This is a genomic window from Streptomyces sp. SAS_270 (assembly GCF_052543295.1).
Window position 1 is genome coordinate 120,597 of the sequence record NZ_JBMNDS010000011.1, and the last position, 47,304, is coordinate 167,900.

Annotated in this window: 47 protein-coding genes and 1 pseudogene (1 of these 48 cut by a window edge); 32 read left to right on the top strand and 16 right to left on the bottom strand. The window is 71.5% G+C overall.

Annotation, left to right across the window (positions count from 1 at the left end; translation table 11 throughout):
* The 3 genes from ACN6LB_RS10600 to ACN6LB_RS10610 form a co-directional block, all read left to right on the top strand.
* Positions 1-321, top strand: partial view of an MFS transporter gene (locus ACN6LB_RS10600; RefSeq protein ID WP_445025585.1) — the 3' portion only. 2,082 nt of this gene lie to the left of the window's left edge; 321 of the gene's 2,403 nt are visible here — the last part of the coding sequence; its start codon lies beyond the left edge, outside the window; its stop codon occupies positions 319-321.
* A 207-nt stretch (positions 322-528) separates the two neighbouring features.
* Positions 529-3,006, top strand: coding sequence for a SpoIIE family protein phosphatase (locus ACN6LB_RS10605; protein ID WP_445025586.1), 2,478 nt, complete (start codon positions 529-531; stop codon positions 3,004-3,006).
* A 178-nt stretch (positions 3,007-3,184) separates the two neighbouring features.
* On the top strand, positions 3,185-3,910 hold the full coding sequence (locus tag ACN6LB_RS10610; RefSeq protein ID WP_445025587.1) for a class I SAM-dependent methyltransferase: 726 nt from the start codon (positions 3,185-3,187) through the stop codon (positions 3,908-3,910).
* A 15-nt stretch (positions 3,911-3,925) separates the two neighbouring features.
* On the opposite strand, the gene ACN6LB_RS10615 is transcribed toward ACN6LB_RS10610, so the two are convergent.
* Positions 3,926-4,579 (bottom strand): CBS domain-containing protein, encoded by a 654-nt coding sequence (locus tag ACN6LB_RS10615; protein ID WP_445025626.1) that lies wholly within the window; start codon positions 4,577-4,579, stop codon positions 3,926-3,928.
* 35 nt (positions 4,580-4,614) lie between these two features.
* The gene (locus tag ACN6LB_RS10620) at positions 4,615-5,079 is read right to left on the bottom strand and encodes a Crp/Fnr family transcriptional regulator (RefSeq protein ID WP_445025588.1); all 465 of its coding nucleotides are present in this window, start codon (positions 5,077-5,079) and stop codon (positions 4,615-4,617) included.
* 233 nt (positions 5,080-5,312) lie between these two features.
* On the opposite strand from ACN6LB_RS10620, the gene ACN6LB_RS10625 reads away from it, so the two are divergent.
* The gene (locus ACN6LB_RS10625) at positions 5,313-6,347 is read left to right on the top strand and encodes a zinc-dependent alcohol dehydrogenase (RefSeq protein ID WP_445025589.1); all 1,035 of its coding nucleotides are present in this window, start codon (positions 5,313-5,315) and stop codon (positions 6,345-6,347) included.
* Positions 6,348-6,391: 44 nt separating this feature from the next.
* Here ACN6LB_RS10625 and ppk2 read toward each other — a convergent pair whose 3' ends face one another.
* Positions 6,392-7,195, bottom strand: coding sequence for a polyphosphate kinase 2 (gene ppk2, locus ACN6LB_RS10630; protein WP_356137894.1), 804 nt, complete (start codon positions 7,193-7,195; stop codon positions 6,392-6,394).
* 47 nt (positions 7,196-7,242) lie between these two features.
* Here ppk2 and ACN6LB_RS10635 point away from each other — a divergent pair, with 47 nt between their 5' ends.
* The 9 genes from ACN6LB_RS10635 to ACN6LB_RS10675 all read left to right on the top strand — a co-directional run bounded on the left by ACN6LB_RS10635 (position 7,243) and on the right by ACN6LB_RS10675 (position 19,803).
* On the top strand, positions 7,243-9,624 hold the full coding sequence (locus ACN6LB_RS10635; RefSeq protein WP_445025590.1) for a phosphoketolase family protein: 2,382 nt from the start codon (positions 7,243-7,245) through the stop codon (positions 9,622-9,624).
* A 112-nt stretch (positions 9,625-9,736) separates the two neighbouring features.
* Positions 9,737-10,570 (top strand): M55 family metallopeptidase, encoded by an 834-nt coding sequence (locus tag ACN6LB_RS10640; protein WP_445025591.1) that lies wholly within the window; start codon positions 9,737-9,739, stop codon positions 10,568-10,570.
* A complete protein-coding gene (locus ACN6LB_RS10645) occupies positions 10,563-11,867 on the top strand; it encodes a M20/M25/M40 family metallo-hydrolase (RefSeq protein ID WP_445025592.1) in 1,305 nt (434 codons plus the stop codon). Before ACN6LB_RS10640 ends, ACN6LB_RS10645 begins: the two co-directional genes overlap by 8 nt.
* 15 nt (positions 11,868-11,882) lie before the next feature.
* Positions 11,883-13,856 carry a prolyl oligopeptidase family serine peptidase gene (locus ACN6LB_RS10650; protein ID WP_445025593.1) on the top strand — a complete coding sequence of 658 codons (1,974 nt, stop codon included), beginning with the start codon at positions 11,883-11,885 and terminating at the stop codon, positions 13,854-13,856.
* Between the two features lie 61 nt (positions 13,857-13,917).
* Positions 13,918-14,847 carry a S66 peptidase family protein gene (locus ACN6LB_RS10655; RefSeq protein WP_445025594.1) on the top strand — a complete coding sequence of 310 codons (930 nt, stop codon included), beginning with the start codon at positions 13,918-13,920 and terminating at the stop codon, positions 14,845-14,847.
* A gap of 160 nt (positions 14,848-15,007) precedes the next feature.
* Complete coding sequence (locus tag ACN6LB_RS10660; RefSeq protein ID WP_445025595.1) at positions 15,008-16,783, top strand: CocE/NonD family hydrolase; 1,776 nt, start codon at positions 15,008-15,010, stop codon at positions 16,781-16,783.
* Between the two features lie 63 nt (positions 16,784-16,846).
* On the top strand, positions 16,847-17,095 hold the full coding sequence (locus ACN6LB_RS10665) for a LapA family protein (RefSeq protein ID WP_356137908.1): 249 nt from the start codon (positions 16,847-16,849) through the stop codon (positions 17,093-17,095).
* A 72-nt stretch (positions 17,096-17,167) separates the two neighbouring features.
* Complete coding sequence (locus tag ACN6LB_RS10670; RefSeq protein WP_445025596.1) at positions 17,168-17,716, top strand: GNAT family N-acetyltransferase; 549 nt, start codon at positions 17,168-17,170, stop codon at positions 17,714-17,716.
* A gap of 110 nt (positions 17,717-17,826) precedes the next feature.
* Positions 17,827-19,803 carry a DUF5107 domain-containing protein gene (locus ACN6LB_RS10675; protein ID WP_445025597.1) on the top strand — a complete coding sequence of 659 codons (1,977 nt, stop codon included), beginning with the start codon at positions 17,827-17,829 and terminating at the stop codon, positions 19,801-19,803.
* An 8-nt stretch (positions 19,804-19,811) separates the two neighbouring features.
* On the opposite strand, the gene ACN6LB_RS10680 is transcribed toward ACN6LB_RS10675, so the two are convergent.
* Positions 19,812-20,159, bottom strand: a complete 348-nt coding sequence (locus ACN6LB_RS10680) for a VOC family protein (protein WP_356137914.1) — start codon at positions 20,157-20,159, stop codon at positions 19,812-19,814.
* A 156-nt stretch (positions 20,160-20,315) separates the two neighbouring features.
* Here ACN6LB_RS10680 and ACN6LB_RS10685 point away from each other — a divergent pair, with 156 nt between their 5' ends.
* Both ACN6LB_RS10685 and ACN6LB_RS10690 read left to right on the top strand, forming a co-directional pair.
* On the top strand, positions 20,316-20,864 hold the full coding sequence (locus ACN6LB_RS10685) for a phage holin family protein (protein ID WP_445025598.1): 549 nt from the start codon (positions 20,316-20,318) through the stop codon (positions 20,862-20,864).
* 27 nt (positions 20,865-20,891) lie between these two features.
* Positions 20,892-21,885: pseudogene (locus ACN6LB_RS10690) on the top strand (SDR family oxidoreductase).
* Between the two features lie 56 nt (positions 21,886-21,941).
* On the opposite strand, the gene ACN6LB_RS10695 reads toward ACN6LB_RS10690, so the two are convergent.
* Positions 21,942-22,907 (bottom strand): LLM class F420-dependent oxidoreductase, encoded by a 966-nt coding sequence (locus tag ACN6LB_RS10695; RefSeq protein WP_445025627.1) that lies wholly within the window; start codon positions 22,905-22,907, stop codon positions 21,942-21,944.
* A gap of 192 nt (positions 22,908-23,099) precedes the next feature.
* Between ACN6LB_RS10695 and ACN6LB_RS10700 the strand changes: the two genes are divergently transcribed.
* Genes ACN6LB_RS10700 through ACN6LB_RS10760 form a run of 13 tightly spaced genes read left to right on the top strand, consistent with a single transcriptional unit; the run spans position 23,100 to position 33,042 of the window.
* Entirely contained in the window at positions 23,100-24,545 is a 1,446-nt protein-coding gene (locus tag ACN6LB_RS10700; protein WP_445025599.1) for an NAD(P)/FAD-dependent oxidoreductase, read from the top strand.
* Positions 24,542-26,389: a transketolase gene (locus tag ACN6LB_RS10705; protein WP_445025600.1), complete on the top strand. Its 1,848-nt coding sequence runs from the start codon at positions 24,542-24,544 to the stop codon at positions 26,387-26,389. The genes ACN6LB_RS10700 and ACN6LB_RS10705 overlap by 4 nt, the downstream gene beginning before the upstream one ends.
* A gap of 51 nt (positions 26,390-26,440) precedes the next feature.
* Complete coding sequence (ligD, locus tag ACN6LB_RS10710; protein ID WP_445025601.1) at positions 26,441-27,415, top strand: non-homologous end-joining DNA ligase; 975 nt, start codon at positions 26,441-26,443, stop codon at positions 27,413-27,415.
* Between the two features lie 45 nt (positions 27,416-27,460).
* Positions 27,461-27,955 carry a gas vesicle protein GvpO gene (locus ACN6LB_RS10715; protein ID WP_445025602.1) on the top strand — a complete coding sequence of 165 codons (495 nt, stop codon included), beginning with the start codon at positions 27,461-27,463 and terminating at the stop codon, positions 27,953-27,955.
* A gap of 52 nt (positions 27,956-28,007) precedes the next feature.
* Positions 28,008-28,436: a gas vesicle structural protein GvpA gene (locus ACN6LB_RS10720; RefSeq protein WP_445025603.1), complete on the top strand. Its 429-nt coding sequence runs from the start codon at positions 28,008-28,010 to the stop codon at positions 28,434-28,436.
* A complete protein-coding gene (locus ACN6LB_RS10725) occupies positions 28,433-29,233 on the top strand; it encodes a GvpL/GvpF family gas vesicle protein (protein WP_445025604.1) in 801 nt (266 codons plus the stop codon). Before ACN6LB_RS10720 ends, ACN6LB_RS10725 begins: the two co-directional genes overlap by 4 nt.
* Before the next feature lie 3 nt (positions 29,234-29,236).
* Complete coding sequence (locus ACN6LB_RS10730; RefSeq protein ID WP_445025605.1) at positions 29,237-29,500, top strand: gas vesicle protein GvpG; 264 nt, start codon at positions 29,237-29,239, stop codon at positions 29,498-29,500.
* On the top strand, positions 29,497-30,195 hold the full coding sequence (locus ACN6LB_RS10735) for a DNA primase (RefSeq protein WP_445025606.1): 699 nt from the start codon (positions 29,497-29,499) through the stop codon (positions 30,193-30,195). Before ACN6LB_RS10730 ends, ACN6LB_RS10735 begins: the two co-directional genes overlap by 4 nt.
* On the top strand, positions 30,188-31,333 hold the full coding sequence (locus ACN6LB_RS10740; protein WP_445025607.1) for an SRPBCC family protein: 1,146 nt from the start codon (positions 30,188-30,190) through the stop codon (positions 31,331-31,333). Before ACN6LB_RS10735 ends, ACN6LB_RS10740 begins: the two co-directional genes overlap by 8 nt.
* Positions 31,330-31,740 (top strand): gas vesicle protein, encoded by a 411-nt coding sequence (locus tag ACN6LB_RS10745; RefSeq protein ID WP_445025608.1) that lies wholly within the window; start codon positions 31,330-31,332, stop codon positions 31,738-31,740. Before ACN6LB_RS10740 ends, ACN6LB_RS10745 begins: the two co-directional genes overlap by 4 nt.
* Before the next feature lie 8 nt (positions 31,741-31,748).
* Positions 31,749-32,543: a GvpL/GvpF family gas vesicle protein gene (locus ACN6LB_RS10750; RefSeq protein ID WP_445025628.1), complete on the top strand. Its 795-nt coding sequence runs from the start codon at positions 31,749-31,751 to the stop codon at positions 32,541-32,543.
* Entirely contained in the window at positions 32,540-32,728 is a 189-nt protein-coding gene (locus tag ACN6LB_RS10755) for a gas vesicle protein (protein ID WP_445025609.1), read from the top strand. Before ACN6LB_RS10750 ends, ACN6LB_RS10755 begins: the two co-directional genes overlap by 4 nt.
* Positions 32,725-33,042, top strand: coding sequence for a gas vesicle protein K (locus ACN6LB_RS10760; RefSeq protein WP_445025610.1), 318 nt, complete (start codon positions 32,725-32,727; stop codon positions 33,040-33,042). The genes ACN6LB_RS10755 and ACN6LB_RS10760 overlap by 4 nt, the downstream gene beginning before the upstream one ends.
* Positions 33,043-33,044: 2 nt before the next feature.
* Here the strand turns inward: ACN6LB_RS10760 and ACN6LB_RS10765 are convergent, their stop codons facing one another.
* From ACN6LB_RS10765 to ACN6LB_RS10775, 3 genes are all read right to left on the bottom strand, one after another.
* Positions 33,045-33,215 (bottom strand): hydrophobic protein, encoded by a 171-nt coding sequence (locus tag ACN6LB_RS10765; protein WP_356147455.1) that lies wholly within the window; start codon positions 33,213-33,215, stop codon positions 33,045-33,047.
* 42 nt (positions 33,216-33,257) lie between these two features.
* Positions 33,258-34,079 (bottom strand): class I SAM-dependent methyltransferase, encoded by an 822-nt coding sequence (locus tag ACN6LB_RS10770; protein ID WP_445025611.1) that lies wholly within the window; start codon positions 34,077-34,079, stop codon positions 33,258-33,260.
* 113 nt (positions 34,080-34,192) lie between these two features.
* A complete protein-coding gene (locus tag ACN6LB_RS10775; protein WP_445025612.1) occupies positions 34,193-35,686 on the bottom strand; it encodes a bifunctional phosphatase PAP2/diacylglycerol kinase family protein in 1,494 nt (497 codons plus the stop codon).
* A 90-nt stretch (positions 35,687-35,776) separates the two neighbouring features.
* On the opposite strand from ACN6LB_RS10775, the gene ACN6LB_RS10780 reads away from it, so the two are divergent.
* Together ACN6LB_RS10780 and ACN6LB_RS10785 are read left to right on the top strand one after the other, a co-directional pair.
* Positions 35,777-37,396 (top strand): ABC-F family ATP-binding cassette domain-containing protein, encoded by a 1,620-nt coding sequence (locus ACN6LB_RS10780; RefSeq protein ID WP_356147446.1) that lies wholly within the window; start codon positions 35,777-35,779, stop codon positions 37,394-37,396.
* A 224-nt stretch (positions 37,397-37,620) separates the two neighbouring features.
* Positions 37,621-37,854: a DUF6158 family protein gene (locus tag ACN6LB_RS10785; protein ID WP_445025613.1), complete on the top strand. Its 234-nt coding sequence runs from the start codon at positions 37,621-37,623 to the stop codon at positions 37,852-37,854.
* Positions 37,855-38,030: 176 nt separating this feature from the next.
* Here ACN6LB_RS10785 and ACN6LB_RS10790 read toward each other — a convergent pair whose 3' ends face one another.
* From ACN6LB_RS10790 to ACN6LB_RS10815, 6 genes are read right to left on the bottom strand one after another with little or no spacing between them, the layout of a single operon-like run.
* Positions 38,031-40,148, bottom strand: a complete 2,118-nt coding sequence (locus ACN6LB_RS10790) for a catalase (RefSeq protein ID WP_445025614.1) — start codon at positions 40,146-40,148, stop codon at positions 38,031-38,033.
* Complete coding sequence (locus ACN6LB_RS10795; RefSeq protein WP_445025615.1) at positions 40,145-40,690, bottom strand: type 1 glutamine amidotransferase domain-containing protein; 546 nt, start codon at positions 40,688-40,690, stop codon at positions 40,145-40,147. Before ACN6LB_RS10795 ends, ACN6LB_RS10790 begins: the two co-directional genes overlap by 4 nt.
* 6 nt (positions 40,691-40,696) lie before the next feature.
* Positions 40,697-41,377, bottom strand: coding sequence for a diguanylate cyclase (locus tag ACN6LB_RS10800; RefSeq protein ID WP_445025616.1), 681 nt, complete (start codon positions 41,375-41,377; stop codon positions 40,697-40,699).
* Positions 41,374-42,837 carry an aminotransferase class I/II-fold pyridoxal phosphate-dependent enzyme gene (locus tag ACN6LB_RS10805; RefSeq protein ID WP_445025617.1) on the bottom strand — a complete coding sequence of 488 codons (1,464 nt, stop codon included), beginning with the start codon at positions 42,835-42,837 and terminating at the stop codon, positions 41,374-41,376. Before ACN6LB_RS10805 ends, ACN6LB_RS10800 begins: the two co-directional genes overlap by 4 nt.
* Positions 42,838-42,851: 14 nt before the next feature.
* Complete coding sequence (locus ACN6LB_RS10810; RefSeq protein ID WP_445025618.1) at positions 42,852-43,292, bottom strand: CBS domain-containing protein; 441 nt, start codon at positions 43,290-43,292, stop codon at positions 42,852-42,854.
* Positions 43,277-43,777, bottom strand: a complete 501-nt coding sequence (locus ACN6LB_RS10815; protein ID WP_445025619.1) for a DUF2795 domain-containing protein — start codon at positions 43,775-43,777, stop codon at positions 43,277-43,279. Before ACN6LB_RS10815 ends, ACN6LB_RS10810 begins: the two co-directional genes overlap by 16 nt.
* A gap of 167 nt (positions 43,778-43,944) precedes the next feature.
* On the opposite strand from ACN6LB_RS10815, the gene ACN6LB_RS10820 reads away from it, so the two are divergent.
* Positions 43,945-44,103 (top strand): hypothetical protein, encoded by a 159-nt coding sequence (locus ACN6LB_RS10820; RefSeq protein WP_356147418.1) that lies wholly within the window; start codon positions 43,945-43,947, stop codon positions 44,101-44,103.
* 80 nt (positions 44,104-44,183) lie between these two features.
* Here ACN6LB_RS10820 and ACN6LB_RS10825 read toward each other — a convergent pair whose 3' ends face one another.
* Positions 44,184-45,998 carry a thiamine pyrophosphate-requiring protein gene (locus tag ACN6LB_RS10825; protein ID WP_445025620.1) on the bottom strand — a complete coding sequence of 605 codons (1,815 nt, stop codon included), beginning with the start codon at positions 45,996-45,998 and terminating at the stop codon, positions 44,184-44,186.
* A 242-nt stretch (positions 45,999-46,240) separates the two neighbouring features.
* Between ACN6LB_RS10825 and ACN6LB_RS10830 the strand changes: the two genes are divergently transcribed.
* On the top strand, positions 46,241-47,035 hold the full coding sequence (locus ACN6LB_RS10830; protein ID WP_445025621.1) for an RNA polymerase sigma factor SigF: 795 nt from the start codon (positions 46,241-46,243) through the stop codon (positions 47,033-47,035).
* A 5-nt stretch (positions 47,036-47,040) separates the two neighbouring features.
* On the opposite strand, the gene ACN6LB_RS10835 is transcribed toward ACN6LB_RS10830, so the two are convergent.
* Positions 47,041-47,304, bottom strand: a 264-nt coding sequence (locus ACN6LB_RS10835) for a GAF domain-containing protein (protein ID WP_445025622.1), incomplete at its 5' end; no start/stop codon positions are given.

Genomic DNA, 47,304 nt, shown 5'->3' on the forward strand with positions numbered 1-47,304 from the left:
CCGGCCGCGCTGCCCGTCACCGTGCAGGCCGCGCGAGAGACCCGCCAGGACGTCGAGCTCGCGGGCGGCGCCGTGCTGCGCGGCACCGTGCGGGCCGGCGGCGGACGTCCCGTCGAGGACGCCCGGGTGACCCTGCTGGACGCCGCGGGCAACGTGGTGGACACACTCACCACCGGTACCGACGGAACGTTCCGGTTCGTCGACCTGTCCTCCGGCGAGTACACCGTCATCGCGGCCGGATACCCTCCGGTGGCCACCGTCCTGCAGATGGCCGGCGGCGGCAGGACGGAACGCGACCTGCAACTCGGACACGAGGACTAGCCCAGGACCGGCACACGACCGGCCCAGGGTCGGCGCCGATCTCCGGCGGGTCGCGGCGGGTCCCGGCGGCCGACCGCCGGACGGCGCGCGCCGGAGGCTACCGGGGAGTCCAATTCCCGTATTGCCACACATCGCAACCGGCCACCGCCGTACGGTAGTGGGGGGCGGCACGGATCTTCAGCAGCCGTGGGAGAAAGGGTCTGGGCCATGGAGCGTCATACCGACCGTGGCACCGAAACCGGCGCACCTCCTGACCGGACGGCCGGGAGCGGTGCGGCGGAGCACGCTGCCTCCGGACGGATCCGCCTGGCCGTGGTCGTCGTGGACCGCGAAGGACTCGTGTCGCACTGGAGCACCGGCGCCCGGCGTCTGTTCGGCGCGTCCAGGCAGGACGCGGTGGGCCGCCCGGCCGTCGACCTGCTCCCCGTCTCCGGAGCGCTCCCCGACGACGAGGACCTGACGCCCTACGGGTCGTACGCGGCGTACGACGGACTCGGCCCCGACCTGGAGTCCTCCCTCGACGGACGCCTCTCGTACCCGGCGGCGGGCCGCGCCCGGCTCACGGTGGACGGGCCGGACCGCGTGGACGTCCTGTGGTGGGCGTACCCGCTGGTGGGCCCGGGACAGGAGCGGCTGCTGGTGCTGGCCGCCGACGCGGAAGCGCTGCGCCACGAGGGCGACGCCTCCGACCACCTGGCCGTCGAGCGCATCGCGCCCGGTTTCGCCCTGCACACCGACTTCCCCGGCGCACCGGAGCTGGCCCGCAGGCTCCCCGAGATCCTGCCCAGCATGAGCGTCGGCGAGAGCGCCCGCATCGTCGCGCAGGTCCTCGAACTGGGCTATCCCATACTGGAGTTCAGCCAGAACGACCGGGTGCCGGTGACCCCCGACTGGGGCGTGCCCCGGCGCGCCGAGCGCAAGGCCCGCCGCGAGCGGGCGGCCCGCGCGGTGGCCGCCGGAGCGCCCCTGCCCGTGACCGCGGAGGAGGACGAGCGCGAGGACCTGGAGTACGTCGCCGTACGCGAGCGACTGGAGTTCCTGAACGAGGTCAGCGGGCGCATCGGCACCTCGCTCGACCTGTCGCGGACCATCGTCGAGGTCAGCCGGGCCGTCGTGCCCCGGTTCACCGACGTCGCGGGCACCTACCTGCGCGAACAGGTCGTCGCCGGTGAGGGGTTCCCCGACGGCGTGCCCGACACGACCACCATGTGGCACCGGGTCGCTCTGGAGCACACCGACGAACCCGGCCGCTGGGACGACGTCGTGCCGGTGGGCGAGGCCATGCCCTTCCCGGCGCACACGCCGTTCTTCCAGTGCATGACCACCGGCGAGCCCGTCCTCGTGCCGCGCATCAGCGAGCAGATGGGGCACATGATCGCCGCGCAGTTCGAGAAGCGCGACATCCGCCCGCTCATCACGGGCCGCTCCATGCTGGTCGTCCCGCTGAAGGCCCGCAACGTGGTGCTCGGCTTCATGATCCTGCTGCGTCACCCGGAGCGCGTCGAGTTCAACGACATGGACCGTGCCACCGGCGCCGAACTCGCCGCCCGCGCAGGGCTCGTGCTCGACAACGCCCGCATGTACACGTACCAGGAGAACGTCGCCGAGACCCTCCAGGACAGCATGCTGCCGCACATCGCCCCGCGCATGGCCGGCTGCGACATCGCCACCCGCTATCTGCCCGGTACGCTGCTGGGGCGGGTCGGCGGCGACTGGTTCGACTCCGTCAAGCTGCCCGGTTCGCGCACCGCCCTGGTCGTCGGCGACGTCATGGGCCACGGCCTGAACTCCGCGGCGATGATGGGCCAGTTGCGCACCGCCGTCCAGACCATGGCGGCGCTCGACCTGCCGCCCGCACAGCTCCTGCGCAACCTCGACGACCTCGCCCAGCGGCTCGGCGAGCACTACCTCGCGACCTGCCTGTACGCGGTCTACGACCCGATCGCAGGCGAGCTCCACCTCGCCAACGCGGGCCACATCCCTCCCGTGCTGGTCCGCGCCGAGGACGGCCGCAGCGATCTGCTCGACCTGCCGACCGGCGCGCCCATCGGGGTCGGAGGCGTGCCCTTCGAGGCCGTACGGATCCCGGTGGCGCCCGGCGACCGCCTGGTGATGTGCACCGACGGCCTGGTCGAGGTACGCGGCGAGGACATCGGCGTCGGCCTCGCCACGCTCTGCGAGTCCGCCGCCCATCCGGCCGCCTCCATGGACGCCGCCTGCGACACCATCATCCGCACCCTGGGCACCCGCGGCGGCCGCAAGGACGACGTGGCCCTGCTGATGGCCCGGCTCAACGGCATCGAGCCCGAGGACGTGGCCGAGTGGCGGTTCGCGCTCGACCCGGCCGAGGCCGGCCGGGCCCGCGCCGTCGTCCGCGAACAGCTCCACGAGTGGCGCCTGAACGCCGTGGCCGACCACGCGGTGCTGATGGCCGACGAGCTCGTCACCAACGCGGTACGGCATACGCACAACCGCCAGGTCGAACTGCGCCTGGTGCGCGGCGACACCCTGCTGTGCGAGGTGGCGGACGGCGACCACACGCTGCCGACCCTGCTCAGCGCCGGGCCCACCGACGAGTTCGGGCGCGGCCTGCGGGTGGTGAGCACCCTCGCCCGCGAGTGGGGAGCCAGCCGGACGACCGCGGGCAAGACCGTGTGGTTCGAACTGAGCCTGCCCCGACGCTGAGACCCCGCGACGCCCGGGGCAAAGGGGGCGATCGGGGTTCGGGGGGCGCACCACGGCGTACGGGTATCGAATGAGCCGTGAAGGAATGCGCGTCCCGCTTGTCGCCTCACCCCCGGCGCGGTAGACCGATCTGGCCTGCCACGACCGGCGGGCCGCCGGCACAACCTGGGGAGCGGGCATGAGCGTGACGAGTCGGTACAGGGAGGCCTGGGAGGGCTTCTGGCGCGAGGCTTCCGAGGAGCCGGGGGCGGTCTTCTGGGACGCGGAGCCCGCGCTGACCGTCGGCGTCCATCTCCCCCTGTTCGAACGGCACTTGGCGGCTCCCGGGCTGCCCCTCGTGGACCTCGGCTGCGGCAACGGAACCCAGACACGCTTCCTCGCCGACCGGTTCCCGCACGTCGTCGGCGCCGACCTCTCGGCCGCGGCGCTCGACCATGCCCGCCGCGCCGACCGGGCGGGGCAGGCCCGTTACCGGCTGTTCGACGGGTCCGAGAAGAACGACGCCGAGACGCTGCACGCCGAACTCGGCGACGCCAACGTCTATATGCGCGGAGTGCTCCACCAGTGCGAACCGGACGACCGGCAGCCGCTGGTGAACAGCCTGGCGGCCCTGGTGGGGGAGCGCGGCCGGGCCTTCGTCGTCGAACTGGCCGAAGCCGCAGGGGCCGTCCTCAGGGGCCTGGCACAGAGCCCCGAAGGCCCGCCGGCGAAGCTCGCGCCCGTCTTCCGGCACGGCATCGCACCCGGCGAGGTGAGCGACGCCGCGATCCCCGACTACCTTCGCACCACGGGCCTCACGATCCTCGCGAGCGGCGAACTCCCGCTGATCACCACCGAGTTCACGGCCGACGGCAGGCGCATCGAGCTTCCCTCGAAGTGGCTGGTGGCGGGGCGTACGGCATAGGACGCCGCGGTTCGGTCAGCCGTGCGGGCCCTTCCTGAGGTCGAACTGCACGTCCACGACTCCCTCGACGGCCCGCACCAGGCGTGCGGCCACGGCGGCCAGGGAGGTGTCGGGGGTGTGGCCGACAAGGGTGACCACGCCCTCGCACACCTCGGCCCGGACGTTCGACGCGGGCGCCGGGAAGACGTACGCCACGACTTCCCGGCCGACCTCCTCGGCGATCTCGTCATCGTCGCGCAGGAACACCTTGAGGAGATCGCCGCGGCTGACCACGCCCTGCAGCATGCCCAGCTTGTCGACGACGGGGAGCCTTTTGACCTTGGCGTGCGCCATGGTGTGCGCGGCCTGCGCGAGGGTGGCGTCCGCGTGGACGGTGAGGGCCGGGGAGGTCATCAGTTCCCCGGCGGTCAGCGCCCCGGCCTTGGCGAGATCGGCGAGGCGTTTGAGCTGGACGGCCCGGTCCGGGTCGCTGTCCCGGAACTCCTCCTTGGGCAGCAGGTCGGCCTCCGACACGACACCGACGACCCGGCCCTCGCCCTCCAGGACGGGCAGGGCGCTGACCTTCCAGTCCTGCATGACCCGGACGATCTCCTTGAAGGCCGCCCCTCGGCCGATGGCGGCGACCGTCGAGGTCATCACGTCGCTCACGATGCGCGGGCCGCCGTGCACGGGGGCTTCTCGGCCGGCCCGGTCCCCGGCCGTCGTCATCGGGGGTCACCGCTTCCGTACGGGGCGTACAGGTCCAGCAGCCTGGTCCGCGCCGACCGCAGCCGGTGCGCGAGGACGTCGCCCACCCACTGGGTCACCAGCATGCCCAGCGACGGGTCCGCCCGGCACAGCGTGCGTACCGCGGCGGCGTCGAACTCGTAGGCGCGCATCGGGCTCGTCGTCTCGGCGCCCAGATGCCAGATGTGCGGGGCGAACAGCCAGGACCAGCCGAGGAGTTCGTTGTGTCCGAGCGTCTCGATGACGGCCGCACGGCACCCGGGGACATGCATGTCGAGGGCCACGGTGCCGGTGCGGATGATCCAGAACCGGTCGGCGAGCCGACCCTCCTCGAAGAGGCGCGCCCCCTTGGGGAACGACACCTCCTGGGCGAGCTGCATCAGCCGGTCCCGGTCCTCGGCCGGCAGTACACGCAGCATGGTGGAACTTGGCGAAGTGTTCATCACGGCCCTCTTCACTCGTACGGACGCACTCGTACGGCCTGCCACTTCCAGGGTGTGCCCGACGCCCGCCGGATGCCAGGGGCCGCCCGGCCCGGGGCGGGGACCCGGACGGCACCCGGCCCTTGCGGTCGAATCCAAGGCCGATCGGTCCCCCGGCAGGACCAGTGACCCCTGCCGGACCACCCCCACTGCGCCGAGTCTGGAACCGGACGCGAACAGAGGAGAGGCAGATCATGAAGGCAGCGGTCGTACGAGTGTTCGGTGAGCCTCTGGTCATCGAGGAGCGCCCCGACCCGGAGCCCGGTCCCGGTCAGGTCCGTGTGCGGCTGGAGGCCTCCGGGTTGTGCCACACCGACATCCACGCCGCGCACGGCGACTGGCCGGTCAGGCCGAGCCTGCCGTTGGTCCCCGGCCACGAGGGTGTCGGCCTTGTCGAGAAGCTCGGTGAGGGGGTCACCCATCTGTCGGTCGGGCAGCGTGTGGCGGCGCCCTGGCTGGGCAGGGCCTGCGGGCGGTGCGAGCACTGTCTGTCCGGCTGGGAGACGCTGTGCGAGCAGCAGATCAACACCGGGTACGGCTGCGACGGCGGGTATGCCGAGAAGATGCTCGCCTGGGCCGACTTCGCCCAGCCGGTGCCGGAGGGTGTGGATCCGCGTGACGCGGCGCCTCTGACCTGCGCGGGTGTGACCACGTACAAGGCGCTGAAGGTCGCCGGTGTCCGGCCCGCCCAGCTCGTGGCCGTCTCCGGTATCGGCGGTCTCGGCCACCTCGCCGTGCAGTACGCGAAGATCGCCGGAGCCACCGTGGCGGCGATCGACGTCACCGACGAGAAGCTCGCCCTGGCCGCCGAGCTGGGTGCCGACCTGGTCATCGACGCCCGCAAGGAGGACGTGGGCGCCGTGCTCAAGCGGCACGGCGGTGCGCACGCCGCCCTCGCGCTCGCCGTGAACGAGTCCGCGTTCTCCGCCGTCCACTCCGGGCTGCGGCGCGGCGGGAAGCTCGTCATGGTCGCCCTGCCCGCGCACGGCACCGTCCAGGTCCCGATCTTCGACGCGGTGCTGGGCGGCACCAGCGTGATCGGCTCCATCGTCGGCACCCGGCAGGACCTCGCGGAGGTCTTCCAGCTGCACGCGGCGGGCCGCACCAGGGTTGTCCGCGAGTCGCGGCCGCTCGCCTCCGTCAACGAGTCGATCGACGAGGTGCTGCGCGGCGAGGTCAAGGCCCGCATCGTGTTCGACTTCGACACCGACTTCCACGAAGACAGGTGACGGGCCCGGAGCTGCCCGTCGCCGGTGGGTCAGAGGCTCGCGGGTCAGAGGCTCGCCGCGTGATCGGGGACGTAGGTCTGCAGATCGCGTGGCGGGCGCTGGTAGCCGGTCGACGGGGGCCGCTCCGGCAGCTTCAGGACCGGCGGCGGCACCTCGTGGTAGGGCACGGTGGAGAGCAGATGGGCGATCGTGTTCAGCCGGGCCCGGCGCTTGTCGTCGCTCTCCACGACGAACCACGGCGCCTCCGCGATGTCCGTGTGCACCAGCATCTCGTCCTTCGCCCGGGAGTACGCCTCCCAGCGGGTGATCGACTCCAGGTCCATCGGCGACAGCTTCCAGCGCCGCGTCGGGTCCTTCAGACGGCGCCCGAACCGCTCCTGCTGCTCGGCGTCGCTCACCGAGAACCAGTACTTGCGCAGCAGGATCCCGTCCTCCACGAGCATGCGCTCGAAGAGGGGGCATTGCCGGAGGAAGAGTTGGTACTCCTCCTTGGTGCAGAAGCCCATCACATGCTCGACCCCGGCCCGGTTGTACCAGCTGCGGTCGAACAGCACGATCTCACCGGCGGCGGGCAGGTGCTCGACGTACCGCTGGAAGTACCACTGGGTGCGCTCGCGCTCGGTGGGCCTGGGAAGCGCCGCGATGCGTGCGACGCGCGGGTTGAGATGTTCCGCGACCCGCTTGATCGTGCCGCCCTTGCCGGCCGCGTCCCGGCCCTCGAACACGACGACGAGCCGGGCGCCCTCGGCCCGCACCCACTCCTGCAGCTTCACCAACTCTGTCTGCAGGCGCAGCAGTTCCCGCTCGTACACCTTGCGCGGCACTGCCGCCGCCTTCTTGCCGGCCATGCCGTCCACTTCCGTTCGATGACCTACGCGGACTTACGGAGCCCTTCATGCCCAAGGTCGAACACCCGAACAGCACCGTACTGACCGACACGGAGCTGCGCACCTTGAACGCCCACTGGCGCGCAGCCAACTACCTTGCCGCGGGCCAGATCTACCTGCTCGCCAACCCTCTCCTGACGCAACCCCTGACGCCCGCGCACATCAAGCCCCGGCTGCTCGGCCACTGGGGCACGTCACCGGGCCTGAACCTCGTGCACACGCACCTCAACCGGGTGATCAAGGCCCGTGGCCTGGACGCACTGTGCGTGTGGGGACCGGGCCACGGCGGGCCGTCCGTGCTCGCCAACTCGTGGCTGGAGGGCAGTTACAGCGAGACCTACCCGGACGTGACCCGGGACGGGGCGGGCATGGAGCGGCTCTTCAGGCAGTTCTCGTTCCCCGGCGGGGTGCCCAGCCATGTCGCGCCGGAGACACCGGGCTCGATCCACGAGGGCGGTGAGCTCGGCTACTCGCTGGCGCACGCGTACGGTGCCGCCTTCGACAACCCTGACCTGCTGGTCGCGTGCGTGATCGGCGACGGCGAGGCGGAGACCGGGCCGCTGGCCGCCTCCTGGCACTCCAACAAGTTCCTCGACCCCGTCCACGACGGCGCCGTCCTGCCGATCCTGCACCTCAACGGCTACAAGATCGCCAATCCGACGGTGCTTTCCCGCCTCCCGGAGTCCGAACTCGACGCGCTCCTGCGCGGCTACGGCCACGAGCCGATCCACGTCACCGGTGACGACCCCATGGAGGTCCACCGTGCCATGGCCGCGGCCTTCGACGAGGCGCTGGACACGATCGCCCTGGCGCAGCGCGCGGCCCGCCGCGAGGGCGCGACCGAGCGCGTGCACTGGCCGGTCGTCGTGCTGCGGACACCGAAGGGCTGGACCGGGCCCGCCGAGGTCGACGGTGTCCCCGTCGAGGGCACCTGGCGCGCCCACCAGGTCCCCCTGGCCGGGGTGCGCGAAAACCCCGGGCATCTGCGGCAGTTGGAGGAGTGGCTGCGCTCGTACAGGCCGCAGGAGCTGTTCGACGCGGAGGGCCGGCCCACCGCCGACGTCCTCGCCTGCGTCCCCGAGGGCCGCCGACGGCTGGGCGCCACTCCGCACGCCAACGGCGGCCTGCTCGTACGTGACCTGCCGATCCCGTCACTCGACCGGTTCGCCGTCCCCGTCGACAAGCCGGGGGCGACCCTGCACGAGCCCACCCGGATCCTCGGCGACCTCCTTGAACAGGTCATGGAGGACACCGCGGCCCGCCGCGACTTCCGCCTCGTCGGGCCCGACGAGACCGCCTCCAACCGGCTGCAGGCCGTCTTCGACGCCAGTGGCAAGGCCTGGCAGGCCCAGCACCTCCCGGTCGACGAGCACCTGGACCGGCACGGCCGGGTCATGGAGATCCTCTCCGAACACACCTGCCAGGGCTGGCTGGAGGGCTATCTGCTGACCGGGCGGCACGGTCTGTTCTCCTGCTACGAGGCGTTCGTGCACATCGTCGACTCGATGGTCAACCAGCACATCAAGTGGCTTCGGACATCACGGGAGTTGGCGTGGCGCGCTCCGATCGCCTCGCTCAACTACCTGCTCACCTCGCACGTCTGGCGTCAGGACCACAACGGCTTCTCGCACCAGGACCCCGGCTTCGTCGACCACGTCCTCAACAAGAGCCCCGAGGTCGTCCGGGTCTATCTGCCGCCGGACGCCAACACCCTGCTGTCGGTGGCGGACCACGCGCTGCGCAGCCGCGACTACGTGAACGTGATCGTCGCCGGAAAGCAGCCGTGCTTCGACTGGCTTTCCATGGACCAGGCCCGCTCCCACTGCGCCCGCGGCGCCGGGATCTGGGAGTGGGCCGGCAGCGAGAACGGCGGGGAGCCGGACGTCGTGCTGGCCTGCGCCGGCGACGTGCCCACCCAGGAGGTGCTCGCCGCCTCCGACCTGCTCCGCCGCCATCTGCCCGAACTCGCCGTACGCGTGGTCAACGTCGTCGACATGACCCGGCTGCTGCCGCGCGAGGAACACCCGCACGGGATGAGCGACTTCGAGTACGACGGGCTGTTCACCACCGACAAGCCGGTGATCTTCGCTTACCACGGCTACCCGTGGCTGATCCACCGCCTCGCCTACCGCCGCACCGGACATCGCCACCTCCACGTCCGCGGCTACAAGGAGATGGGCACCACGACCACACCGTTCGACATGGTCGTCCGCAACGACCTGGACCGCTACCGGCTGGTCATGGACGTCATCGACCGCGTTCCCGGGCTGGCCGTCCGCGCCGCCGCCGTACGCCAGCGGATGGCCGACGCCCGCACCCGCCACCACGCCTGGATCCGCGAGCACGGCACCGACCTGCCCGAGGTCGCGGACTGGACCTGGAACGCCTGAGGATCCGCGTATACACGCAGTGGCCTGCCGACGGGTCGGGCGCGGGCACATCCACGGCGATTCGTCGCGCGGGGCGGCGTACGGCGCGGGTGAGCGCGTAACGTGATACGCCATGAAGATCCTCATCAGCGCCGACATGGAGGGCGCCACCGGTGTGACCTGGCCGGCCGACGTGCTGCCCGGCACGCCGCAGTGGGAGCGGTGCCGGGCGATGTTCACCTCGGACGTCAACGCCGCCGTGCTCGGCTTCTTCGACGGCGGGGCCGACGAGGTGCTGATCAACGAGGCGCACTGGACGATGCGGAACCTGCTGCTCGAGCAGCTGGACGAGCGGGCGGAGATGCTCACCGGGCGGCACAAGGCGCTGTCCATGGTGGAGGGCGTCCAGCACGGAGACGTGGACGGCATCGCGTTCGTCGGCTATCACACGGGCGCGGGCATGGAGGGCGTGCTCGCTCACACGTATCTCGCCAACTCCATCACCGGGGTGTGGGTCGACGACGTGCGGGCCAGCGAGGGACTGCTCAACTCGCATGTCGTCGCCGAGTACGGCGTGCCCGTCGTGCTGGTCACGGGCGACGACCTGGCGTGCGACGACGCGCTCGGATACGCGCCCGAGGCGCTGAAGGTCGCGGTCAAGGACCATGTGTCGCGGTACGCGGCGGTGTGCCGCACCCCGGCCAGGACCGCCGCCGAGATCCGGTCCGCCGCGAAGGCGGCCGCAGAGCTGGCGGTCCGTCATGAACCGGTGTGGGGCGGCCCGTTCACCGTGGCGCTGGAGTTCGACGCCGAGCATCTGTCGATGGCGGCCACCGTCGTGCCGGGCGTCCGGCGCGTCGGCGAGCGCAAGGTGGCGTACAGCAGCGGGACCATGTACGAGGGCATCCGCACCTTCAAGGCGGTCACCACGATCGTCTCGGCCGCGGTGGAGGAGCAGTATGGCTGACGGGCAGGCGCTGGACGAGGTCGTGACGTTCACCTCCGACCTCATCCGCATCGACACCACCAACCGGGGCGGCGGGGACTGCCAGGAGCGGCCCGCGGCCGAGTACGCGGCCTCGCGGCTGGCCGAGGCGGGCCTGCAGCCGACCCTCCTGGAACGCACCAGGGGCCGCACCAACGTCGTCGCGCGCATCGAGGGCACCGACCCCTCGGCGGACGCGCTGCTCGTCCACGGTCATCTGGACGTGGTGCCCGCCGAGGCGCGGGACTGGAGCGTGCACCCGTTCTCCGGGGAGATCCGCGACGGGGTCGTGTGGGGCCGGGGTGCGGTCGACATGAAGAACATGGACGCGATGATCCTCGCCGTCGTCCGGGCCTGGACGCGCGAAGGAGTACGCCCCCGGCGGGACATCGTCATCGCGTTCACCGCCGACGAGGAGGCGAGCGCCGAGGACGGGTCGGGCTTTCTCGCCGACCGGCACCCCGGACTGTTCGAGGGCTGCACCGAGGGCATCAGCGAATCGGGGGCGTTCACGTTCCACGACGGCGGCGGACGACAGCTCTACCCGATCGCGGCCGGCGAGCGCGGCACGGGCTGGCTGAAGCTCACCGCCCGCGGCCGTGCCGGACACGGCTCCAAGGTGAACCGGAGCAACGCGGTGGTGCGGCTGGCCGCCGCGATCGCCCGCATCGGCGCCCACGAGTGGCCGCTGCGGCTCACCCCGACCGTGCGCGCGGCCCTCACCGAACTCGCCGCGCTCTACGGCATCGACGCGGACCTCGACGACGTGGACGGCCTCCTGGCGAAGCTCGGCCCGGCAGCCTCGCTCGTCGAGGCGACCGTACGCAACAGCGCCAACCCGACCATGCTGAACGCCGGTTACAAGATCAATGTGATTCCCGGGGAAGCTGTCGCCCACGTGGACGGCCGATATCTGCCCGGCGGCGAGGACGAGTTCCGCACGACCCTTGACCGGCTCACCGGACCCGACGTGGAGTGGGAGTTCCACCATCGCGAGGTGGCCCTCCAGGCACCGGTGGACTCGGTGACGTACGCGCGAATGCGGGCCGCCGTCGAGGAGTTCGCGCCGGAGGGGCACGTGGTGCCGTACTGCATGTCGGGCGGTACGGACGCCAAGCAGTTCTCGCGCCTCGGCATCACCGGCTACGGGTTCGCGCCGCTGAAGCTGCCGGAGGGCTTCGACTACCAGGCCCTCTTCCACGGCGTCGACGAGCGGGTCCCGGTCGAGGCGCTGCACTTCGGCGTCCGCGTCCTCGACCGCTTTCTGCGCACGGCCTAGGGGAAGTTGGGGGAGATGACTGAGACGTTGCCCTACGGTGCGTGGCCCTCGCCCATCGACGCGGCACTCGCCGCCGCGCACGACGGCTACCCCGAGTTCGTCGGATTCGTCGGCGACGAGGTGTGGTGGAGCGAGCCGCGGCCCACGGAGGGCGGGCGGCGCACGCTCGTCAGACGCGCGGCCGACGGCACGCAGGAGTCGGTCCTGCCCGCCCCGTGGAACGTACGCAGCCGGGTCATCGAGTACGGCGGACGGCCCTGGGCCGGGATCATGCGAGCCGAAGGGCCGCTCGTGGTCTTCGTGAACTTCGCCGACCAGCGGCTCTACGCCTACGAGCCCGAGTCCGCGGCGGGACCCGCTTCCGGGCCGCGGCCGCTGACGCCGGTGTCCCCGGTGGGGGGCGGACTGCGCTGGGTGGACCCGCAGTTGCGTCCCGAGCGGGGCGAGGTCTGGTGCGTGCTGGAGGAGTTCACCGGGGATGCGCCGACCGACCTGCGACGGGTCCTCGCCGCCGTACCCCTGGACGGATCGGCCGCCCAGGAACGGGACGCGGTGCGCGAACTCTCCGACGGACGGCACCGGTTCGTCACCGGCCCCCGGCTGTCCCCCGACGGGCGGCGCGCGGCGTGGCTCGCCTGGGACCACCCGCGCATGCCGTGGGACGGTACGGAACTGGTCGTCGCGGACGTGACCCCGGACGGGAGCCTGCGCCGGCCGCGCACGGTGGCCGGCGGCCCCGACGAGTCGATTGCCCAGGCGGACTGGGGCGTGGACGGCTCGCTTTTGCACGTCAGCGACCGCACCGGCTGGTGGAACCTGTACCGCGACGACCAGCCGCTGTGTGCCCGCGACGAGGAGTTCGGCGGGCCGTTGTGGAAGATCGGGCACCGGTGGTTCGCGCCCCTGGACGACGGGCTGATCGCCGTCGTGCACGGCCGGGGCGCCACCGCGCTCGGCATACTCGACCCGGAGAGCGGCGAACTCGTCGACGCGGCGGGCCCCTGGACCGAGTTCGCCCCGACGCTCGCCGTGCACGGCAGCCGTGTCGTGGGCGTCGGAGCCAGCCCCCGCAGCGCCCACGAGGTCGTCGAACTGGACGCCCGCACCGGGCGCGCCCGGGTGATCGGCGCCGCGCACGACGACCCGGTGGACCCCGCGTACTACCCGGAACCGCAGATCCGCACCTTCACCGGGCCCGCAGGCCGCGAGATCCACGCGCACATCTACCCGCCGCACCACCCCACGCTGGTCGCCGCCGGCGACGAGCTGCCGCCGTACGTCATCTGGGCGCACGGCGGCCCGACCGGCCGGGCCCCGCTCGTCCTCGACCTGGAGATCGCCTACTTCACCTCGCGTGGCATCGGTGTCGCCGAGGTCAACTACGGCGGCTCGACCGGGTACGGGCGGGAGTACCGCAACCGGCTGCGCGAGCAGTGGGGTGTCGTCGACGTCGAGGACTGCGCGGCCGTCGCGCTCGCCCTCGCCGACGAGGGCACCGCCGACCGCGGGCGGCTCGCCGTCCGGGGCGGCAGCGCGGGCGGCTGGACCACTGCCGCCTCCCTCGCCGCCACCGACGTCTACGCCTGCGGCACGGTCCTCTACCCGATCCTCGACCTCGCCGGCTGGGGCACGGGGGAGACCCACGACTTCGAGTCCCAGTACCTGGAGACCCTGGTGGGCCCGCTCGCCGAGGTGCCGGGCCGGTACGCGGAGCGGTCGCCCGCCGAGCACGCCGACCGTGTCACCGCACCGTTCCTGCTGCTCCAGGGCCTCGACGACCCGATCTGCCCGCCCGTGCAGTGCGAGCGATTCCTCGCCAGGATGGCGGGGCGCGGCGTGCCGCACGCCTACCTGACCTTCGAGGGCGAGGGGCACGGCTTCCGCAGGGCGGAGACCATGGTGCGGGTCCTGGAGTCCGAACTCTCGCTGTACGCCCAGGCCTTCGGGCTGAACCCGCCCGGCATCCCGACGCTGGAGCTGGTCAAGTGACCGCGCCCCTCGGCACACTCGTCCAAGTAAGCGCATTTGCGCAGAGGTTGGAGCACACCCGGTGAAGCCCCTCGTCAGACCCGCCCGCCTCGCCCCCGGCGCCCGCGTGGCCGTCGTCGCGCCCAGTGGGCCCGTCCCCGAGGAGCGGCTGGAGGCCGGCCTCGATCTGCTGCGCGGCTGGGACCTCGACCCGGTGGTCGCGCCACACGTCCTGGACCGTCATGCCGCGTTCGACTACCTCGCAGGCCGGGACGCCGACCGTGCCGCCGACTTCCAGGCCGCCTGGTGCGACCCGGGCGTGGACGCCGTGCTGTGCGCCCGCGGCGGCTACGGCGTGCAGCGGATGGTCGACCTCCTCGACTGGGACGCGATCCGCGCGGCCGGCCCCAAGGTGCTCATCGGGTTCAGCGACATCACGGCGCTGCACGAGGCCTTCGCGACCCGCGTCGGACTGGTCACCCTGCACGGGCCGATGGCAGCCGGTATCGACTTCATCAAGAACGCGCGGACGCAGGACCACCTGCGGGCCACGCTCTTCGCACCCGAGACCGTACGCACGATCACGTCCGCCCGCCCCGGCACCGCGCTGGTGCCCGGCCGCGCGCACGGCGTCCTCCTCGGCGGCTGCCTCTGTCTGCTCGCCGCGGACCTGGGCACCCCGCACGCCCGGACCTCCGCGCGCGGCGGCCTGCTGTGCCTGGAGGACGTGGGCGAGGAGACCTACCGTCTGGACCGGTACCTCACCCAGCTCCTGCGGGCCGGATGGCTCGACGGGGTCGCCGGGATCGTGCTCGGCTCATGGGCGCAGTGTGACGCGTACGAGCAGGTGCGGGCGTTGCTCGCCGACCGGCTTGGCGGGCTCGGGGTGCCGGTCGTCGAGGAGTTCGGGTTCGGGCACTGCGAGGGCGGACTGACGATCCCGTTCGGTGTGGCGGCCGAACTGGACGCGGACGCCGGGACGTTGACGCTGGAGGAACCCGCGCTGCGGTGAGGGCCCGGGTCGGGATCCCGGGGTGCGGGTTTCGCTGAATCTTCGTCAAGAAACCTGCGGCAGGGTGATTGACCGCCGTCTGACACGTGTCACAGCATGACTACCGGTCGGTAATCGGGTTGTCCTCAGCGTGGAGGTCTCTGTGTCCCGTCGTTCTCGTGTGCGCAGATCCCGTACGTCACTCGCCCTCGCCCTCGGCGCCGCACTGGCGGCTCCCTGCGCGGTCGCCGCACCCGCGGCTGCGGCGCAGGGCGGTCAATACACCGTCACGGCACTGAAGTTCACCGTCGAGACGGGCGGGCGGACCTGCACGGTCGACGCCGACCTGTACCGGCCCGCAGGGCTGGACCGCGACCACACCGCGCCCGCGGTCCTCGCCACCAACGGCTTCGGCGGCAGCAAGTCGGACGGTTCGACGGACGCGATCGGCAAGGCGTTCGCGGCCCGCGGCTACGTCGGACTCGTCTACTCCGGCCTGGGATTCGGCAGGTCGGGCTGCCTGATCTCGCTCGACGACCCGCGCATCGACGGCGTGGCCGCCTCCCGGCTCGTCGACTTCCTCGCGGGCACCCGGGCCGCCGACGACGGCACCAGGGCCGACTTCGTCACCCGGGACGGCAAGGGCGACCCCCGGGTCGGCATGATCGGCGGCTCCTACGGCGGCGCCGTCCAACTGGCCACCGCCGCCGTGGACCACCGCGTCGACGCGCTCGTCCCGATGATCACCTGGAACAACCTGGCATACGCCCTCGACCCCAACAACGCCGCCGGCGCCGGACCCGTGCCCGGAGCCTTCAAGTGGCAGTGGACCAACGGCTTCTACCTGATCGGGGAGAGCCAGCCCATCACGGTGCCGGGCCTTGACCCCTCCCGCATCAACTCCCTCGACTGCCTGCACTTCATCAGCGACGCCTGCGCCACCATCCGCACCCTCAACTCCGGTGCCTATCCGGCCGAGCGGACCCGCCGACTGCTCGACTACGCGCACAGTGTGTCCCCGGTCTCCTACCTGCGCGGCGTACGCGCGCCCACCCTGCTGGTCCAGGGGCAGACCGACAGCCTCTTCAACCTCAACGAGGCGACGGAGACGTACCGGACGCTGAAAGCGCAGGGCACCACCACGAAGATGATCTGGCAGTCCTGGGGGCACAGCGGCGGACGCAACGACCCGGCGAGCGGCGAACTCAACCTGGCCCAGGGGAACTTGGAGACCAGCTACGTCGGACGGCGGATCCTCGACTGGTTCGACCGCTACCTGCACCACGACAAGCACATCCGCACGGGACCCGCCTTCGCGTACTACCGCGACTGGATCACCGACCCGAACAGCACCTACGCCACCGCCCGACAGGTGCCCGCGGCCGACCGGAAGCTCTACCTCTCCGGTGACGGCAAACTCGTCGACAACCGCGAGAAGGTCGCGCGCGGCGGCCGTGAGTACCACAACCTGCTGGTGCCCACGAGCCACTCGGAGAGCTCCCTCGCCGGACTGGTCGGACTGCCCGACCCGGCGCCGTACGACACCGAGGGCACCTACCTCGGATGGACGAGCGAGCCGCTGAAGGGGCCGCTCGACGTCGTGGGCGCGCCCAGGGTCAGCCTCAGGGTCCTCTCGCCGACGGCCGAGCGCGTACAGCACTCCGGCGACGCGGCGGACAAGCTGGTCCTCTTCGCCAAGCTGTACGACGTGGCGCCCGACGGCACGAAGACGCTGGTCCACCGGCTGGTGGCGCCGGTGCGGGTGCCGGACGTGACGAAGCGGTTCACCGTCACCCTGCCGGGGATCGTGCACCGGTACGAGACCGGGCACCGGCTCGACCTCGTCGTCGCGGCCAGCGACGACGCGTACTTCGGGAACAAGGGCGTGAAGCCGGTGACGATCACCAGCTCGCCCAAGGACACCGGCGTACTGGAGCTCCCGGTGGCCGGCGACTGAGGCGGATCACCCGCAGGAGCCTCCCACCGCGCGCACCGCGCACTTCGGGCTCATGCTGAGCGCATGAGCCCGAAGATCTCCGAAAACGCCGGTGCGAGCGGCGGCAAGGGCGCCGGCGGGCTGCTGACGCCCACCCGGGTCGCCGTCGCCGCGCTGGCCGTCCTCGCCCTGGTCTTCATCTTCGAGAACACCCGCAGCACCAAGATCCGGCTGCTGATCCCGGAAGTGACCATGCCCCTGTGGATGGCGCTGCTCGGCACGGCGGTCATCGGCGCGCTGTGCGGGGTGTACTTCGTGAGGCGACGACGCTGACGCAGGCGCAGGCGCAGGCGCAGGCGCAGGCGCGGGCGACGGCGTCGCCGCGGGCCCGCGTACTGTGGCCGGATGTCTGAGACCGACGCCCTTTACCTCGCCGAAGGCTCCCGCGTGGGCATACGCCTCTTCACCTACGAGGACGGCACCGAGTTCATCGCCCGGGCCCGGGAGAGCAAGGAACTGCACCAGCCCTGGCTGTTCCCGCCCACCAGCGGCCCCGGCTACGCCGCGTACGCGCAGCGGGTGATCGAGGACCGCACGCGGGCCGGGTTCCTGGTCTGCGAACGGGACGGCGGGGCCATCGCCGGGTTCATCAGCGTCAGCAACATCGTCGAGGGCGCCTTCCTGAACGGCACGCTGGGGTACGGCGCCTTCGCGCATGCCGCAGGGCGCGGGCTGATGAGCGAGGGGCTCGGCCTCGTCGTCCGGTACGCCTTCTCCGCGATGGGGCTGCACCGGCTGGAGATCAACGTGCAGCCGGGCAACGCCGCCTCCATCGCGCTCGCCCGGCGCTGCGGCTTCCGGCTGGAGGGATTCTCACCGGACTTCCTCCACATCGACGGCGCCTGGCGCGACCACGAACGGTGGGCCCTCACCGCCGACATGGTGCGCGCATGAGTCCGGCGGCCGGGCACCGGTGGCCCGGCGGCGACGTGGCCGCCTTTGCGCAATCCTGACCGGATCCTGACCGGGAGAGACCCTGGTCAGGTACTCCCGGACGAGGTTGCATGGTCGATGTGACGACGATCCGACGTGACGTACTGACCCTGCCCGCGGCGGAGTTGGGCCCTGCCAACCCCCTGCCGCCGCTGCGGCCCCTCGACGAGATGCACCGCATCGACGACCGGGACCGCGCGAGCCTGCCACGCGACATGGCCCGGCAGATCGGCTACGCGGCCCTGCACAGCGTCCTGCCCGAGCGCGTCAAGGACGGGTACGGGCGACGGCGCGAGCCGCGCGGGATCGACACGATCGTCATCGAGAACGACCGGCTGCGGGCGGTGGTGCTGCCCGGCCTCGGCGGCCGTGTCGCCTCCCTGCTGCACAAGCCCACCGGGCGTGAACTCCTCTACCGCAACCCGGTGTTCCAGCCCGCCTGCTTCGCGCTCAACGGCGCCTGGTTCTCCGGCGGCATCGAGTGGAACATCGGCGCCACGGGCCACACCACCCTGTCCTGCTCACCCGTGCACGCCGCCCGCGTTCCCGCCCCCGACGGCGGTGAGATGCTGCGCCTGTGGGAGTGGGAGCGGCTGCGCGACCTGCCCTTCCAGGTCGACCTGTGGCTGCCCGAAGGCTCCGACTTCCTTTACGTCGGCGTCCGCATCCGCAACCCGCACGAGAGGCCCGCGCCCACCTACTGGTGGTCCAACATCGCCGTGCCCGAGGAACGCCGGGTGCTCGCCCCCGCCGAAGAGGCCTGGCACTTCGGATACGAGCGTCAGCTGCGCCGGGTGCCCGTCCCCCGGTACGACGGCACCGACCGCACATACCCGCTGAACAGCACCTTCCCCGCCGACTACTTCTACGAGGTGCCCGACGGGCAGCGCCGCTGGATCGCCGCGCTCGACGACGCGGGCGACGGTCTCGTGCAGACGTCGACCGACGTGCTGCGCGGCCGCAAGCTGTTCGTCTGGGGCGCGGGACCCGGCGGACGCCGCTGGCAGGAGTGGCTCACCGAGCCCGGCACCGGCGGCTACTGCGAGATCCAGGCCGGGCTCGTGCGCACGCAGTTGGAGCACGTACGGCTCGACGCGGAGAGCGAGGTGTCCTGGCTGGAGGCGTACGGGCCGCTGAGCGCAGGCGCACCGGCCGTGCACGGGCCGGACTGGACGGCGGCGCGCGCGGAGGTCGAGGGACGGTTGCAGTCCGCGCTGCCCCGGGCCGCCGTCGAGGCCGCGTACGACGCGTGGAAGCCGTACGCGGACACCGAACCCGGCGAGACACTGGCCGTCGGCTCCGGCTGGGGCGCCCTCGAAGTGCTGCGCGCCGGCCACAAGCTGCCGGGCACCCCCTTCGAGGAGTCCACACTCGGCGAGGCGCAGGCGCCCTGGCTCGAACTGCTGCGCTCAGGCGACTTCCCCGAGCCGCGCCGGGTCGGGCCGCCCGGTGAGACCCTCGTCGCGACGCACTGGCGGGACATGCTGGAGACGGCGCCCGCCAAGCCGCTCACCGAGTACCACCTCGGCGTCGCCCAGTGGCACGCCGGAGACCTCGCGCAGGCCGTCCGCAGCTGGGAGCGCGCCCTCGAACTCGCCCCCTCCCTCTGGCCGTTGCTGCGCTGCCTGGCCGTCGCCGACCTGGAGGCCGGCAACAGGGAGCGGGCCGCCGAACGGTACGCCGACGCCTTCGACGACCTGTGCCAGGAGCGCCGCGACCACGGGGAGGTATGGACGGCGGCCACGGCCGCGCTCGGGCGCGAGGCCATGGCCGCGTTGCTCGCGGCACGGCGGGTGGGGGACGCGCGGGGCGTGTGGGAGCGGCTGCGGCCCGCCACGCGCTCGGGGGGGCGATTCAGGCTGATCGAGGCCGAGTTGCTTCTCGCGGAGGGCGACCGGGATGCCGCGCGGGCCGTCTTCGACGCGGGGTTCGAGGTGGCCGATCTCCGGGAGGGTGCGGAGGCGATCAGCGACCTGTGGGCACGGTTGACGCAGGAGCCGCTGCCGGGGCGGTACGACTTCCGGATGCGGCCGCAGCCTGGTGTCTAGCCCCTCTGTCAGGCCCCCCGGTCGACGTACTCGAACACACTGCCGTCCGGATGCATCGCGATGAGGTTGCGGCCCGCCGGGGTGGCGAGCGGGCCCGCCAGAATGCGGGCGCCCGAGTCGCCGAGGACCTGGTGGGCCTCGTCGACGTCCTTGACGGCGATGGTGGCGGCGACCTTGCGCAGGATCTCCAGCTCGGCCTCGGGCCCGCTCATCAGCAGGAAACAGCCGACCGCGGCCACCGAGACGCCACCGCGTTCGAAGCGCAGGGCGCGGCCGCCTGCCAGTCTCTCGTAGAAGGGCACCGAAGCCTCCAGGTCGTCGACGCAGATCCGCAGCGTGGCTCCCAGAATCTCCATGAGGACAAGCCTAGTTGGGGCCGGCCGACGACGAGATCGTTTCGGGCGGATCGCATGCCCGCGCCGTGCCCTGCCCACGAGTGACGGTGAACCCCGCCGGTCGGACACCGGCGGCACCCGGTGCGTAACGCGCAGTGCGGCGGGTACTCGGCCGACATGGACCGTTTGGATCATCTGGAACATCTTGACAAGGACCTCGTGGACGAGCTGGCACAGGTCGCACGCGAGGCCGTCCGCGACGAGCTGCGGGAACAGACCCGCAAGCAGCGCCGCACGGCCGCCCTGTACGCCGCGTCCGGTGCCCTCGCCCTGTACGCGGGCGCCGCCGTGGCGCTCACGGTCGGCCTGGCGCTCGCACTGGGGCTGCCCGGCTGGGCGTCCGCGCTGATCACCGCCGCGCTGCTGGCCGTCGCGGCCGCCGTGCTGCGCGCCGTGGCCCGGCCCGCCGAATCCCGGCACACGACGCCGGAACACGCGGCGGACCTGGAGGGCAACTCAGGGCGTGTCATCGGCGGCATGGCCCCCGGCTTCCCGCCCGGCGGCACGGGCGGGCCCTATCCGCCGGTGCCGCCCGTCGCCCCCGGCGGGGCCGGTGGAGCGACCGGGGCGCCGGGTGCGGGTGCGCCGTCGCCGGGTGCCGCGGGCGTGGGTGCACCGCGGCCCGACGACATCGACCCCGAGGCACCGCATCACCGGGCACGGTGAGCCGTGGGCAGGGGCCGCAGGGCCGTCGTGGTGACCGGGGCCAGCGGCGGCGTGGGACGGGCCACGGCCCTGGCCTTCGCCGCCCGCGGGGACCCGGGTCGCCCTGCTGGCCCGGGGCCGCGACGGCCTCGCCGCGGCGGCTGACGAGGTGCAGCGCGCCGGCGGCGAGGCACTCGTCGTCCCGGTCGACATCGCCGACCCCAAGGCCGTCGAGGACGCCGCCCAGCGGGTCGTCGACGGCTTCGGGCGCATCGACATCTGGGTGAACAACGCGTTCGCCGGGGTCTTCGCGCCCTTCACCGAGGTCACGCCGGACGAGTACCGCCGGGTCACCGAAGTCACGTACCTGGGCTACGTGTTCGGGACCCGCGCCGCGCTGCGGTACATGCTGCCCGCGAACCGTGGATCGATCGTGCAGGTCGGCTCCGCGCTCGCCTACCGCGGGATACCGCTCCAGTCCGCGTACTGCGGGGCCAAGCACGCCATCCAGGGCTTCAACGAATCGCTGCGGTGCGAGCTGCTGCACGAGGGCACGCGGGTGCGCACCACGATGGTGCAGCTGCCCGCCGTCAACACCCCTCAGTTCGACTGGGTGTTGAGCCGGATGCCCGGCCGGGCCCGGCCCGTGGCGCCGATCTACCAGCCGGAGCTCGCCGCGCGCGCGATCGTGCACGCCGCCGACCATCCGCGCCGGCGCGAGTACTGGGTGGGCGGCTCGACGGTGGCCACACTGATCGCCAACGCCGTCGCCCCCGGCGTCCTGGACCGGTATCTCGCGCGCACGGGCTTCGAGGCGCAGCGCGAGGAGGGCACCCACCCCGGCACCGGCAACCTGTGGGCGCCCGCCGACGGCCCGCACGGACGGGACTTCGGCGCCCACGGACGCTTCGACTCCCAGGCGCAGCCCGGCAGTTCGCAGGCGTGGCTGTCCCGCAACCGCAACCGGCTGGGCCGCGCCGTCGCCCTCGGCGCGGGCGCCCTGCTCACTTGGAGGCTACGGCGGCCGCAGGGCCGCCTGTAGCGACGTCCACGTGGAGCCATCCGCACCGGGTGGGACACCGCCGGGGCCGGCGGCCGTCAGCGGCTGCCCTGCTGGAGCTGCGGCAGCACCTTGGTGCGGTAGAAGTCGAAGAAGGCCCGCTGGTCGGGGCCTATCTGGTTGACGTACACGCGGTCGAAGCCCGCCTCGGCGAACGCCGAGAGCGCGGCCACATGCTCGTCCACGTCGTCGCCGCACACCGTGTTCTCGCTGACCATCTCCTCGGTGATCAGCGGCTCCAGCTGCTCGAAGTGGCGCGGGGACGGCAGGACCTGGCCCATCTCGCCGGGCAGCAGCTGGTTCGACCAGAGCCTGTGCACCGTACGGACGGCCTCGGCGCGGTCCTGTCCGTAGCAGACCTTCGTGCCGCCGCTCACCGGCTTGCCGCCGCCTCCGCCCTTGCGGAACTGCTCCACCATCGGTTCCTCGGGCATCATCGTGACGAAGCCGTCGCCGACGCGGGCCGCGAGCGAGGTCGCCTGCGGGCCGAAGCCGGAGATGTCGATCGGCACCGGTTCGTCGGGGACCGTGTAGAGGCGGGCGTTCTCCACCGTGTAGTGCGGGCCGTGGTGGTTGACCTCCTCGCCCGTGAAGAGGTTGCGCATCACCTGGATCGCTTCCTCCAGCATCTCCAGGCGAATGTGCAGGGGCGGCCAGGCGTCACCGAGGATGTGCTCGTTGAGCGCCTCTCCCGTGCCGACGCCGAGCCGGAAGCGGCCCTGCGTCATGACCGTGCTCGTCGCGGCCGCCTGTGCCACCACGGCCGGATGCATCCGTACGGTCGGGCAGGTGACCGCCGTTTCGATCGGCAGGGACACGGCTTCGGACAGCGCCCCGATCACCGACCAGACGAACGGGCTCTGGCCCTGCGCGTCGTTCCACGGGTGGTAGTGGTCGGAGATCCACAGCGACTGGAATCCGGCCTGTTCGGCCATTCGGGCCTGCTCGACGAGATCGGCGGGGCCGAATTCCTCGCACGACAGGAAGTAGCCGTACTCGGCCATGAAAGGCACCTCCATGACGGGGTGGATCGGGTCGGTTCATCGGCCGGGTAACCCCGCGGATGCCCACGAAACGCCGGGCCCGCCCGCGTTTGGGGGCCCTGACCAGGGGGACGCGGAAAGCCCCGTACGCGACCTCGGCGGCTCCTGGGAAGTGCGGACACGCCCCCGCAGCCGCCCCACCGGAGGCGAACCGTGAGTCGACCCCGCATCGTGATCGTCGGCGCAGGCTTCGCCGGGTACCGGACGGCCCGCACCCTGGCCCGACTGACCCGGCACAAGGCCGACATCACCCTGCTGAACCCGACCGACTACTTTCTGTACCTCCCCCTGCTGCCACAGGTCGCCGCCGGGGTACTGGAGCCGCGCCGCGTCTCCGTCTCGCTCCCCGGAACCCTGCCCCACGTGCGGCTGGTGCTCGGCGAGGCCGACGACTTCGACCTCGACGCGCGCACCGTGCACTACAGCGACCCCGAGGGCAGCAGCGGGACGCTGGCGTACGACCGACTCGTCCTTGCCGCAGGCAGCGTCAACAAGCTGCTGCCGATCCCCGGCGTCGCCGAGCACGCGCACGGCTTCCGCGGTCTGCCCGAGGCGTTGTACCTGCGCGACCACGTGACCCGGCAGGTAGAGCTCGCGGCCTCCTCGGACGACCCCAAGAGCCGCGCCGCGCGCTGCACCTTCGTGGTGGTCGGCGCCGGCTACACCGGCACCGAAGTCGCCGCGCACGGCCAGCTGTTCACCGACGCGCTGGTACGCAAGAGGCCCCTGCGCGAGGGCATACGGCCGCGCTGGCTGCTGCTCGACGTGGCCCCCCGCGTGCTGCCCGAACTGGACGAGCGGCTCTCGCGCACCGCCGACCGCGTGCTGCGACAGCGCGGAGTCGACGTGCGCACCGGGACCTCGGTGAAGGAGGCGACCTCCACCGGAGCCCTGCTCAGCGACGGGGAGTTCATCGACACCCGCACGCTCGTGTGGTGCGTCGGCGTACGGCCCGACCCGCTCGCAGCCTCCCTTGAGCTGCCGATGGAACGTGGCCGGCTGCTCGTCGACCCCTACCTCCAGGTCCCGGGGCGCGACGACCTGTTCGCCTGCGGGGACGCGGCCGCCGTACCGGATCTGGAGAAGCCCGGCCAGTACACGCCGATGACCGCGCAGCACGCCTGGCGGCAGGGCAGGACCGCGGGCCACAACGTCGCCGCCTCGCTGGGCATCCCGCTCTCAGGTCCGGCCGCAGGAATCGTCACCCGCGGCTACCACCTCGCCGCGATGCCCGGCAACCGCGTCCGCGTCGCAGCCGACTGGCTCCTGGACGCCGTACTCCCGCGCCAGGCCGTGCAGTTGGGCCTCGTCCGGTCCTGGTCGGTCCCCCTGGACACGGCCTCCCCGGAACTGGCCCGACAGCCGGGGCCCCCGCAGAAGCGCCCCGCTCCCGGCGAGCCCACGGCGACCACCACCGACGGCGACGCCGCGAAGGCCGGGGCCAAGGGGTCTGCGGCATCGGGTCCCGAGCGGCCTGCGGGCTCCGGTCCGGACGGGCTTGCGGAGCCCGGCCGGAACGTGGCATCCCGTCCGGGTGAGACCGGGCCCGCCAGGCCCGCCGCGCCGGGCCCCGACAGCTCTGCGGAAGGATCTTCATGAACACCCGTCAGATCCACGATTTGGCCCAGCAGTTGCGTGTGGACAGCGTGCGCGCGTCCGCCGCGGCGGGCTCCGGGCACCCCACCTCCTCGATGAGCGCCGCGGACCTGATGGCGGTCCTGCTCGCCCACCACCTCCGTTACGACTTCGATCGCCCCGCCCACCCCGGCAACGACCGCTTCGTCCTGTCCAAGGGGCATGCCTCGCCCCTGATGTACGCCGCGTACAAGGCGGCCGGGGCGCTCAGCGACAGCGAACTGCTGACCTTCCGCAAGCTCGGCAGCCGCCTCGAAGGCCACCCCACCCCGCAGCGGCTGCCATGGGTCGAGACGGCCACCGGCTCGCTGGGGCAGGGGCTGCCCGTCGGGGTCGGCATCGCGCTCGCCGGGAAGCGGCTCGACCGCACCGGATACCGCGTGTGGGTGCTGTGCGGGGACAGCGAGCTCGCCGAGGGCTCCGTCTGGGAGGCCGCCGAGCACGCCGGGTACGAGCACCTCGACAACCTCACGGCGATCGTCGACGTCAACCGGCTCGGCCAGCGCGGGCCCACCCGGCACGGCCACGACCTCGCCGCGTACGCCCGCCGCTTCCAGGCCTTCGACTGGCACACCGTCGAGGTCGACGGCCACGACATCGACGCCGTCGACAGGGCGTTCGCCGAAGCGAGGTCCACCAACGGGCAGCCGACCGTGATCCTCGCCCGCACCCTCAAGGGCAAGGGCGTCGAAGCCGTCCAGGACCGCGAGGGCATGCACGGCAAGCCGCTCAAGGACGCCGACGAGGCCATCGCCGAACTCGGCGGCAACCACGACCGGCGCGTCGAGGTCCAACAGCCGCCCGCCGCACGGATGTTGCACGCGGTGCGGGCCGGTCATCTCGAACTCCCGCGCTACGACACCGGAGACGAGGTCGCCACCCGCGACGCCTTCGGGCAGGCGCTCGCCGCGCTCGGCACCGCCCGCGGCGACATCGTCGCCCTGGACGGCGAGGTCGGCGACTCCACCCGCGCGGAGTTCTTCGCCAAGGAGCACCCCGACCGCTACTTCGAGTGCTACATCGCCGAGCAGCAGATGGTCGCCGCCGCGGTCGGCCTCGCGGCGCGCGGCTGGGTGCCGTACGCCTCGACGTTCGCCGCGTTCCTCACCCGCGCCCACGACTTCATCCGCATGGCCTCGATCAGCGGCGCCGGCATCAACCTCGTCGGCTCGCACGCGGGTGTCTCCATCGGCCAGGACGGACCCTCCCAGATGGGCCTGGAGGACCTGGCGATGTTCCGTGCGGTGCACGGTTCGACCGTGCTCTACCCGTGCGACGCCAACCAGACGGCGAAGCTCGTCGGCGCGATGGCCGGCTGCGAGGGCGTCCGCTATCTGCGCACCTCGCGCGGTGAGAGCCCCGTGATCTACAGCGCCACCGAGGAGTTCCCGGTCGGCGGCAGCAAGGTGCTGCGCGCCTCCGCCGAGGACCGGCTGACCCTCGTCGCGGCGGGCGTCACCGTCCACGAGGCGCTGGCCGCCGCGGACGCCCTCGACAGCGCGGGCATCAAGGCCCGGGTGATCGACCTGTACTCCGTCAAGCCCGTCGACCGCCGCACGCTGCGCGAGGCCGCGGAGCGCACCGGCTGCCTGGTCACCGTCGAGGACCACCGCGAGGAGGGTGGCCTCGGGGACGCCGTCCTCGACGCCTTCCTCGACGGGCGGCCCATGCCGCGCCTGGTGCGCCTCGCCGTCCGTACAATGCCGGGTTCCGCGAGCCCCGAGGAGCAGCTGCACGCCGCGGGCATCGACGCCGAGTCCATCGTCGCGGCGGCGCAACTGCTGGTGGAGCACGCGGTCGTGCGCTGAGCGCGTGGGCGCCCGGGGAAGGGCGCCGGGCCGGGGACGAGAGGAGCGACGATGAGCGGCGCGCGGACGACGGCCGGCGGCGCACGGACGATGCGGGTCGGCCGCCGCACGGTGGAGATCCACCGGCCGGAAAAGGTGCTGTTTCCCGCCGGGGACAACGGCGGCGGGGCGAAGAGCCCCGCGTACACGAAGGGCGACCTCGTGGCGTACTACCGGGCCGTCGCCCCCTTCGTGCTGCCGCATCTGCGCGACCGCCCACTGATGCTGGAACGCCACCCCGACGGGATCGGCGGACCGCAGTTCATGCAGAAGAACACCCCTGAGCACTACCCGGAGTGGATCGAGCGGGCCGAGGTGTCCAAGGAGGGCGGCACCGTCACGCACACCCTGTGCCAGGACTCCGCGACCCTCGTCCTCCTCGCCGACCAGGCCTGCCTCACCGTCCACCGCTGGCTGTCCCGGGTCGGCCGGCTCGACCACCCCGACCGCCTGGTCTTCGACCTCGACCCCTCGAGGGGCGACGACTTCCCCGTCGTACGCGAAGCCGCCCGTCTGCTGGGCGAGCTGCTCGACGAGCTGAGGCTTCCCTCAGCGCTGATGACGACCGGCTCGCGCGGTCTGCATGTCGTCGTGCCCCTCGCCGGGCGCCATGACTTCGACGTCGTGCGCGCGTTCGCCAGGGACGTCGCCGACACCCTCGCCGCCGCCCACCCCGACCGGCTCACCACGGCCGCCCGCAAGAAGGACCGCGGCGACCGGCTCTACCTCGACGTACAGCGCAACGCCTACGCCCAGACCGCCGTCGCCCCCTTCTCCGTACGGGCCCTGCCCGGCGCTCCGGTCGCCGTCCCCCTCGCCTGGGACCAGCTCGACGAACCGGACCTCGACGCACAGCGCTGGACCATCGAGAACGCCGTCGAGCAGGGCAAAGCCAACCCCTGGGCCGGACTGATGGGCAGGGGGCGGGCCCTCGGCCCGGCCCGCCGCCGGCTCGACGCACTGCGCGGCCGCCTCGCGGACAGCTGAAGGTTTGGCCGACGAGCGGTGGGCCACTCGGTGTGCGAGGTGGCCATGTCGAACACATCGAACACATCAAAGTCACGGAATTCACAGGATTCCCCCCAAAGGGAATCCCAGAAAGAGTCGGCGGAGGAATCCGAGGAGTCGCAGGAAGAATCCGAGGAGTCACCGGAAAGGTCCGGGAAGTCCCAGGAAAGGCCCCAGGAGGAGTCCTCCCGAAAGGGCGCCTCCCGGCGCAAGGGGAGCGACCGGACGAAGGAGGCGGCGGAGGACCAGCCGAGCGCCATGGAGGTGCTGCGCCAGGCGCGCAGCCAGCTCGCGGAGCTCACCGGCATGGTCGCCGAGTCCGTGTCGTCCTTCGAACGCACCGAGGACGGCTGGGCGTTGGAGATCGAGGTCCTGGAACTCGTCCGGGTCCCCGACACGATGAGCCTGCTCGCGACGTACCAGGTGGACCTGGACCCGCGGGGCGGTCTCACCGGATACCGGCGTGTCCGCCGCTACGAACGCGGCAGGGCCGACCCACACAGGCCCGGCGGCCGCTAGGCCGCCCCACCGCGCAGGTACCCGCAGACAACGAGAAGGAGGATCGGTCGGTATGACCGTTGTCCCGGCACAGCAAACCGGCGGAGGAGGCGGCACCAGCGGCCTCTACGACGTCCTGGAACTCGTTCTGGACCGAGGACTCGTCATTGACGCATTCGTCCGCGTATCCCTCGTCGGCATCGAGATCCTGAAGATCGATGTACGTGTGGTCGTCGCCAGTGTCGACACCTATCTCCGCTTCGCCGAGGCGTGCAACCGCCTCGACCTGGAGGCAGGCTCGAACAGGGACCCCGGCCTTCCCGACCTCGTGGGCGAGATCACCGAGTCCGGCGCGCGCGGCAAGTCCAAGGGCGCGCTGTCCGGCGCGGCCGAGACCATCTCGGGCGCGTTCAAGGAGGCCCGCGAGGAAGGTCAGAGCGAATCGCGCCAGCGGCCCCGCAAGTCCACGAGCGCGTCACGCAGGAAGGAGGAGCAGGAGTGAGTACGTCAGCAGAGAGCGCGTCGGGAGGAAGCACGTACGTGTACGGCATCACGGCCGCCTCGCATCCCTCGCTTCCCGAGGACATGGGCGGGGTCGGCGACCCGCCGCGCCCCGTGCGGATCCTGAAGGAGGGCGAGCTCGCCGCGATCGTCAGCGACGCCCCCGAGGGGCTGCGGCCCAAGCGCCGTGACCTGCTCGCCCACCAGAACGTGCTGAGCGAGGCAGGCGCAGGCGGGTCCGCGCTGCCCATGCGGTTCGGCAGCGTGGCGGCCGACGACGACGCCGTCACCGGGGTCCTCGCGGAACGCGCCGAGCACTACAAGGAGCGCCTCGGTGCTCTGGGCGGCAAGGTCGAGTACAACATCAAGGCCAGCCACGACGAAGAGGCCGTGCTGCACCGGGTGATGTCCGAGAACCCGGAGATCCGCAACCGCACCGAGGCCAACCGGCGGGCGGGCGGCGGCAGTTACGAGGAGCGGCTGCAGCTCGGCGAGATGGTGGCGGCCGCGGTGCAGAACCTTGAGGCCGACGACGCCCTGGAGGTGCAGCGTGCCCTGGAGCCGGCCGCCGATGCCGTGAGCATCGGTCCCGAGTCGACGGGCTGGCTGGCCAACGTGTCGTTCCTGGTGGAGCGCGGGTCGGCGGAGGTGTTCATCACCGCCGTCGAGGAACTGCGCAAGAGCCACCCGTATCTGGAACTCCGCGTCAACGGCCCGCTGCCGCCCTACAGCTTCGTCGAGCCCGGACCTTCCCAGCCCGCAGGGAGCACGGCGGGCGCCGAGAGCTTGGAGGGGTAACCCATGGGCCTGATAGGCGAGTTGCTGCTGCTGCCGTTCGCACCGGTGCGCGGCAGCCTGTGGACCATGAGACAGGTACTGGCCGAGGCCGAGCGCCAGTACTACGACCCGGCAGTGATCCGGGCCGAACTCGCCCTTCTCGAGCAGCGGCTCGAGGCGGGCGAGCTCGATGAGGAGGAATTCGACCACTTGGAGGACGAGCTCCTCGACCGACTTGAGACCAGCCTGCGCACAGGCGTGGGAGCCGACCATGGGACCACACGATGAATCGACTGGGACTGGGCCTCGCCGTAGGGGCCGGATACGTCCTCGGGCGTACGAAGAAGATGAAACTGGCGTTCGCGGTGGGCACCCTGGTGGCCGGCAAGCGGATGCAGCTCAGCCCGCGGGCGCTCGCGGATCTGGTGAGCCAGCAACTGCAGAACAACCCGCAGTTCAAGGAGATCGGCGAGCAGCTGCGCGAGGACCTGCGCGGTGTCGGTAAGGCCGCGTCCGGGGCGCTGGTGGAACGGCAGATGGAAGATATCGCCGGCCGGCTGCACGGCCGTACGGCGCAGGTGCGCGACCGGATCTCCGGCGTGGCACCGGACGTGCCGGGCCTCGGCGGGGGCGAGGACGAGGAGTCCGACGAGGCCCGCGACGAGAACCCCGAGGAGACAGAGGAGACAGAGGAAGCGGAAGACCGGTCCAGCCAGGACAAGGGGTCCCGGCCGCGCAGGAAGACCGCTGCGAAGACGGCAGCGGCGGACAGGCGCGGCGGCAGGACCGAGGCCAAGAAGACGGCGAAGAAAACCGCGTCGGCCGGCCCCGGCAAGAAGACCAGCGGGAAGACGGCCGGGAAGACGACAGCCAAGAAGACAACGGCACGCAAGACGGCCGGACGGAAGACGACCGCGGCGAAGGGCGCGGCGCGTGGCGCCGCCCGCACCGCCCGTACGGCCCGAGGAGGCGACAATGAGTGACACTCTCAAGGGGGCCGGCAGCCCGACGGGCGCGCTCGCGGGGGTCGCCCGCAGCGAGGCCGCCGACCACCTCAAGTCGGAGGTCCAGGAGTACCTCGCAGCGCAGGCCCAGCGCCTGCTGATGGGCGTCGGCCACAAGCTCGGCGAGACCACGGTCAAGCTCAACGACATCGCCGAGGGCAACAGCCCCGGCTTCGCCAAGCTCGCCCTCGACGGCGGCCGCAAGCTCGCCGACGGCAAGGGGCCGATGCGCTCCGCGCTGGAACTCGGTGCCTCGCGTGCCAAGGACAGCGTGGTCGGCGCCTTCAAGAACCTGGGCGGCAAGGGCAAGAACAAGGGCAGCGCGGGCAAGAAGCCCACCGTCATCCTCGAGTTCATCGACGTCGGGGTGCCGCTGCGTACGGCGTACGACCAGTGGACGCAGTACCAGGACTTCAGCACCTTCGCGAAGGGCGTGAAGAGCGCGAACCGCGCCGATGACACGAGCTCCGACTGGAAGCTCAAGGTCTTCTGGTCCAACCGGAGCTGGAAGGCCAAGACCACCGAGCAGGTGCCCGACGACCGGATCTCCTGGAACTCGGAGGGAGCGAAGGGCACGACGAAGGGGGTTGTCTCCTTCCACTCGCTGGCCGAGAACCTCACACGGGTGCTGCTGGTCGTCGAGTACTACCCGAAGGGCCTGTTCGAGAAGACCGGCAACATCTGGCGCGCCCAGGGCCGCCGGGCCCGGCTCGACCTCAAGAACTACGCCCGGTTCATCACGCTCAAGGGCGAGGCGGAGGACGGTTGGCGCGGCGAGATCCGCGACGGCGAGGTGGTCCGCAGCCATGACGACGCCCTCGCGGAGGAGCAGGACCAGGACCGGGACGAGGACGAGGACGAGGAGTACGAGGAGCCGAGGGGCGAGGAGGAGGAAGAAGAGGGCGAAGAGCCCCGGGACGAGGAGGAGTACGAGAAGGACGAGGACGAGGACGACGAGTACGGCGCGTACGCCGAGGAAGAGGAGGACGGCGAGGCCGGCGAGTACGCCGACGACGAGGAAGCGGAAGGAGAACCGGAAGAAGAACCGGAAGAGGACGAGGGCGCGTACGAGGAAGAGCCCGAGCGCGAGCCCGTCGGGAGTCGGGGTCGTCGATGAGCATGGCAAGCAGGCTCCCTGACACCTACGCACAGGGCGGCGGTGCCAACCTCGCCGACATCCTTGAACGGGTGCTCGACAAGGGCATCGTGATCGTGGGCGACATCCGGATCAACCTTCTCGACATCGAACTGCTCACCGTCAAGCTGCGGCTCATCGTCGTCTCCGTCGACAAGGCGAAGGAGATGGGCATCGACTGGTGGGAGGAGGATCCGGCGCTGTCGTCCCGCGCGCACCGCTCCGAACTCGCCCGGGAGAACCGGGAGTTGCGTGACAGGCTCGCCGAGCTGGAGCGCGCCGCCCCGCTGCAGCGGTCGGCGCGCGACTCCTCGGAGGAGTCATCGAGGGAGCGCTCGCGGGAGCCCTCACGTCACGCTCCCCGCGACCCCCCGAAGGAGTCCGCATGACCACGAACATGAGCGGCCTGCGTTACGTCTACGCCGTCTGCCGCCCCTTTCAGGCCACGCTGCCGGCCCAGTTGACCGGCGTCGCGGGCGTCCCGCCCAAGCTGCTGACCCACGGTGACCTGGTCGCCGTGGTCGGTACGGTCGCGGAGCAGGACTTCGCCGAAGCGCCGTTGCGGGCCCACCTGGAGGACCTGGAGTGGCTGAGCGCCACCGCCCGCGCCCACCAGGCCGTCATCGACGCCCTGACCGTCGTCACCAGCCCGCTGCCGCTGCGGCTCGCCACCGTCTTCCGGGACGACAGCGGGGTCCGCACGATGATGGAGGCGCGCGAGGAACAGTTCCAGCGCGTCCTCGACCGGCTCGACGGCCGGGTGGAATGGGGCGTCAAGGTCTACGCGGAACAAACCGGCGCCGTTTCCGCGGAAAAGCGGACGGAGATGCCCGAACCGGCCGGAAAGCCTTCCAGCGGGCGCGACTATCTGCGCCGACGCCATATGCAGAACCGGAGCCAGGAGGACATGCGGGTACAGGCCGACGAATACGCGCGCAAGCTGCACAGAACGCTTTCCGCTCACGCCGAGGGCGCGCGTGTTCACGCGCCCCAGAATGCGCAGCTGTCCCAGTCGCCGGGCGTCAATGTCCTCAACGCCGCCTACCTTGTGCCGCGCTCGGAATCCGAGGAATTCGTGGAACTCGTGGAACGTACGAAGGACGACGTGCCGGGAATACGCGTGGAACTCACCGGCCCGTGGGCCGCCTACTCCTTCAGCGGACTGGACGATGCCGGTGAGGAGGGCTCGTGACCGTCGCGGAACGCCGGGAAGTCGCGCTCGTCGACCTGCTCGACCGGCTGCTCGCGGGCGGAGTCGTCATCGCCGGGGACATCACGCTGCGGATCGCGGACGTCGACCTCGTGCGCATCGACCTGAACGCGCTCATCAGCTCCGTGAGTGCCCAGGTCCCGTCGCCGTGGGGGGAGTCGCTGTGACTGAGCCGAACGTGAACGGACTTGGCCGGACCCCGAAGGAACGCAACCGCCTGGACCTCGACCCCGACACTGTGGAGCGGGACCTGGTCAAGCTCGTCCTCACCGTCGTCGAACTGCTGCGCCAGCTGATGGAACGGCAGGCGCTGCGCCGCTTCGACACGGGCGAGCTGACCGAGGACCAGGAAGAGCGGATCGGGCTCACGCTCATGCTTCTCGAGGAGCGTATGACGGAACTGCGGGAGCGATACGGACTGCGGCCCGAGGACCTTAATCTGGACCTCGGGCCGCTCGGACCGCTACTTCCTAGGGAATAGGGCTACCACCGATACCAGCGGCCCCGGGATCCGCTCGCACTCGTACTGCGAACCAGGAATCCCAGTAGCCATACGACCAGGACGATCAGCGCTATCCACCACAGTATTTTTACTGCGAATCCGAATCCGAAAAGGACCAGCGCCAGAAGTAGAACCAGCAGGATGGGAACCATAGTGTGAACCTCCTGCATACCGTGTTTCCAGGAATACCCGGATCAGACGTCCTTTCGGCAGAGAATTTCTCCGTGCAGTACGGAGAACCAGCCGTCCTCCCGCCGCCCCCACTCCCGCCAGGCGTCCGAGACGGCCCGCAGCTCTTCCGTGGTCGCATGGCCGCCCTCGGTGGCGCGCTCCGCGTACGCCGACGCCAGAGTGCGGTCCGCCCACAGCCCGCTCCACCACGCCCGCTCCTCCTCCTTGGCGAAGGTCCAGGTGCTGGACGTGGCCGTGATGTCCGTGATCCCGGCCCGCAGGGCCCACGCCTTCAGACGCCGCCCGGCGGCCGGCTCGCCCCCGTTGGCGCGGGCGACGCGCAGATACAGGTCCTGCCAGTCGGTCATTCCCGGCAGCTCGGGATACCAGGTCATCGCCGCGTAGTCCGCGTCGCGCACGGCGATGTAGCCGCCGGGTCTGGTCACCCGGTGCATCTCGCGCAGCGCCTGCACCGGGTCGCCCACGTGCTGGAGCACCTGATGGGCGTGGACCACGCAGAACGTGTCGTCCGGGTAGTCCAGTGCGTGGACGTCCGCCACCGCGAAGTCGACGTTCTCCAGGCCGCGTTCGGTGGCCACCCCCCGCGCCTGGTCCAGGATGCCCGGCGCGTGGTCGACGGCGGTCACATGCCCGTCCGGGACCAGTGCGGCCAGGTCGGCGGTGATGGTGCCCGGGCCGCAGCCGATGTCCAGGATGCGCATGTGGGGCTTGAGTGAACCGAGCAGGTACGCCGCCGAGTTGGCGGCGGTGCGCCACACGTGCGAACGGAGCACGGACTCGTGGTGCCCGTGGGTGTAGACGGCGGTCTCCTGCGCCTTCGACATGGCCGCTCCCCTTTTTCGTCGGTACGCATCACCGTACGCGCCCATGTCGAATAATGAGATCCGTGTCTTACTATCTGGAACGGCCGGTGCAGGTCATGGGGCCTGACAAGTAGTCAGTTCAGCGGTAGTGGACGGTAGACCGTCAGTGCCTCCGGCAGCTTCTCCAGCGTCACCTCGCCCGAGACCTCCGTGACCTCGCCGTCGTACGCGAGGAGAGTGCCGGGCGCCACCCCGTCCACCCGCAGGCGGCGTACCCGTACGGCCGCGTGGGCGGGGGAGCGGGTCAGCGGCCCCGCCAGCGCCGCGGCCAGCAGCCGCACGGCGGGCTGCCCCCCGCCGTGGATGACACGCACATCGAGCAGTCCGTCCGAGAGGTCGAAGCGACGGGCCGGTGCGAGCCCCATCCGGTGATACGTCCCGTTGCCCGCGAACAGCAGCCAGAGCGGGTGGGTCCCGTCCCGGAACCGGGCCTCCAGCGGATGGTGGTCGGCGCGCAGCACACGCAGGGCCGCGAGGATCCCGGCCGGCCAGCCACCGATGCGCCGCGACCACCGCTCGCGCTCGCGCACCAGCTTCGGATAGACGCCCAGGCTGCAGGTGTTGAGGAAGCAGCCCTGCCGGGTGCCCGAGGAGAAGAGGCCCACGTCCACGCGGAGGGCGTCGCCCTGCCGGACGGCGCGGGCCAGGCCGCGGACGTCCTCCACGCCGAGGTCGAGTGCGAAGTGGTTCAGGGTGCCGCCCGGCAGGACGGCGAGGGGCAGCCCGTGGCGCAGGGCGACCTCGGCGGCGGTGTTCACCGTGCCGTCGCCGCCGCACACGCCGAGCACCCGGGCATGCGTCGCGGCCTTCTCCAACTCGTCCTTGATGTCGGCCGGTTCGCACTCGACCGTCTCCGCCAGCGGCAGGGCGTCGCGCAGGGCCCGGACGCGGTCCGAGCTGTTCGCGCCGTTGTTGGCCACCACGACGAGGCCCTCGCCCTGCGGGAGCGCGGGGGCGTCCACGCGCGGCCGGCCGGGCGGCGGGATCCGGTCGCGGGTCGGCACCATGCCCCGTACGGCATACGCGGCGCCCACACCGAGGGCCGCGCCCACGACGACGTCGCTCGGGAAGTGCACGCCGGTGTAGACGCGGGAGACGGCCACCGCGGTGGCGAGCGGTACCACCGCCGCGCTCCAGCCGCCGGACTCCAGCGCCACGCCCGTCGCGAACGCCGCCGCCGACGCGGAGTGGCCCGACGGGAACGACGTGGTGATCGGCTGCCTCGACAGCTGCCGGATCAGCGGGACCGCGTCGAGGACCGGGCGGGGTCGGCGTACCGAACGCTTACCGAGCGTGTTGATGGTGGCGGAGGCGAGGGTCAGCGACGCGAGGCCCCGCGCAGCGGCCCGGCGGCCCCGGGGGGTGCGGCTCGCGGCGAGCGCGGCCGCGGCGCCGAACCACAGCACGCCGTGGTTCGCGGTGCGGCTCAGCCGCGGAAGCAGGCGGTCGCAGCCCGGCCAGTGGCGGGTCGCCACCGCCTCGAAAAGGCGGCAGTCGGCGGCGAGGAACCGGTCCCGCAGGACGTGGTGCCCCGGCGGGCGGACGGTGAGATCGACGTCTGGGCTCATGGGAGGCGGGTACCCGGCACGGGCGGCTTCTCGCCCCCGGGCGAATACGCGTTTGCCCAGACCCCCTGGGTCCCCGGAGAATGCCTCCCCATGGGACATCTGGAAGCCGCACATCTCGAGTACTACCTTCCCGACGGGAGGGTGCTGCTCGGCGATGTGTCGTTCCGGGTGGGTGAGGGGGCCGTAGTCGCCCTGGTCGGGCCGAACGGCGCCGGCAAGACGACTCTGCTGCGCATGATCTCCGGGGAGCTGAAGCCGCACGGGGGAACCGTCACCGTGAGTGGCGGGCTCGGCGTGATGCCGCAGTTCGTCGGCTCCGTACGCGACGAGACGACCGTACGGCAGCTGCTGTGCTCGGTCGCCCCGCCCCGCATCCGTGAGGTCGCGCGGGCGGTGGACATCGCCGAGCACGCGATCATGACCGTCGACGACGAGGCCGCGCAGCTTCAGTACGCGCAGGCGCTCTCCGACTGGGCCGAGGTGCGCGGCTACGAGTCCGAGACGCTCTGGGACATCTGCACCATGGCCGCACTCGGAATCCCCTACGAGAAGGCGCAGTGGCGCGAGGTGCGCACGCTCTCCGGTGGTGAGCAGAAGCGGCTGGTGCTGGAGGCGCTGCTGCGCGGCACCGACGAGGTGCTGCTCCTGGACGAGCCGGACAACTACCTCGACGTCCCCGGGAAGCGCTGGCTGGAGGAGCGGCTCAAGGAGACCCGCAAGACCGTCCTGTTCGTGTCGCACGACCGCGAACTGCTGGCCCGTGCCGCCGAGAAGATCGTCAGCGTGGAGCCGAGTCCCACCGGCGCGGACGCCTGGGTGCACGGCGGTGGCTTCGCCACCTACCACGAGGCACGGCAGGAACGCTTCGCGCGCTTCGAGGAGTTGCGCCGCCGCTGGGACGAGAAGCACGCCCAGCTGAAGAAGCTGGTGCTGAACCTCCGTCAGGCGGCCTCCATCAGCCATGAGTTGGCGTCCCGCTACCAGGCGGCGCAGACCCGGCTGAGGAAGTTCGAGGAGGCCGGACCGCCGCCGGAGCCGCCGCGCGAGCAGGACATCACGATGCGCCTGCACGGCGGCCGTACCGGCGTAAGGGCCATCACCTGCAAGGGACTTGAGCTCACCGGACTGATGAACCCCTTCGACCTGGAGGTGTTCTACGGCGAGCGCGTCGCCGTGCTCGGCTCCAACGGCTCGGGCAAGTCGCACTTCCTGCGCCTGCTCGCCGGTGACACGGTCGCGCACACGGGGGAGTGGAAGCTCGGCGCCCGCGTCGTGCCGGGGCACTTCGCGCAGACGCACGCGCACCCGGAGCTCCAGGGCCGCACGCTGCTCGACATCCTGTGGCAGGCGCACTCCCAGGACCGCGGCGCCGCGATGTCCCGGCTGCGGCGCTACGAGCTGACCGCGCAGGCCGAGCAGCGCTTCGAGAAGCTGTCGGGCGGCCAGCAGGCCCGCTTCCAGATCCTTCTGCTGGAGCTGGAGGGCTCCACCGCCCTGCTGCTCGACGAGCCGACCGACAACCTCGACCTGGAGTCCGCGGAAGCCCTCCAGGAAGGCCTGGAGGCCTACCAGGGCACGGTCCTCGCCGTCACCCACGACCGCTGGTTCGCCCGCTCCTTCGACCGCTACCTGGTCTTCGGCTCCGACGGCCGCGTCCGGGAGACACCGGAGCCGGTGTGGGACGAGCGACGGGTGGAGCGGGCCCGGTAGACAGTGCTCGGCCAGGTTCGTGTTCGCCCGGTGACAGCATGTTCGTATGGCGTACCGCGAGCCGGTCCGGCGCCCCGCGAGGCGAGGCCCGCGGGCCCGGATGTTCGTACAGTGGGGGGAGGAAGGCCGGATCCACGGCTTTCCTCCCGGATGCCGTTCGGGGAATCGGGTCCCGGGTGGGTACCCGGACCGCAGCGAAGGACCACGACGAGCGGGGTGCCACCATGAACGGAGTCGACCCGGGCCGTCTGGACGACCAGCAGCTGATGAAAGAGCTGGAGACGATCCACCGCACGCGCCACGACACGCTGTTGCACGGTTCCAACGACGCGCTGCACACCCACAACGAGCGCATGGCCCAGCTCGAGGGCGAGTATCTGCGCCGCAATCCGCGCCGCCCCGTCACAGCCGCACGCACGCGTGAGGGAGCGCGGGACCGGGCACCGGGCGGAGCCTGACCGGTAGGGAACGCCCGGCGCGTCGCCGGGCGCGCGGACGCCTGTTCACGACACCGGGGCCGCCGCCCGGAGCGGACGCGTGCAGACGGAGCTGCACTGCCTGCTCGGACGGCGGCCCTGACGCCTGCCACCTGGTGCTCTACCCGCCGAGTGCCTGCCGGGTCGACCGGTGTCGATCAGCACCGCACCGGCGGCCGCTGCCAGAACCGGTGCTCCGCGATCGCCCCCACGAACGCCCGCAGGAACTCCTCGCTCGCGGCGCCCGGCGAGGTGTCCGTGACCACACCGTGGTCGGCGACCACCGTGTGGAACTCGGTGGACAGCCGCAGCCCCTCCGGCTCCAGCGCGGAGACGATCCCCACGCCCGAACCGATCGCACCGACCGGCTTGCCGTGCCGGTAGGCGTCACGCAGGAGACGCATCGCGTCCTGGTCGCCCGCGGTCGACGGGGTGTCGGTGGGCCCGCCGGGCAGCAGCACCGCGTCGTAGAGCACCGACGCCACAGTGGGCAGGGCACGGTCCACCATGTACTGCTCGCCGTCGGAGCCCTGCACGGTGCCGTCCCGGGCCGCGAGCGCCTCCACGATCGCCCCCTCGGCGGCCAGCGCCTCGCGCACCGAGGTCACCTGCTCGGCGTCCACGCCGTCGGCGACCAGGACCGCGATCTGCCGGGTGCGGATCGAGCCGTCGCCGCGCAGGGATTCGAGGCTGAGTGCGGGAGAGGCGGATTTGTACGTCCCCGGCGCGGTCCCGTCCGGCTCCGGCACCCCGATGCCGCGGGCCACCTCTGCCGCCAACTCACCGTCCACCTTGGTCAGTTGCTCGACCGTGCGGGCCCTCACCGTCCGCGCCTCGACCTTGCCGAGCTCGAACCGGAAGGCCGCCACGATGTGCTGCTTCTCCCAGTCGGCCATGCTGTTCCAGAACAACGCGACCTGGCTGTAGTGGTCCTTGAAGCTCTCGCTGCGCTTGCGGATCTTGGCGCCGTCGACGCGTTCCGCGTAGTGGGTGTACGCCTGTCCGTCGACGCCCGCGTGGGCGGGGCAGCCGCCGCCGAGGGAGTTCGGGAAGTAGTTCGTGCCCTTGTGGACGGCGCTCTGGTGGTAGCCGTCGCGCTGGTTGGTGCGCACGGGCGCGAGCGGTCGGTTGACGGGGATCTGCGTGAAGTTGGGTCCGCCCAGCCGGATCAACTGGGTGTCCAGATAGGAGAAGTTGCGGGCCTGGAGCAGCGGGTCGTTGGTGAAGTCGATGCCCGGCACGACGTTGGCGGTGTGGAAGGCGACCTGCTCGGTCTCGGCGAAGAAGTTCTCCGGGTTGCGGTCGAGGACCATCCGGCCGATCGGCCGCACCGGCACCTGCTCCTCCGGGATGATCTTCGTGGCGTCCAGCAGATCGAAGTCGAAGGCGAACTCATCCTCCTCCGGGACGAGTTGGACGCCCAGCTCCCACTCCGGGTACTCGCCCGCCTCGATCGCGTCCCACAGGTCACCCCGGTTGAAGTCCGGGTTGCGGCCCTGGCACTCCTGCGCCTCGTCCCACACCAGCGAGTGCACGCCCAGCTTCGGCTTCCAGTGGAACTTCACGAACGTGCCGCGCCCCTCGGCGTTCACGAACCGGAAGGTGTGCACGCCGAAGCCCTGCATCATGCGGTAACTGCGCGGGATCGCCCGGTCCGACATCAGCCACATGATCGCGTGCAGCGTCTCCGGCTGGAGCGACACGAAGTCCCACAGGGTGTCGTGGGCGGACGCGCCGGTCGGGATGTCGTTGTGCGGCTCCGGTTTGACGGCATGCACGAAGTCGGGGAACTTGATGCCGTCCTGGATGAAGAAGACGGGGAAGTTGTTCCCGACCAGGTCGTAATTGCCCTCCGACGTATAGAACTTGGTGGCGAAGCCGCGCACGTCCCGCACCGTGTCCGCAGACCCCCTCGGCCCCTGCACGGTCGAGAACCGTACGAAGACCGGGGTACGCACGGTCGGGTCCTGGAGGAAGGCGGCGCGGGTGAACTCCGCACAGGACTCGTACGGTTCGAAGTAGCCGTACGCGCCCGCGCCCCGCGCGTGCACCACCCGCTCCGGGATCCGCTCATGGTCGAAGTGGGTGAGCTTCTCGCGGAAGTGGAAGTCCTCCATGAGCGTGGGCCCGCGCTCGCCCGCGGCCAGCGAGTCGTCGGTGTGGTCGACCGTCACGCCCTGGTCGGTGGTGAGCGGACCGCCCGCGGGGTCGTCCGCGCGAAACGCCTCCCGCTGCTGCTGCTTGCGGTCGCCGGTGTCCGCCGTCTCGTCGCTCATCGGGCGGCCTCCTTGGTGAACACGTCGAGGAACGCCTCGCAGAACGCCTTCAGATCGTCCGGCTTGCGGCTGGTGACCAGCTTGTTCGGGCCGTGGTCGCAGATCTTCACCTGCTCGTCGACCCAGGTGCCGCCGGCGTTGCGGATGTCGGTCCGCAGGCTCGGCCACGAGGTCAGCACCCGGCCGCGCACGACGTCGGCCTCGACCAGCGTCCACGGGGCATGGCAGATCGCGGCGACCGGCAGCCCCCGTTCGAAGAAGTCCTGGACGAAGGAGACGGCCCGCTCGTCCGTGCGCAGGAAGTCCGGGTTGGCGACACCGCCGGGCAGCACCAGCCCGCCGAAGGACTCCGCCGGGACCTCGCCCACGACCTCCTGCACGGCGAACGTGTCCCCCTTGTCCAGGTGGTCGAACGCCTGCACCTCACCGGGCTTCGTCGACACGAGCACGGGTTCGTGACCCGCGTCGGCCGCCGCCTGCCAGGGATCGGTCAGCTCGATCTGCTCGACGCCCTCCGGCGCCGTCAGGAATGCGATCCGCATGGGCGATCAGTCTCCTTTCCCGGCCGACCAGGCGGCCTCGTCGGCCCCGGCCTGCCACGTGGCTTCGTCCCTCGCCTGCTTCCTGCGGGCCCGCGCAGCCCGGCCGCAGCGCAGCAGTTCCTCGCCGTGGGGCAGCAGCACACAGGTGCCGATCGCCGCGGCGATCCCCGCGAGACAGCCGCGCGACAGCTGCGGCCGCCGCGGCACCAGCCGCCACGCGCCCGGATCCGAACCGCCGCCCCTGGCAAGGGACTTGACCTGGTCGGAGTGCAGGCACATCAGCGCGGCGAGGGCCGCGAAGGGCGGGGATTCCAGGAAGCTGTGGATGTGCTGTTCGATCGGCTTGACCTCGCGCTCGCTGTGCACGGCGGTGCGCACGTCCCACAGCGCGGTGGCCTCGTGCACGGCCGCGCCGCCCGACTGCACCGACAGCAGCAGGGGGTTGACCTCGTAGCGCAGCGTCAGTGCGATGGGGATGCCCACCTCGGTCATCATCAGCGCGTGGATCAGCGACTCCTTCGTGCCGGAGGTGTCCTCGATCCGGGTGCGCCGGTGCATCACCCGGTCGGCCAGGCCCGGCACGGACCAGCTCGGCAGCAGCCCGTACAGCAGATAGCGGGCCGTGGTGTCGCCCACGTCGACGGTGACGCCCGTGGCGCTGATCGCGGCGGCCCGGTCGCGCGTCACTCCGCCACCACCCGGACCGTGCGCAGGGACTGGTCGGAGGCGTCGGGCACGTACATCCCGGCCTCCACACCTGTCCGCAGGAACTCCGCGGCCTCGCGGCTGATCCGCTCGCCCGGGCAGAACACCGGTACGCCGGGTGGATACGGGCTCGCGGGCTCGGCGGCGATCCGGCCGGCCGCCTCCTCGACGGGCACCTGCTCGACCGGTCCGAAGAAGGCGTCGCGGGGCAGCATCACGGTTTCGAGTTGCAGTCCCTCGGGGGTCGGCAGCCTCACGGCCGCCGGCGGGGGCAGCGCGGAGCGCTGTTTCACGAGTTCGGTCAGGGCATCGAGCAGGACCACGCAGCTCTCCTCGGTGTCGGCGTGGGTGAGTTGGGCGACGATGCGGCGGTGGTCGGCGAGCCCCACGTCGACCTGACGGTGGTTGCGCAGCCATTCGGCGGCCGCGTAGCCACTCGTACCGAGGTCCGAGACGTCGATCACGACGAGCAACGGGTCGTACGCGAACGACCGGTCGGGGCCGACGAGTTCGGGCTCCTCCAGCGGAGCGAGGCCCGTGAGGCCCGCCACCTCCTCGCGCAGTCGCCACGCCAACTTGAGTGCGTGGCCCAGGAGTTCGTGGCCGTCCCGCACCATCTGCCGCCGCCAGCCGTCCAGGGCCGCCCACATCAGGACCGACGGGCTGGTGGTGTTGAGCAGGTCGGCGCGGAGCGTGAGCACCGCAGGGTCGACGAGGTCACCGCGCAGATGGAACACGGAGCCCTGCTCCAGGCCGGAGCCCATCTTGTGCACCGAGGTGACGCACAGGTCGGCGCCCGCGTCCATCGCCCAGCTCGGCAGGTCCTCGTGGAAGGGCAGATGGGCGCCCCATGCCTCGTCCACGATCAGTGGCCTGTCGTGGTCGTGGCACACCTGGGCGATCCCGCGGATGTCGGCGCACATGCCGTACGCGGTGGGCGTGACGAGCAGCATGCCCTTGGCGTCGGGCGCCCGCCCGAAGGCCTCGGCCACCGCGTCGGGCCCCGGTGGGTGGGTGAGATGCCGTGCGGCGTCGTAGCGCGGCTTCACCCACACCGGTTCGATCCCGGCCAGGATCAGGCCCGCGATCACCGACTTGTGGGCGTTGCGCGCGACCAGCAGTTTCTCGCCCGGCCCCGCGACCGCCAGCATGGCCGCCTTGACCGACAGCGAGCTGCCGCAGGTCGAGAAGTAGGTACGGTCCGCGTCCACCGCGTCCGCCATCAACTCCTCGGCGTGCTCAAGGAATCGGCCGGACATCCGCCGGTCGTCGAGTCCGTTGAGGGCCAGTACGTCGGAGGCGAACACGTCGGCGCCCAGGGTCAGGGCCACCCGTGTGTCGACCCCGGTGCCGCCCTTGTGGCCCGGTGGTGAGTAGGCGTGCCGACCCGAGCGGTGGTACGTCTCCAGCGCTTCCAGGACGGGGGCTCGCGCATGGGCCATGTCGGATTCCTCCCTCACGGGGGAGCGGCGCCCGGCCAGCTGTCCGGCTCGGCGCGGCTGATGTCGGCGAGCGCCGAACCCGGGTCCCGCGCGAGCGCCAGGTCTCCGAGACTGACCATGCCCACGGGGCGTCCGTTCTCGACGACGGGCAGTCGGCGCACCGAGTGCTCGCGCATCAGCTCCACCGCGGTGGCCACCTCGTCGTCCGGGGAGACGACCACGGGGCGGGGGGTGCACACGGCCTGGGCGCTCACGGTCAGCGGGTCGACGCCGTCGGCGACGGCCCGCAGGGCTATGTCACGGTCGGTGAGCACCCCGATGACCTGGTGCTCGCCGGCAACCAGGACGTCGCCGACGTCCTGGGCGCGCATGAGCTGTGCGGCTTCGACGAGCGAGGCGTCCGGCCGTACGGCGACGACGCCTGGCGTCATGACTTCCCTCACGAACTCAGCCATGGCTGTGGACCCTTCCTGCGTTCCCCGTCGTGGGGGGTGGGGGTGCATCGGGGTGGTGTCGGCCGCAGTACCCCTGAGCCCTGTGCCCATGCGTGGTCACCGGGTGCTCCGGTGGTGCCGACGACCGCCTCGGCCAGTTCCTGCACCGTGGCGTAGCGCGCCTCGCGCGGCAGTCCCTCCAGGGCTTCGACGAGCCCGTCCGGCGCGTACTTGTCGCGCAGGATGCCGATCAGCTCGCGGCGCCCCGCGGGGAACGTCGTACGGCCCAGGATTCGCGCCAGTTCGAAGCGCACCGTCTCCAGCGAGGCGGGTGAGCGCATCGGTGCCACGGGGCCGCCCGCGATCTCGGGATCGTCGTCGGCGGCCGGTTCCGGATCGTGCCACTCCTCGGCCCGGGTGGGATGCCCGGACCTCAGCAGGCCTTGCAGTTCGTGCTTCATCTCGTCGTCGCGGTGGACGTTCAGCCGGTCACTGCCTCGTTCCATGACTCCTTGACTCCTCCAGATCTTCGCGGGTGGCCACCGCGTACCCGTGCGACGGGGATCGACACGGGGGCGCGGCGCGGGGTTTGTCCGCGTGCCGCGGGGAGACCCGGCCGAGACCCCCTGCAAACACCCCCCGCATCCGTGTTCCTCCTGGGGAAGGACAGGCCATGGCGGTTCTGGCGCTCGTGGCGGCACTCCTGGTGATCGTGCCGATCGTGATGATCGGCTTCGTGCTGGCACTGGGCCGGTACGAGGAACTGTTGCTGCCGGCCGTCCAGGAGCCCGATGGCCCCGAGCACACCGATGGGGCCGTACTGGGTCACTGAACGGAGGCGGCGTCGCGGGGCGGCGCGACACGGCCCCGGGGACGCATGGTGTGTCCCCGGGGCCGCCGCCTGCCCGGACGCTACTTCTTCCTGTCGTGATCGGGCCGGTCGTGGCCCGGCAGGAACTCCTGGACCTTCGCCTTGAATCCCTGGCGGACCATCGAGAGCCGGTCGGCGTCCCCCTTCAGGATCGACGCCGCGGTGGCCTCCATCTGCTCCCAGGTGGCGTGCGGCGGGATCGGCGGGACCGCCGGATCGGTGAGGAACTCCAGCACCGCGGGACCGTCGGCCTCCAGACCGGCGCGCCAGGCCGCCTCCACGTCCTGCGGCTTCTCGACCCGGATGCCGGTCAGACCGAGGGAGCGGGCGAAAGCGGCGTACTGCACGTCGGGAAGCTCCTGCGAGGGCAGAAACGCGGGGGCGCCCCCCATGGCGCGCATCTCCCAGGTGACCTGGTTGAGGTCACGGTTGTTCCAGACGGCCACGACGAGTCGCGGATCCTCCCAGCGGTCCCGGTACTTCGCCGCCGTGATCAGCTCGGCGAGCCCGTTCATCTGCATCGCCCCGTCCCCGACGAGCGCGATCGCGGGCCGGTCCGGATGCGCGAACTTCGCACCGATCGCGTACGGCACCGCGCAGCCCATCGTCGCCAGCGTCCCCGACAGCGACGACCGCATGCCCGGCCGCATCGTCAGATGGCGTGCGTACCAGTTGGCCGTCGAGCCCGAGTCGGACGTGACGATCGCGTTGTCCGGCAGCAGCGGGTCGAGCGCCCGGGCCACGTACTCCGGGTTGATCGGGTCGGCCGACAGCTCGGCGCGCCGCCCCATCAGCTCGCGCCAGCGCGCCACGTTGGCGCACACCGTGTCGTACCACTCCCGACCCCGCGGCTCCCCGTCGATCATCGGGATCAGCCGCTCCAGGGTGGCCTTCGCGTCGCCGACGAGATTCACCTCGTACGGATAGCGCATCCCGACCATGTGCGGATCGATGTCGATCTGCACGGCCCGCGCCTTTCCGAAGTCCGGCAGGAACTGCGCGTAGGGGAAGGAGGAGCCGATGGTCAGCAGGGTGTCGCAGTCGCGCATCAGCTCGTACGACGACCGGGTGCCCAGCAGCCCGATCGCCCCGGTGACGTACGGGAGTTCGTCGCTCAGCGCGTCCTTGCCCAGCAGCGCCTTGGCGACGCCCGCGCCCAGCAGCTCGGCGATCCGCTCGACCTCCTGACGGGCGCCGGCCGCGCCCTGGCCGACCAGAACGGCCACCTTGTCGCCGGAGTTGAGGATCTCGGCGGCCCGCTCCAGGGACTCCTGGGAGGGAATGGCGGTCCACGCGCTGCGGTCCAGGCTGGAGGGCACCATCTTGAACTCGTGGGTGGGCGGCGTGTAGTCGAGTTCCTGCACGTCACCGGGGATGATGACCGCCGTGGGGGCGCGGCGTGCGTAGGCGGTGCGGATCGCCCGGTCCAGGACGTTCGGCAGCTGCTCGGGAACGGTCACCGTCTCCACGAAGTCCGAGGCGACGTCCTTGAACAAGGTGTGCAGGTCCACCTCCTGCTGGTACGAGCCGCCCATCGCGGTGCGGTGCGTCTGGCCCACGATCGCGAGGACCGGCACATGGTCCAGTTTCGCGTCGTACAGGCCGTTGAGGAGGTGGATCGCCCCCGGCCCCGACGTCGCCACGCACACGCCGAGGCCGCCACCGAACTTGGCGTAGCCGACCGCCTCGAACGCCGACATCTCCTCGTGCCGCGACTGGACGAAACGCGGCCGGTCCTCGGCCCGCCCCCAGGCCGCGAGGAGCCCGTTGATGCCGTCACCCGGATAGCCGAAGACCTGCTCCACACCCCATTCGCTCAGGCGGTGCAGGACATGGTCGGCGACCTTGGTGCTCATGGAGACCTCCGCAGGGCTGGGCGAATCGGCAGCACCTTGCCGAGTCACCCTCCCCGCGCCGGGAAAACATCCCCCGTGTTTGCCCCGAGGGGACCGGGGCAGGCGCATGTCAGTGCTTCGGACAGGAGGCACGTCCGTGGGAACGGCGAACCGTCGCCACGGGTGTGCGGATCCTGTGCACCCGTCTGCTCCCACGGTGACTGTCCCACTCAAGGCACCGACACAGGGAGTTGCGACGCATCATGCGCACGCACACAACCGCGAGGCACCACCCGCACGACGACGCCCCCGACACGGCCGAGGCCTTCCGCCAACTCGCCAAGCTGCCTCCGGGACAGCAGCGCGACACGCTCCGCGAGCAGATCGTCGAGGCCTGGCTGCCCATGTCCGAACGACTCGCAGGCCGCTTCCGCAGCCGCGGGGAGAGCTTCGACGACCTGCGCCAGGTCGCGGCCCTCGGCCTGGTCAAGGCCGTCGACCGCTACGACCCCGAGCGCGGCAACGCCTTCGAGAGCTACGCCGTACCCACCGTGACCGGTGAGATCAAACGCCACTTCCGCGACCACATGTGGACCCTGCACGTACCGCGCCGGGTCCAGGACCTGCGCAACCGCGTGCGGTTCGCGGCCCAGGACCTCTCCCAGACCGTGTCCGGACGCAGGCCCACCGTCGCCGAGATCGCCAAGCACGCCAACATGAGCGAGGAGGACGTGAAGGTGGGCCTTGAGGCCCTGGAGAGCTTCACCGCGCTGTCGCTCGACGCCGAACTCCCGGGCAGCGAGGACGGGTACTCGCTCAGCGACGCGCTGGGCTCACCCGACCCGGCCCTCGACACCGTCATCGACCGCGAAGCCGTCAAGCCGAAGCTGCGCGACCTGCCCGAACGCGAGCGCGACATCCTTTACATGCGCTTCTTCGGCGACATGACGCAGAGCAGCATCGCCGAGGAGCTCGGCATCTCCCAGATGCACGTCTCACGCCTGATCAGCCGCTGCTGCAACCGGCTGCGCGAACAGGTCATGCGCGACGCGGCGTAGGCCGCTCACCCGGTGCGCGCCATCGCCAGCGCGATGTGCCGGGACATCATGTCCATCGCCTGCGCCTCGGCCATCGCGAACGCCGGCCGGGCCCCGCTCCGGAACAGGGTGAGCACCCCCCGGACGGGGCCGGACGGGACGGCCAGCGGCACGCAGAGCAGGGACGTCACATTCGCGCGTACGAGGACCGGGGCGCCCGAGGCGTCACGGCCGAAGGCCTCCGGGTCCTCCGGGCGCACCTGAAGGGCCGTGGCCCCGCCGCGTGCCGC

What these genes read in the sequence shown, in the direction of transcription:
- ACN6LB_RS10825 (WP_445025620.1), bottom strand. Translation starts at nt 45,998, where the DNA reads ATGAGCACCAAGGTCGCCGACCATGTCCTGCACCGCCTGAGCGAATGG.
- ACN6LB_RS10770 (WP_445025611.1), bottom strand. Translation starts at nt 34,079, where the DNA reads ATGTCGAAGGCGCAGGAGACCGCCGTCTACACCCACGGGCACCACGAG.
- ACN6LB_RS10780 (WP_356147446.1), top strand. Translation starts at nt 35,777, where the DNA reads ATGGGACATCTGGAAGCCGCACATCTCGAGTACTACCTTCCCGACGGG.
- ACN6LB_RS10790 (WP_445025614.1), bottom strand. Translation starts at nt 40,148, where the DNA reads ATGAGCGACGAGACGGCGGACACCGGCGACCGCAAGCAGCAGCAGCGG.
- ACN6LB_RS10645 (WP_445025592.1), top strand. Translation starts at nt 10,563, where the DNA reads ATGGCTGACGGGCAGGCGCTGGACGAGGTCGTGACGTTCACCTCCGAC.
- ACN6LB_RS10815 (WP_445025619.1), bottom strand. Translation starts at nt 43,777, where the DNA reads ATGGAACGAGGCAGTGACCGGCTGAACGTCCACCGCGACGACGAGATG.
- ACN6LB_RS10715 (WP_445025602.1), top strand. Translation starts at nt 27,461, where the DNA reads ATGTCGAACACATCGAACACATCAAAGTCACGGAATTCACAGGATTCC.
- ACN6LB_RS10735 (WP_445025606.1), top strand. Translation starts at nt 29,497, where the DNA reads ATGAATCGACTGGGACTGGGCCTCGCCGTAGGGGCCGGATACGTCCTC.
- ACN6LB_RS10740 (WP_445025607.1), top strand. Translation starts at nt 30,188, where the DNA reads ATGAGTGACACTCTCAAGGGGGCCGGCAGCCCGACGGGCGCGCTCGCG.
- ACN6LB_RS10785 (WP_445025613.1), top strand. Translation starts at nt 37,621, where the DNA reads ATGAACGGAGTCGACCCGGGCCGTCTGGACGACCAGCAGCTGATGAAA.
- ACN6LB_RS10625 (WP_445025589.1), top strand. Translation starts at nt 5,313, where the DNA reads ATGAAGGCAGCGGTCGTACGAGTGTTCGGTGAGCCTCTGGTCATCGAG.
- ligD (WP_445025601.1), top strand. Translation starts at nt 26,441, where the DNA reads ATGAGCGGCGCGCGGACGACGGCCGGCGGCGCACGGACGATGCGGGTC.
- ACN6LB_RS10830 (WP_445025621.1), top strand. Translation starts at nt 46,241, where the DNA reads ATGCGCACGCACACAACCGCGAGGCACCACCCGCACGACGACGCCCCC.
- ACN6LB_RS10650 (WP_445025593.1), top strand. Translation starts at nt 11,883, where the DNA reads ATGACTGAGACGTTGCCCTACGGTGCGTGGCCCTCGCCCATCGACGCG.
- ACN6LB_RS10695 (WP_445025627.1), bottom strand. Translation starts at nt 22,907, where the DNA reads ATGGCCGAGTACGGCTACTTCCTGTCGTGCGAGGAATTCGGCCCCGCC.
- ACN6LB_RS10745 (WP_445025608.1), top strand. Translation starts at nt 31,330, where the DNA reads ATGAGCATGGCAAGCAGGCTCCCTGACACCTACGCACAGGGCGGCGGT.
- ACN6LB_RS10620 (WP_445025588.1), bottom strand. Translation starts at nt 5,079, where the DNA reads ATGAACACTTCGCCAAGTTCCACCATGCTGCGTGTACTGCCGGCCGAG.
- ACN6LB_RS10795 (WP_445025615.1), bottom strand. Translation starts at nt 40,690, where the DNA reads ATGCGGATCGCATTCCTGACGGCGCCGGAGGGCGTCGAGCAGATCGAG.
- ACN6LB_RS10820 (WP_356147418.1), top strand. Translation starts at nt 43,945, where the DNA reads ATGGCGGTTCTGGCGCTCGTGGCGGCACTCCTGGTGATCGTGCCGATC.
- ACN6LB_RS10665 (WP_356137908.1), top strand. Translation starts at nt 16,847, where the DNA reads ATGAGCCCGAAGATCTCCGAAAACGCCGGTGCGAGCGGCGGCAAGGGC.
- ACN6LB_RS10775 (WP_445025612.1), bottom strand. Translation starts at nt 35,686, where the DNA reads ATGAGCCCAGACGTCGATCTCACCGTCCGCCCGCCGGGGCACCACGTC.
- ACN6LB_RS10765 (WP_356147455.1), bottom strand. Translation starts at nt 33,215, where the DNA reads ATGGTTCCCATCCTGCTGGTTCTACTTCTGGCGCTGGTCCTTTTCGGA.
- ACN6LB_RS10680 (WP_356137914.1), bottom strand. Translation starts at nt 20,159, where the DNA reads ATGGAGATTCTGGGAGCCACGCTGCGGATCTGCGTCGACGACCTGGAG.
- ACN6LB_RS10810 (WP_445025618.1), bottom strand. Translation starts at nt 43,292, where the DNA reads ATGGCTGAGTTCGTGAGGGAAGTCATGACGCCAGGCGTCGTCGCCGTA.
- ACN6LB_RS10685 (WP_445025598.1), top strand. Translation starts at nt 20,316, where the DNA reads ATGGACCGTTTGGATCATCTGGAACATCTTGACAAGGACCTCGTGGAC.
- ACN6LB_RS10705 (WP_445025600.1), top strand. Translation starts at nt 24,542, where the DNA reads ATGAACACCCGTCAGATCCACGATTTGGCCCAGCAGTTGCGTGTGGAC.
- ACN6LB_RS10720 (WP_445025603.1), top strand. Translation starts at nt 28,008, where the DNA reads ATGACCGTTGTCCCGGCACAGCAAACCGGCGGAGGAGGCGGCACCAGC.
- ACN6LB_RS10640 (WP_445025591.1), top strand. Translation starts at nt 9,737, where the DNA reads ATGAAGATCCTCATCAGCGCCGACATGGAGGGCGCCACCGGTGTGACC.
- ACN6LB_RS10610 (WP_445025587.1), top strand. Translation starts at nt 3,185, where the DNA reads ATGAGCGTGACGAGTCGGTACAGGGAGGCCTGGGAGGGCTTCTGGCGC.
- ACN6LB_RS10605 (WP_445025586.1), top strand. Translation starts at nt 529, where the DNA reads ATGGAGCGTCATACCGACCGTGGCACCGAAACCGGCGCACCTCCTGAC.
- ACN6LB_RS10670 (WP_445025596.1), top strand. Translation starts at nt 17,168, where the DNA reads ATGTCTGAGACCGACGCCCTTTACCTCGCCGAAGGCTCCCGCGTGGGC.
- ppk2 (WP_356137894.1), bottom strand. Translation starts at nt 7,195, where the DNA reads ATGGCCGGCAAGAAGGCGGCGGCAGTGCCGCGCAAGGTGTACGAGCGG.
- ACN6LB_RS10635 (WP_445025590.1), top strand. Translation starts at nt 7,243, where the DNA reads ATGCCCAAGGTCGAACACCCGAACAGCACCGTACTGACCGACACGGAG.
- ACN6LB_RS10675 (WP_445025597.1), top strand. Translation starts at nt 17,827, where the DNA reads ATGGTCGATGTGACGACGATCCGACGTGACGTACTGACCCTGCCCGCG.
- ACN6LB_RS10730 (WP_445025605.1), top strand. Translation starts at nt 29,237, where the DNA reads ATGGGCCTGATAGGCGAGTTGCTGCTGCTGCCGTTCGCACCGGTGCGC.
- ACN6LB_RS10750 (WP_445025628.1), top strand. Translation starts at nt 31,749, where the DNA reads ATGAGCGGCCTGCGTTACGTCTACGCCGTCTGCCGCCCCTTTCAGGCC.
- ACN6LB_RS10805 (WP_445025617.1), bottom strand. Translation starts at nt 42,837, where the DNA reads ATGGCCCATGCGCGAGCCCCCGTCCTGGAAGCGCTGGAGACGTACCAC.